Source organism: Brevibacterium sp. H602, assembly GCF_051172395.1.
Lineage (GTDB): Bacteria > Actinomycetota > Actinomycetes > Actinomycetales > Brevibacteriaceae > Brevibacterium.
This window is the reverse complement of record NZ_JBPIZD010000007.1, coordinates 1-57,671: the sequence shown is the minus strand read 5'-3', so window position 1 is coordinate 57,671 and position 57,671 is coordinate 1. Positions and strand designations below refer to the sequence as shown.

The 57,671-nt window shown below is 62.4% G+C and carries 49 protein-coding genes (1 of these 49 running past the window's edge); 31 read left to right on the top strand and 18 right to left on the bottom strand.

Annotation, left to right across the window (positions count from 1 at the left end):
- The 7 genes from ACSBQT_RS06875 to ACSBQT_RS06845 form a co-directional block, all read left to right on the top strand.
- Positions 1–178, top strand: partial view of a CDP-glycerol glycerophosphotransferase family protein gene (locus ACSBQT_RS06875; protein WP_410708578.1) — the final stretch only. 1,091 nt of this gene lie to the left of the window's left edge; the window shows 178 of its 1,269 coding nt (coding positions 1,092–1,269); its start codon lies beyond the left edge, outside the window; the stop codon is at positions 176–178.
- Positions 179–280: 102 nt separating this feature from the next.
- Entirely contained in the window at positions 281–670 is a 390-nt protein-coding gene (gene tagD, locus ACSBQT_RS06870) for a glycerol-3-phosphate cytidylyltransferase (RefSeq protein WP_172170610.1), read from the top strand.
- Positions 671–735: 65 nt separating this feature from the next.
- Entirely contained in the window at positions 736–1,566 is an 831-nt protein-coding gene (locus tag ACSBQT_RS06865; RefSeq protein WP_410708577.1) for a CDP-alcohol phosphatidyltransferase family protein, read from the top strand.
- Positions 1,563–2,486 carry a glycosyltransferase family 2 protein gene (locus ACSBQT_RS06860; RefSeq protein ID WP_410708576.1) on the top strand — a complete coding sequence of 308 codons (924 nt, stop codon included), beginning with the start codon at positions 1,563–1,565 and terminating at the stop codon, positions 2,484–2,486. The genes ACSBQT_RS06865 and ACSBQT_RS06860 overlap by 4 nt, the downstream gene beginning before the upstream one ends.
- Before the next feature lie 211 nt (positions 2,487–2,697).
- Entirely contained in the window at positions 2,698–4,770 is a 2,073-nt protein-coding gene (locus tag ACSBQT_RS06855; protein WP_435001220.1) for an acyltransferase family protein, read from the top strand.
- Positions 4,771–4,955: 185 nt separating this feature from the next.
- A complete protein-coding gene (locus ACSBQT_RS06850) occupies positions 4,956–7,559 on the top strand; it encodes a hypothetical protein (RefSeq protein ID WP_435001219.1) in 2,604 nt (867 codons plus the stop codon).
- A 43-nt stretch (positions 7,560–7,602) separates the two neighbouring features.
- Positions 7,603–9,486, top strand: coding sequence for a glycosyltransferase (locus tag ACSBQT_RS06845; RefSeq protein ID WP_410708573.1), 1,884 nt, complete (start codon positions 7,603–7,605; stop codon positions 9,484–9,486).
- Between the two features lie 76 nt (positions 9,487–9,562).
- On the opposite strand, the gene ACSBQT_RS06840 is transcribed toward ACSBQT_RS06845, so the two are convergent.
- On the bottom strand, positions 9,563–10,843 hold the full coding sequence (locus ACSBQT_RS06840) for a CDP-glycerol glycerophosphotransferase family protein (RefSeq protein WP_435001218.1): 1,281 nt from the start codon (positions 10,841–10,843) through the stop codon (positions 9,563–9,565).
- Positions 10,844–11,437: 594 nt separating this feature from the next.
- On the opposite strand from ACSBQT_RS06840, the gene ACSBQT_RS06835 reads away from it, so the two are divergent.
- The 5 genes from ACSBQT_RS06835 to ACSBQT_RS06815 all read left to right on the top strand — a co-directional run bounded on the left by ACSBQT_RS06835 (position 11,438) and on the right by ACSBQT_RS06815 (position 17,573).
- Positions 11,438–12,868 carry a CDP-glycerol glycerophosphotransferase family protein gene (locus ACSBQT_RS06835; protein ID WP_410708571.1) on the top strand — a complete coding sequence of 477 codons (1,431 nt, stop codon included), beginning with the start codon at positions 11,438–11,440 and terminating at the stop codon, positions 12,866–12,868.
- A complete protein-coding gene (locus tag ACSBQT_RS06830; RefSeq protein ID WP_410708570.1) occupies positions 12,850–13,572 on the top strand; it encodes an IspD/TarI family cytidylyltransferase in 723 nt (240 codons plus the stop codon). The genes ACSBQT_RS06835 and ACSBQT_RS06830 overlap by 19 nt, the downstream gene beginning before the upstream one ends.
- On the top strand, positions 13,565–14,671 hold the full coding sequence (locus tag ACSBQT_RS06825; RefSeq protein ID WP_410708569.1) for an NAD-dependent epimerase/dehydratase family protein: 1,107 nt from the start codon (positions 13,565–13,567) through the stop codon (positions 14,669–14,671). The genes ACSBQT_RS06830 and ACSBQT_RS06825 overlap by 8 nt, the downstream gene beginning before the upstream one ends.
- Positions 14,672–14,771: 100 nt before the next feature.
- Entirely contained in the window at positions 14,772–16,190 is a 1,419-nt protein-coding gene (locus tag ACSBQT_RS06820) for a polysaccharide pyruvyl transferase family protein (RefSeq protein WP_410708568.1), read from the top strand.
- A 27-nt stretch (positions 16,191–16,217) separates the two neighbouring features.
- Positions 16,218–17,573 carry a polysaccharide pyruvyl transferase family protein gene (locus ACSBQT_RS06815; protein WP_435001216.1) on the top strand — a complete coding sequence of 452 codons (1,356 nt, stop codon included), beginning with the start codon at positions 16,218–16,220 and terminating at the stop codon, positions 17,571–17,573.
- A 105-nt stretch (positions 17,574–17,678) separates the two neighbouring features.
- On the opposite strand, the gene ACSBQT_RS06810 is transcribed toward ACSBQT_RS06815, so the two are convergent.
- On the bottom strand, positions 17,679–19,496 hold the full coding sequence (locus ACSBQT_RS06810) for a glycosyltransferase family 2 protein (protein WP_435001215.1): 1,818 nt from the start codon (positions 19,494–19,496) through the stop codon (positions 17,679–17,681).
- A 232-nt stretch (positions 19,497–19,728) separates the two neighbouring features.
- Between ACSBQT_RS06810 and ACSBQT_RS06805 the strand changes: the two genes are divergently transcribed.
- From ACSBQT_RS06805 to ACSBQT_RS06785, 5 genes are read left to right on the top strand one after another with little or no spacing between them, the layout of a single operon-like run.
- Positions 19,729–20,751 (top strand): TetR family transcriptional regulator, encoded by a 1,023-nt coding sequence (locus ACSBQT_RS06805; protein WP_435001214.1) that lies wholly within the window; start codon positions 19,729–19,731, stop codon positions 20,749–20,751.
- An 11-nt stretch (positions 20,752–20,762) separates the two neighbouring features.
- A complete protein-coding gene (locus ACSBQT_RS06800) occupies positions 20,763–22,307 on the top strand; it encodes an ABC transporter substrate-binding protein (protein ID WP_410708564.1) in 1,545 nt (514 codons plus the stop codon).
- A gap of 1 nt (position 22,308) precedes the next feature.
- Complete coding sequence (locus ACSBQT_RS06795) at positions 22,309–23,262, top strand: ABC transporter permease (RefSeq protein WP_410708563.1); 954 nt, start codon at positions 22,309–22,311, stop codon at positions 23,260–23,262.
- Positions 23,259–24,176, top strand: coding sequence for an ABC transporter permease (locus ACSBQT_RS06790; RefSeq protein ID WP_410708562.1), 918 nt, complete (start codon positions 23,259–23,261; stop codon positions 24,174–24,176). The genes ACSBQT_RS06795 and ACSBQT_RS06790 overlap by 4 nt, the downstream gene beginning before the upstream one ends.
- The gene (locus ACSBQT_RS06785) at positions 24,176–25,954 is read left to right on the top strand and encodes an ABC transporter ATP-binding protein (RefSeq protein ID WP_410708561.1); all 1,779 of its coding nucleotides are present in this window, start codon (positions 24,176–24,178) and stop codon (positions 25,952–25,954) included. Before ACSBQT_RS06790 ends, ACSBQT_RS06785 begins: the two co-directional genes overlap by 1 nt.
- A gap of 94 nt (positions 25,955–26,048) precedes the next feature.
- On the opposite strand, the gene ACSBQT_RS06780 is transcribed toward ACSBQT_RS06785, so the two are convergent.
- The gene (locus ACSBQT_RS06780; protein WP_410708560.1) at positions 26,049–26,279 is read right to left on the bottom strand and encodes a hypothetical protein; all 231 of its coding nucleotides are present in this window, start codon (positions 26,277–26,279) and stop codon (positions 26,049–26,051) included.
- Positions 26,280–26,448: 169 nt separating this feature from the next.
- On the opposite strand from ACSBQT_RS06780, the gene ACSBQT_RS06775 reads away from it, so the two are divergent.
- Entirely contained in the window at positions 26,449–26,622 is a 174-nt protein-coding gene (locus tag ACSBQT_RS06775) for a hypothetical protein (protein ID WP_410708559.1), read from the top strand.
- Between the two features lie 107 nt (positions 26,623–26,729).
- On the opposite strand, the gene ACSBQT_RS06770 is transcribed toward ACSBQT_RS06775, so the two are convergent.
- Positions 26,730–27,695 carry an NADP-dependent oxidoreductase gene (locus ACSBQT_RS06770; RefSeq protein ID WP_435001212.1) on the bottom strand — a complete coding sequence of 322 codons (966 nt, stop codon included), beginning with the start codon at positions 27,693–27,695 and terminating at the stop codon, positions 26,730–26,732.
- 182 nt (positions 27,696–27,877) lie between these two features.
- Here ACSBQT_RS06770 and ACSBQT_RS06765 point away from each other — a divergent pair, with 182 nt between their 5' ends.
- Together ACSBQT_RS06765 and ACSBQT_RS06760 are read left to right on the top strand one after the other, a co-directional pair.
- Positions 27,878–28,918, top strand: a complete 1,041-nt coding sequence (locus ACSBQT_RS06765) for a Vms1/Ankzf1 family peptidyl-tRNA hydrolase (RefSeq protein WP_435001211.1) — start codon at positions 27,878–27,880, stop codon at positions 28,916–28,918.
- A 94-nt stretch (positions 28,919–29,012) separates the two neighbouring features.
- Positions 29,013–30,557, top strand: a complete 1,545-nt coding sequence (locus ACSBQT_RS06760) for an SDR family oxidoreductase (protein ID WP_435001210.1) — start codon at positions 29,013–29,015, stop codon at positions 30,555–30,557.
- Positions 30,558–30,579: 22 nt separating this feature from the next.
- Here ACSBQT_RS06760 and ACSBQT_RS06755 read toward each other — a convergent pair whose 3' ends face one another.
- From ACSBQT_RS06755 to ACSBQT_RS06740, 4 genes are all read right to left on the bottom strand, one after another.
- A complete protein-coding gene (locus ACSBQT_RS06755) occupies positions 30,580–31,446 on the bottom strand; it encodes an NAD-dependent dehydratase (protein WP_435001209.1) in 867 nt (288 codons plus the stop codon).
- Complete coding sequence (locus ACSBQT_RS06750; RefSeq protein WP_435001208.1) at positions 31,443–32,909, bottom strand: cryptochrome/photolyase family protein; 1,467 nt, start codon at positions 32,907–32,909, stop codon at positions 31,443–31,445. Before ACSBQT_RS06750 ends, ACSBQT_RS06755 begins: the two co-directional genes overlap by 4 nt.
- 87 nt (positions 32,910–32,996) lie before the next feature.
- Positions 32,997–34,787 (bottom strand): DEAD/DEAH box helicase, encoded by a 1,791-nt coding sequence (locus ACSBQT_RS06745; protein ID WP_435001207.1) that lies wholly within the window; start codon positions 34,785–34,787, stop codon positions 32,997–32,999.
- Between the two features lie 130 nt (positions 34,788–34,917).
- Complete coding sequence (locus ACSBQT_RS06740; protein WP_435001206.1) at positions 34,918–36,003, bottom strand: phosphatase PAP2 family protein; 1,086 nt, start codon at positions 36,001–36,003, stop codon at positions 34,918–34,920.
- Positions 36,004–36,145: 142 nt separating this feature from the next.
- On the opposite strand from ACSBQT_RS06740, the gene ACSBQT_RS06735 reads away from it, so the two are divergent.
- Positions 36,146–37,231, top strand: a complete 1,086-nt coding sequence (locus tag ACSBQT_RS06735) for an AI-2E family transporter (RefSeq protein ID WP_410708551.1) — start codon at positions 36,146–36,148, stop codon at positions 37,229–37,231.
- 26 nt (positions 37,232–37,257) lie between these two features.
- Positions 37,258–38,142, top strand: coding sequence for a YihY/virulence factor BrkB family protein (locus ACSBQT_RS06730; protein WP_435001203.1), 885 nt, complete (start codon positions 37,258–37,260; stop codon positions 38,140–38,142).
- On the opposite strand, the gene ACSBQT_RS06725 is transcribed toward ACSBQT_RS06730, so the two are convergent.
- The gene (locus ACSBQT_RS06725) at positions 38,103–39,176 is read right to left on the bottom strand and encodes an alpha/beta hydrolase fold domain-containing protein (protein WP_435001201.1); all 1,074 of its coding nucleotides are present in this window, start codon (positions 39,174–39,176) and stop codon (positions 38,103–38,105) included. The two genes, ACSBQT_RS06730 and ACSBQT_RS06725, sit on opposite strands and share 40 nt — an antisense overlap.
- Positions 39,177–39,346: 170 nt before the next feature.
- Between ACSBQT_RS06725 and ACSBQT_RS06720 the strand changes: the two genes are divergently transcribed.
- On the top strand, positions 39,347–40,036 hold the full coding sequence (locus ACSBQT_RS06720) for a peptidyl-tRNA hydrolase (protein ID WP_435001200.1): 690 nt from the start codon (positions 39,347–39,349) through the stop codon (positions 40,034–40,036).
- Positions 40,037–40,129: 93 nt separating this feature from the next.
- Here ACSBQT_RS06720 and ACSBQT_RS06715 read toward each other — a convergent pair whose 3' ends face one another.
- On the bottom strand, positions 40,130–40,309 hold the full coding sequence (locus ACSBQT_RS06715) for a hypothetical protein (protein ID WP_264799475.1): 180 nt from the start codon (positions 40,307–40,309) through the stop codon (positions 40,130–40,132).
- 165 nt (positions 40,310–40,474) lie between these two features.
- Here ACSBQT_RS06715 and ACSBQT_RS06710 point away from each other — a divergent pair, with 165 nt between their 5' ends.
- Entirely contained in the window at positions 40,475–42,004 is a 1,530-nt protein-coding gene (locus tag ACSBQT_RS06710; RefSeq protein ID WP_435001199.1) for a deoxyguanosinetriphosphate triphosphohydrolase family protein, read from the top strand.
- A 123-nt stretch (positions 42,005–42,127) separates the two neighbouring features.
- Here the strand turns inward: ACSBQT_RS06710 and ACSBQT_RS06705 are convergent, their stop codons facing one another.
- Positions 42,128–45,397 (bottom strand): choice-of-anchor G family protein, encoded by a 3,270-nt coding sequence (locus ACSBQT_RS06705; RefSeq protein ID WP_435001198.1) that lies wholly within the window; start codon positions 45,395–45,397, stop codon positions 42,128–42,130.
- Between the two features lie 572 nt (positions 45,398–45,969).
- On the opposite strand from ACSBQT_RS06705, the gene lhgO reads away from it, so the two are divergent.
- Entirely contained in the window at positions 45,970–47,184 is a 1,215-nt protein-coding gene (gene lhgO / locus ACSBQT_RS06700) for an L-2-hydroxyglutarate oxidase (RefSeq protein WP_435001195.1), read from the top strand.
- A 96-nt stretch (positions 47,185–47,280) separates the two neighbouring features.
- Here the strand turns inward: lhgO and ACSBQT_RS06695 are convergent, their stop codons facing one another.
- The 4 genes from ACSBQT_RS06695 to ACSBQT_RS06680 form a co-directional block, all read right to left on the bottom strand.
- Positions 47,281–47,805, bottom strand: a complete 525-nt coding sequence (locus tag ACSBQT_RS06695) for a Dps family protein (protein WP_025779292.1) — start codon at positions 47,803–47,805, stop codon at positions 47,281–47,283.
- 86 nt (positions 47,806–47,891) lie between these two features.
- The gene (locus ACSBQT_RS06690; RefSeq protein WP_435001194.1) at positions 47,892–48,032 is read right to left on the bottom strand and encodes a hypothetical protein; all 141 of its coding nucleotides are present in this window, start codon (positions 48,030–48,032) and stop codon (positions 47,892–47,894) included.
- Positions 48,029–48,442, bottom strand: coding sequence for a hypothetical protein (locus tag ACSBQT_RS06685; RefSeq protein WP_435001193.1), 414 nt, complete (start codon positions 48,440–48,442; stop codon positions 48,029–48,031). Before ACSBQT_RS06685 ends, ACSBQT_RS06690 begins: the two co-directional genes overlap by 4 nt.
- Positions 48,439–48,942: a hypothetical protein gene (locus ACSBQT_RS06680; protein WP_435001192.1), complete on the bottom strand. Its 504-nt coding sequence runs from the start codon at positions 48,940–48,942 to the stop codon at positions 48,439–48,441. The genes ACSBQT_RS06685 and ACSBQT_RS06680 overlap by 4 nt, the downstream gene beginning before the upstream one ends.
- Before the next feature lie 153 nt (positions 48,943–49,095).
- Between ACSBQT_RS06680 and galE the strand changes: the two genes are divergently transcribed.
- Positions 49,096–50,091, top strand: coding sequence for a UDP-glucose 4-epimerase GalE (galE, locus tag ACSBQT_RS06675; RefSeq protein WP_435001191.1), 996 nt, complete (start codon positions 49,096–49,098; stop codon positions 50,089–50,091).
- An 83-nt stretch (positions 50,092–50,174) separates the two neighbouring features.
- Positions 50,175–50,972: a DUF3626 domain-containing protein gene (locus tag ACSBQT_RS06670; protein ID WP_369864455.1), complete on the top strand. Its 798-nt coding sequence runs from the start codon at positions 50,175–50,177 to the stop codon at positions 50,970–50,972.
- Positions 50,973–50,981: 9 nt separating this feature from the next.
- On the opposite strand, the gene ACSBQT_RS06665 is transcribed toward ACSBQT_RS06670, so the two are convergent.
- Positions 50,982–51,626 carry a YdhK family protein gene (locus ACSBQT_RS06665; protein WP_435001189.1) on the bottom strand — a complete coding sequence of 215 codons (645 nt, stop codon included), beginning with the start codon at positions 51,624–51,626 and terminating at the stop codon, positions 50,982–50,984.
- A gap of 117 nt (positions 51,627–51,743) precedes the next feature.
- On the opposite strand from ACSBQT_RS06665, the gene ACSBQT_RS06660 reads away from it, so the two are divergent.
- The gene (locus tag ACSBQT_RS06660; RefSeq protein WP_435001187.1) at positions 51,744–52,406 is read left to right on the top strand and encodes a CueP family metal-binding protein; all 663 of its coding nucleotides are present in this window, start codon (positions 51,744–51,746) and stop codon (positions 52,404–52,406) included.
- Positions 52,407–52,457: 51 nt separating this feature from the next.
- The gene (locus ACSBQT_RS06655; RefSeq protein WP_435001186.1) at positions 52,458–53,603 is read left to right on the top strand and encodes an FAD-dependent oxidoreductase; all 1,146 of its coding nucleotides are present in this window, start codon (positions 52,458–52,460) and stop codon (positions 53,601–53,603) included.
- A gap of 16 nt (positions 53,604–53,619) precedes the next feature.
- On the opposite strand, the gene ACSBQT_RS06650 is transcribed toward ACSBQT_RS06655, so the two are convergent.
- Both ACSBQT_RS06650 and ACSBQT_RS06645 read right to left on the bottom strand, forming a co-directional pair.
- Positions 53,620–54,369 (bottom strand): class I SAM-dependent methyltransferase, encoded by a 750-nt coding sequence (locus ACSBQT_RS06650; RefSeq protein WP_435001184.1) that lies wholly within the window; start codon positions 54,367–54,369, stop codon positions 53,620–53,622.
- 25 nt (positions 54,370–54,394) lie between these two features.
- Entirely contained in the window at positions 54,395–55,378 is a 984-nt protein-coding gene (locus tag ACSBQT_RS06645; RefSeq protein WP_435001182.1) for an alpha/beta fold hydrolase, read from the bottom strand.
- Positions 55,379–55,432: 54 nt separating this feature from the next.
- Between ACSBQT_RS06645 and ACSBQT_RS06640 the strand changes: the two genes are divergently transcribed.
- Positions 55,433–55,795 (top strand): MerR family transcriptional regulator, encoded by a 363-nt coding sequence (locus ACSBQT_RS06640; protein ID WP_435001181.1) that lies wholly within the window; start codon positions 55,433–55,435, stop codon positions 55,793–55,795.
- A 147-nt stretch (positions 55,796–55,942) separates the two neighbouring features.
- The gene (locus tag ACSBQT_RS06635; protein WP_435001179.1) at positions 55,943–57,649 is read left to right on the top strand and encodes a formate--tetrahydrofolate ligase; all 1,707 of its coding nucleotides are present in this window, start codon (positions 55,943–55,945) and stop codon (positions 57,647–57,649) included.
- Positions 57,650–57,671: the final 22 nt, after the last annotated feature.

Here is a 57,671-nt window from a genome sequence, read left to right as displayed (position 1 = left end):
CGTGGGTGTTGTCGATCTCATCGACGAGGCAGTCTCGCGCAGTGGATCGGTTGCAGAATTGGCGCAGTTCTATCTGGGCGACACAGCAGACGGTGAGCAGACCGCTCGTTTCATCGAATCAAGCGAACGCGTGATCCGAGATCGCTCGGAAGAACGTCGTCTGAAGCACGCTCAGTGAGCGGTGTGACATTTTCTTAACCTGAAGTAACAAAATGATAAACTAACGCGGAACTATTCTGCGGCTCACGAGGTGAGCTTCGACCTCTGGACGGATTCAGCAATGAAACGAGTCATCACTTACGGGACATTCGACCTGCTCCATTACGGGCATATTCGACTGCTCCAACGTTGTAAGGATCAGGGCGACTACCTGGTAGTTGCGCTGTCGAGTGACGAATTCAATGCTGGCAAGGGCAAGAAGTCTTACTTCTCCTATGAAGAGCGCAAACACATGCTCGAAGCGATCCGCTACGTCGATCTCGTTGTGCCTGAGGATAACTGGGAGCAGAAATCGACCGATATCGATAAGTACCATATTGACACCTTCGTCATGGGGGACGACTGGACCGGGAAGTTCGACTTCCTCAAAGACAAGTGCGAAGTCGTCTATCTGGAACGCACGCCCGAGATCTCGACAACGCGGATCAAGAGCGAGCTGGGCAAGTCCTGACAGCAACGGCGCGAACTTCGCGCTATCGTTGCTGGACATCATCCATGGATCTGAGAGGAACGGACGTGCCCGAAAAGTCTTCGGCGAAACATCCGACACTGTCGGAGCTTCGGGCGAAAGCACAGCCGATAGAGGTCCGCAGTCGCAAGAACGCGGAGCACTGGTCGGCGCAGCTTTATCTCCGCCATATCTCGATCTATTTCACGATGCTGCTCGTGCGCACCAGGATCAGCGCAAATGGCGTCACCGGCCTGATGATCTTGTCCGGTTGGTGCATCGCCTTCAGCCTTCTAATTCCGGGAATCTGGGGAGCGATTCTTGCTGTCTTCTTCTCGCAAGTCCAGATGTACATCGACTGCTGCGACGGCGAGGTCGCTCGGTGGCGCGGCACCAGCGGCGCCAAAGGTGTGTTTCTCGATAAGGTCGGCCACTATACGACCGAAGGTCTGGTTGCCGTCGCGCTCGGAGTTCGAGCAGTCGGGGAGTGGAGCAACCTCATCGACGACCCTGCCGGATCCTACCCGCTTCTGCTCGCTGGAACGGTCCTTGCAGGATTGGTGCTACTCAACAAAGCCCTCAACGACATGGTTCACGTCTCCCGTGCGTTCAACGGACTCGATAAACTCGCGGATTCGAAGGAAGCCACAGCGCTCAATCCCGGAGTCGTGGCCACTCTCAAACGAATCGCTCGGTTTGTGCCTTTCCACCGCATCTTCCACTCGGTAGAGATGTCATTGATGGCGCTGGTATCGAGCATTGTCACCGTGATAGCGGTTTCGGCAGGAGCTGAGCCCTTGTTCGGCGAACGTTGGCTCGTCCTCATCATGGCTCCGCTGTGTCTGCTCTCTGTGATCGGGCATTTCATGTCGATCATGGCATCGAGGAGGCTGTCATGAGCAAGTCGTCGCGGATCCTCTCTCAACGATTCGAAGACAACAGGCGCTACACCTTCGGCGTTGTCGTTCTCAGCCAGGGGAAGCGACTGGATGATCTCAATCGTGGATTTGAGTCGCTGCTGGCACAGAAGGGCGTCGACCTCGACATCGTCTGCGTGGGCAACGGTTGGGAGCCGGACGGCATCCCGGACCAAGTCAAGAAGCTGGGACTGCCGGAGAACCTCGGAATCCCTGCGGGCCGAAATGCAGGAGTTCCCCACGTCGAAGGCGAATTCCTGTTCTTCCTCGACGACGACGCATGGCTGCCTGATGACACGTCGCTGATGCGCATGGCACAGCTGATGCGCACGAAACCGCAAATCGGGCTGATCCAGCCGAGGGTTGAGGAACCCGGTGGGCCGGATGCCCCGAAACGGTGGATCCCCAGACTGAAGAAGGGAAGCGCCGACCATTCATCGAATGTGTTCTCGGTGTGGGAAGGCGCAGTCTGCATGCAGCGTCGGGCCTTCGATGAGTGCGGCGGATGGCCAGCACCGTTCTGGTACGCGCACGAGGGGATCGAACTCGCGTGGAGGGTCTGGGACGCCGGCTACATCGTCTGGTACATGGGTGACCTCGCCGTCGCTCATCCGGTGATCGACCCGAGGCGCCACGATGAATACTTCTACATGAACGCGAGAAACCGGGTTTGGCTGGCTCGGCGCAATCTGCCATGGCCCTTCAGCTGGGCCTATGTGGGCTCCTGGACATTGATGCAGTTCCTCAAATGGGCCAACAAGCCTCACCAGCTCAAAGCATGGATGGAAGGATGGCGAGCCGGATGGCGTCACGACCCGTGGGGTCAGGACGAGGACCGCCAAAAGCTGTCAGGAAGAGGCGTACTTCGAATGTCCAGGCACGGGCGGCCGCCGATCGTGTGACCTCACGCCGCTATGGCGGAACGGTGCGCGTCGATACAGCAGCAATCAAACTGGAGGAGTCTCCGGAGAGCATGCTGTCTTCCGCGTACAACAGAAACGAGTAATGAAATGGACCGCAGTCGGGTCCGAACCAACCGACTGAGAAACTGAGTGGAGCCGATTGATGCAGTCGACAGCCCCCGTCGCTGAAAACTCCCCACAGAGTTCGAGCGTGCCGAAACCCCCAGGCTTTCGCTCCGATATCCAAGGGCTGCGAGCCCTGGCCGTGGGGATCGTTCTGCTCTATCACCTGTGGCCCGATCGCTTCGTCGGCGGATTCGTCGGAGTCGACGTCTTCTTCGTCATCTCCGGCTTCCTGATCACCAGTCACCTCATCAAGTCCCCTCCACGAAGTTGGGGAGATGTGGCAAAGTTCTGGGCGCGGCGTGTCCGGCGACTGCTGCCGGCATCGCTGCTCGTGCTTTTCCTCGTCGGCATCGCTACCTTCCTCGTCGCTCCGCAGTCGGTCTGGGCCGATACCGGTCGGCAGATCCTTTCGGCAGGTCTCTACGTCGTCAACTGGGACTTCGCCATCTCCAGCGTCGACTATCTGGCTGCCGACAATGCTCCGTCACCGGTCCAGCACTTCTGGTCGCTGTCGGTCGAAGAGCAGTTCTACTTCCTCTGGCCGATGATCATCGGCTTGGCGTTCCTCTTGGGGACGAAGCTCGGCCGGTCCAAAAAGTTCGTCGGATTCACCGTCCTCGGGATCTTCCTAGCCTCGTTCGTCTTTTCTGTCTGGTACACGGCCAACGAACCTGCAATGGCCTACTTCATCACTCCGACCCGGATGTGGGAGCTGGCCACCGGCGGGCTCGTCGCCGTCTTTGTGCTCTATGTTCGACCCGAGAAGATACCATTCAGTTCAGTGCTCGGGTGGATCGGTCTCGCCGGAATTGTGGCTGCCACCTTTCTCATCCGCGCAGACATGCCGTTCCCCGGCTACATCGCGTTGGTGCCCGTGGTGTCGACAGCACTTGTCATCCTCGCCGACTCTCGGGGCCCGGCATCTGTGCTTCCGCTCCTGTCATTGCGGCCGGTGCGTTTCCTCGGCGATATCTCGTACTCCGTCTACCTCTGGCACTGGCCGCTGATCGTCCTCGTGCCTTATGCCTCGGTCAAGTTCGGAATTTCCGAGAGCCTCGGCGTCCTGGACAATATCGCCATCATCTTGGTCTCGATCATCGCCGCCTGGGCTTCGACAACCTGGGTCGAGAACCGATTCCGCAAGTCGTCGTTCTTCAGCAGTTCGAAGAAGACCTTCACGTTCGCAGCCTTGGCGATGGCGCTCGTCGCCGCACTGGGACTCAGCCAGATGGTCATCGCCAACACCATCGTCGAGCAGAACGAAGACAAATTGCAGGCCCAGTTGGACGATCCCGAGTCCTGCCTCGGCGCCGGAATTCTCCTCCCCAGTGCCAAGGACAACCCCAACTGCGAAGACAAGGACTCACTGCAGATGGAGCCCGCTGCGGCCAAGAAAGACAAGTCCAAAGCCTATGCCGATGGTTGCTGGGCCAGTGCACCATATGCGAGCAAACCGGAGTGCACCTATGGAGACGGGTCGAAACATGTCGCGCTGGTCGGAAATTCGCACGCCGGTCATTGGCTGCCGACACTCGAGCGCTTGGCGGATGAGCATGATCTGACGATCACCACTTTCCTCGCCTCGAACTGCAGCATTTCCACCCTGCCTCAGGACCTTTCGACGCCGGAGGAAACCAGGGGGTGTCAGGACTACGCCGATTGGGTCTCGAAGAGAACTACCGAAGGCGGCTTCGACGCAGTCATCACTTCGGAACGCCAGTCTACGCCGCTGGAAGGTATGGACTGGGAAGAGACCGAGAAGCAGGCGCCCGAAGGACATCGTGAGATCCTGCAGCGCTGGGTCGATGCTGATTTGGATGTTGTGGTCATTCGAGACACCCCTTACCCGGGCGGAGCGGATATCACTGTTCCGGATTGCGTTGCCAAGCATGAAGACGACCTCGAGCAGTGCTCCGGAACACCAGAATCTTGGCATTGGATGGACCCGCTCGCGGCCTCCGCGAGGACCATTGATTCGAAGAAGCTGTCGGTCATCTACCCCCAGGACTGGTTCTGCCCTGAAGGACGCTGCGAGCCAGTCATCGGCGGAGTCATCACCTACTTCGATACCGCCCATATCACCGCGACCTATGCGCAGACTCTCGCGCCGCAGCTCAGTTCGAGGCTCAGCCGATCAGGCTTGGACACCTTTGACTGAGAACCGAAGGGATCCCAGGTCACCGGTTCATCGAACTGACAGTCAAGTTCGATATCGTGTGCCTGATTGATCCCGAACGACACACCTAAGCCCACGACCGTCCACCGAAGCCTCTGCAAAGGACCAAACGAGTGACCACTGGACGAAATGCCGCAGACCGATACCTCAACAAGGGAAGAGAACTGGTGAAACCAGTTGTTCACGGGATCGCCCGTCGAGCTCTGCCCGTGGTCGAACGGGCCTCCGGGACGAGATACGTGCGCGAACGCACGGAGGGCGGAAAAGGATCCGGGAAGGCGTCCGGCAAGCCCAAGAAGATCGCGACCGAGACCGCTCGGGCCTATCGGAAACTGGCAGCAGGCTTGCTCGGTGCGACAGCAGAGAACACCGACGGGTGGACCGTCGCTCCCTCCGCACGCGAGGTCGACGGTAAGGCTCGTCAGCTGGCGCGTCTCAAGGCGCACTCCGCTCTGTCTGAGGCGCTGACCCAGGGATCGTCGCTCGGAACCGCGGTTGTGGAAGCAGGACGGTCGCTCGTCGCCGGCGGACATATGGCCGATGTAGTGTCGATCGGGCTCAACCTCCGCAACAAGCCATCCACCGAGGATGCCGGCAGAGTTCTCTTGGGCATGGCCTACCAGCGGACATCTGATCCCGAAGTGGCGTGGGCGCAATTCGAGAAGATCGATGACCGAGACATCATCGTCTCCGCCGCCGAAGAGTACTACCCGACCGCGATCGACACCCTCGGAGATGACGCTCTGCCGCTCCTGGACTCGGCACACGAGACAGGCGAGATCGACAGCTGGAATGCGAAGGCCGTGCTGCGCACCGCCGAGTCGGCTTTCTGCATCGACGCTTTCGACAATGTCCGGACTCTGATCGAAACGCGCCTCGACCAGATGGATGACGACGCGGATTCGGCCGTGCGCTACGAGCTCAATCGCATGCGCGACTGGCTCCCGGGAGGAAAGCACCTCGACCCGCTTCCGACGACTGCCGGCAAACGCAACTTCGGTGTCCTCAGCTACGACCAGCCGGGAATCCGCTCGCGCAACATCGGCGACTACATCCAGACGATCGCATCGATCGGGCACCTGCTCCGCTACGAGAACCTCAGCTTCACCGGCGACACCGGACTGACCGAACTCTTCGCAAAACTGCGCCAGTCGGTCAAGGAGGAGCGGAAGTACGCGGGACCTGAGGGCGAACTCAACCTGGTCGAGGTCTATCGAGACGGCAACGTCTACCAGGACATCCCGGAGGACACCTGGTACATCGCCTTCGGCTGGTACATGCACGACATCTTTGGTAAGTCGTTCAATATTCCGTTCCACCCGAATCTGCGCCCGATCCTGCTGTCTGTGTTCGTGCGCTATCCCGAGATGCTCACGCCCGATGCCATCGCTTACCTGAAGAAGTACGGACCGGTCGGTTGCCGTGACTGGCAGTCCGTCGCCGTGCTGCGCGCAGTCGGTGTGCCCGCGTTCTTCTCTGGCTGCCTGACGACGACAGTCGATACTCTCTTCCCTGCAGCCTCACCTGATCGTCGCTCGGGGACGTTGCGCGTCGACTGGACGAAGGACAGCAAGGGGCCGAAGAAGAAGCAGACCGTCACCGCGATTCGTGACAAGTCGTTCCCGGAGAACCTCGAACTCGCACGCAATTGGGTCGCTGATTACGCCTATAAGTACAAGCACGTCCTCACTTCCCGCCTGCACGCGAATCTGCCGGCCAGGTCTGTCGGTGCCGACGTCGACTTCGAACCCAAGAACAAGTCCGATTCGCGGTTCGGCGGACTCATCGGCATCGACGCGGCCGAGTTCGACGCCATTCGCAATGGAATCCTCGACAAGCTCTCCGAGCTGCTGCCCCTCATCGCCACAGGTGCGCACGAAGACGAGATCTACGCGAAGTGGGTCGAGATCACCGCGGACGAGATGGCCTTCGCCGACGAGTACCTGGCTGCGGCAACACTGCCCGTTGCTGACAACCGAGCCGTGGCCTCAGCGCTGATCGGATTTGAACGCCCAGCGCCCGATGCGCAGACCACCGATATCGTCATGACCGTTGAAAAGGGTGAGGCTCCTCTGGTCGGGCAGGCGCTCCGATCCATCGACGCTCACGCCGGGTCTGCCTACCGTGTGTGGTTGCCGAACGGCTCGTTGACGTCAGCCGAGGTCGACGCGATCCGAGGCAAGCTCGCTCAGGGAAGCATCCACGTCCTCCCGACTGTGGAATTCGATGGGACACAGAATGCGCCTGGCGTGCTGTCTGCGTTGCTGCCGAGGCTCTTTGCAGACCACGAGCGACTCATCGTCGTGCCTGCGACCGCCGAGGTGTCTGCAGACATCACCGAGCTCTCGACCGTCGACTTCAAGGACACGCTGCTGGCCGCGAAACATGACGTCAGGAAGAGCCGATCCAGCGGTCTCACACTGATGCGACGTATCGCGAGCTCGTTCGGTGACGATCACACGGGCGCCCTCGATTTCGTCTTCGCCAGCCACGCAGGGATGAACGAAGACTTCGTGCCGTTCGACCCGCAGATCGCCGTGCTCAATCTGGCCGGCCTGCGCAGCGAAGGCATCGTGGAACGAGTCCTCGGTCTCGTGCAGCAGAACGGCCTCAGCTATATCGACGCGATGCAGATGACCGTGAAAGGCCGGTACGCCGACCTCGACGGTGACTGGAACATCCACGCTCAGTGGGAGGCATCGGATGTTCCCAAGATCGTCAATTGGCGTCGTCAGGCTCGCCACTTCGGCCACATGGCGCTGACGCGCTGATTGCCCGTTCGCCGTCGATGAGCGCTGAGGAAAGGTACCACTTGTGAGATTGCGACCCCGAACGAACCCAAACGGCAACGGCCGGGACGCTGAACCAGACGGTCCCGCATTTGGGACCGACGCAGTCCACGTATACAACGTGCTGTGGGGCATTCCGGAGTCCATGGGCGGCATGACGACGGCTGCGCTGCGTCGGATTCGGAGCTTCCAGGACTTCGGCAACCCGCTGTCACAGACCATTCTGACGTTCAGTCCGCGCATGGACACAGATGAGATCAGGGACCGTCTGATCGCACAGGGGAAGATGCGAGAGAACGTTGAACTGGTCAATATCTGGCAGGATCTGCGAGGACGAAGCGAAGCCGAACTGGCCAGCCTTGAGGGTGAGCCCCCGAGGATGCCGATCCCCGACGAAGACGGCGAACTCGAGAACATCACCGCTTTCTACGACGTGTTCCGAAACTCGCGGACCGGTCGGGTCATCCGGCGCAACTACCTGCGGGGCGACGGAAGTCTGCTGCTTGCTGACATCGAGGATCCGAAACTGGGCAGACGGTTCATCCTGCATTCCCCGGCCGGGGAGCCGATGGCCGAGTGGCGACGCCCGCGGGACTTCTACAATGCGTGGATCACGGCGACCGTGACGAAGTCGCCGGCGGTCGTCATCGTCGATGACAAGAAGGTCAGCGAATTCATCCACGAGATCCCTGACCGCGGCTTCGCACTCATCCTCTTTCTCCACGGGAGTCATCTCCGCCACCCGTGGAACGGCGATCACGGGCAGCCTCTGAAGGCCCGTACAGATACGATGCGCAACTTCGACCGATTCGACATCGTCGGAGTGCAGACACAGCAGCAGGCCGAAGCAATTCGAGCGATGGGCTTCTCAGGCGAGAACATCAGACTGCTGACAGGGGAACTGCCGCAAGGATCGGTCGTCTCTGATCCGCCGATGCTGCGAGACACGGGGAATGCCGTAATGGTCGCGAACCTCATCGACCTCAAACGCATCGATCACCCGATTCGCGCGGTCGCGAAGCTGCGCCACCGTGGAATCGCAGTCTCCCTGACTGTGCTCGGAGAGGGACCCGCGAGACCAAAGCTGGAAGCTCTCATCGATGAGCTCGACCTCAGCGATCGTGTCGAATTGCCGGGGTACGTCAATAATGTGCACGAACGACTGACATCGGCGTCGTTCTCCACACTGACCAGCACGAGTGAGGGGTTGCCGCTGTCCCTGCTGGAGGCGATGGGAGCAGGGTGCGTGCCCATCGTCTACGACATCACCTACGGTCCGCGAGACCTCATCGATCAGGGCGACAACGGCTTCATTACGCCGTGGAGCGACATCGACGCACTGGCCGACCAGATCGAAAGGTTCCTCTCTCTGGAATCCAGCGAAGTCGAGCCCATGCGTCGAGCAGCGGTGAAGTCCGTCGAAAGGTATCTCCCCGAAGCCGGATACCGGCGTTGGCAGGAGGCGCTCGGTGAGATGCGGTTGACGAACTTGCCGGACCGCGTTGACACGAAGTCGGCTCGTTCGATCGAAGCGAAGAAGCTCACCTGCACCCCGATTGCGGGCGGCAGCAGAGTTGAAATCGAAATCGACGGTATTCTTCAGTCGATTGCAGAGACGCTGCAGCTGGTCGTGGCCGGCAGGAAACTCAGTACGTTCTTCCTCTGCGACCAGTCCGAGACCTCATTCCGCTGGTTCGGACACCGAACGGTGCTTACTTTCGACGTGGACGATGAGAGCTTTTCCGAGTCCGCTGGTGAGACATTCGACGTCTTTCTTCGCCGACCCCATGATCTGTGGTCATCGAAGCGGAGAATCAGCACTCCGAAGCGATTCCGCGTCACGACTGCGACAGCCAGCGAATGGTATGCCACGAAGCACGGGAACCTCTCGGTCAGACCTCGGAAGTAATTCGAGCTTCAGGCGTCCGCATGTTCCGGTGACGCGCTGACCGCGGCGATGACCCGCTGGCGGAGTCCGATCACGGCTATTCGTCGTCGGCCTCGGCGTTGACGCTCTCGGTGTGGTAGGTCTGCAGCGCAGCCGTACGATCAGCGATCAGCCTGGACACCGCCTCGGTGAACAGAACGGTCGATGATCCGGGTTCGCCGTCGCCGAAATAGTGGCGGCGGAGTTCATGCCTGATCTCTGCTGAAGAATCGCGCACGAGCATCTCTTTGAGCAGCGATTCGACACTTCCGATCGACTCATCGTTGATGAGGGGCGCGGCGCGGCTGATCGGCGCCTCGGCATTGAGTGATTCGGTGTCACCGCGACGGTCGGTGAGAACGAGCGGCTTATCCGGGTGGAGATAGAGGAAGTCGAGTCCGACGCTGGAGATATCGGTGATGAGCAGGTCGACCGTGTCGAACATGCCGAGGATGTCTCCCTGCATGAGCACCTGGTGCTGCTGAGTCTCGTTGGCGATCGACACATTTGCCGCCTCGATGAGGTCGAGAATTCGAGCATTCGCCTCGACCACGTCCGGGTCTTTGGACGTTTCGACCCGAGGATGGGGTTTGTAGATCAAACGCGCACCGGGAATCTGGAGGGCGGCTTCGACGATCTGCGGACCAAAGCGATCGACCGAGGTGTAGTTGTTCGCATCATTCTCGCCCTCCCACGTGGGCGCATACATGATCGTCCTGGCAGACGAAGGTTCGAGCTCGAGCGGCCTTTCGATATCCAATTGGGGCCGGCCGACTAGGACGAGCTGGGATTCATCAAAGTCGATGAGAGCCCTGCGGTGTCGTTCCACAGCGGCCTCGCCGGCAATGAAGACCTTGTCATAGGCCTTGGCCTGATTGGAGACCATGCTCAGTTTGTCCGATTCGCCGTGATTGACATGGACGTGGACCATCGGAGCGAAACTGAGCGACTGGAAATTCGTCATTCCGTTGTTGACGTACAGAGCGAGCTTGAAGTCATTGGCGTGGTAGAAGGTCTGCAGGGGATCGAACTTTCGTTTGAACACCACGGGGAGGTGAGTGGTTTCCATCACGCTGGTCAAAGCTGAACCTTTTCGCACGACGATGACGACCCTGTGCACCTTATGGAGTTGCTCGAGGACCGGGATCCACTGTTCGAGTTGGTAGAACTTCGAACTGCGGTCGCCGAAGTAGACGACGACTTCGGCATCGACGTAGCTGCCGTCATATTCGTATTCGAGGCGGTTCCACTTCTCAGCGCCCCTGATCCATTTGCTGGTGCGTTTCCACGCGCTAGAGCGCACTGCGGTGCGTGCGACCCATCGGACCGGGTTAGCCACTGTTCGAACTCCTTGCAGTTGTGAATTCGGATCCGCAACGGCTCAATGCCTTAGATGCAACCGACGACTCGGCCAGAATATCGTTTCATGACAGCCCATGAGAACACGAAGTGATCGACTCGGATGCGGTCCGCGGGCGTGTCGTTAAGTTACCGACTGCCACAGGCAAACTGCTAGGCTATCAACGTTAATCGAGAGTGAACGAGTTGCGTCAGCATTTCAAAATCATGCTGGTGAGGGGAACCTGTGGTAGATGAGCTGACAATTGAAAGAATCTCGTGGGAACGTGTGATTCTGACATTTGTCGTCAGGGTTTCCGGTGATACCCCTGACTCGTTCTTTCTGACACCGAACTCGCGTCCATACGAAGTTGAGCTCCCCGTTCGCTCAGAACCGTTGGGGGAGGGGCGTTTTCAGCTCACAATCAACGTGACTCAATTCAATCGACGAGCCCAGGTACCCAACGGAACGTATTACCTAGTTGCTCGACGTGGGGACGTTAACCTTCCGGCGTCCTACCCCCTGGCGAGAGCCGAAGAGCTCGGGGATGCCTCCCGAGCTTTCGTCTACAACAAGAACTTCTCTGCTTACACCGTGACGTTTGGCATCTCTGACGACGAGGCGGCTCCCTATTTCCTCATGCGCACCTACTCCTTCGGTCGTTCCGGAGGTAAGCCCTCGTCTACGGTGGCACGCCTGAAGTCGAAAGCTCGCAAGAAGTGGACGAAGACCAAGCGGAAGGCTCTTCGGACCGTATTCGCCATCTCTGCTTACAAACGGCCGTCTGACGGAAGCAACATCTTGTTCGCATCCGAGGCCCGTCCGAACATGCAGGGCAACCTCAAAGCTGTACATGACCGCATGCTCGAACGCGGTCTCGATTCGCAATTCAACTTCGGCTATTCGTTCCGTACCGGCCGCACCAGCAGCCGCCAGAGTGCGTTCGCGCTGGCGTGGGAGATGGGCAAAGCGAACACCATCCTCATCGATGACTACTTCGCCATCCTCAAGGACCTGGGCAACCGAGATGAACAGAAGATCATCCAGCTGTGGCACGCAGGAAGCGGATTCAAGTCAGTGGGCTACAGCCGCTTCGGGCAGTACGGTTCACCGAATCTGCGAAACGCCCATCGCCTCTATTCGTATGCCATCTGCGGTTCCCAGCACTTGCGGGATGTCTACAGCGAAGCTTTCGGCATCGAGAGAGACGCAGTCCTCGCGACCGGTCTGCCTCGTATCGACGGTTTCCTTAGAGAAGGACGTGCAGAAGAGGTCCTTGTCGACTTCGAGAAGCAGTTCCCGACGGCGAAAGGCAAGCGGAAGATCCTCTTTGCGCCTACTTTCCGCGGTCGCGGCTCCGGAGACGCCCACTACGACTACGACCAGATCGATTTCCGGGAGCTGTACGAGTCGTGCGGCGACGATTCCGTCGTGCTGTTCCGACAGCATCATTTCGTGCCTGATCCGGCTCCGATCCCACAGGAATTCAGCGACCGACTCATCGACGTCGCGTCTTGCCCGGACACCAACGATCTGATGCTCATCTCGGACGTGCTCATTACTGACTACTCGTCGGTCATCTACGAGTATTCGCTGCTCGAGCGCCCGATGATCTTCTTCGCCTACGATCTCGATACCTATTCCGCGACGCGAGGAATGCACAAAGACTACCGGGAAGCCGCCCCGGGAAGCATCGCTACGACCTTCGACGAACTCGTCGAACTGCTCCGCCGACCCCAGTTGAGCAACGAAGCGACGAAGGAGTTCGTCAAAGAGAACTTCGACTACGTGGACACGAACAACTCCGACCGAGTGATCGACACGCTCATCCTCAGCGAGCCTGCCACGGAACCACAGGTGCCTTCCGAAGACGAAGATCACCGTATGTCCGAACGTGTCGGTGAGGAAGATCCCGGTGCGCCCGGGCAAGAAGACCAGCTCAACGACCCGACGGACAACGATTCCGACGGCAGCTATAAGACCGAAGAAGAGGACGAGGAGAACCAATGGCAAACATCGCAGTAGTCTTCGCAGGAGGCGTCGGCGCTCGAATGGCGCACAGCTCTCGTCCGAAGCAATTCCTGGAGATCCATGGTCGACCCGTGATTGTGCACACGCTCGACATCTTCCAGCAGCACCCGGAGATCGACTCGATCGCAGTCGCCATCCTTCCGCAGTACCGGGAGCACCTGGAACGCCTGATCAAGCGCTATGAACTCGACAAAGTCCAGTGGATCGTCGATGGAGGATCGACCGGTCAGGAATCGCGCCACAACGCTCTCAAAGTCGTCGCTGAACACAACGACCCAGACAGCATCGTGCTAATCCACGACGGTGTCCGTCCCCTCATCGATGCGGACCTCATCTCGAGGAACATCGCGAGCGCCCGTGAGTTCGGTTCGGCAGTCACCTGTACCAAGATGACTGAGACGGTTGTCGTGGAGGAAGGCTCGGGTATTAAGGAAGTCATCCCCCGCGACCCGCTGTGGACTGCGCAGGCCCCACAGACATTCCCGCTCAAGGACGTCCTCGCCGGATACGATCGTGCGGTCGCGGAAGGCGAGAACGACTCAATTGACACCTGCACACTGATGAACGGATTCGGCTACGACGTACACCGTGTGGAAGGGCCGCGCACGAATATTAAGATCACGACTGCCTCGGACTACTACGTCTGCCGGACCTTCCTCACGCTCATCGAGGATAGGGAGGCCTTCGGCGGTGAGTGATGACCGAGCGGTCGTCTCAGCGGCCGAAGCCACCGACGTCGTTCTGTTCGATACTCCTGTCTTCTCTGAAGACGTTGCCCGCATCGCCTCAGCACAGCTGCCGTGGGAGAAATACCGGAACACCGAGATCCTCGTCACTGGTGCCTCCGGAATGATCCCGATGTACATCGTCGGAGCGCTGCTGGCCGCGAACGATGCCCATGACCTCGGGCTTCGTGTCACAGGATTGGTGCGGAACCGAACGAAAGCTGAAGAGCGATTCGGCTCTGCGCTCGAGCGCTCGGATTTCACACTACTCGCGGGCGATGTCATCGATTCGCAGAGCTTTGAACGGAAGTTCTCGACAATCTTCCACGGCGCCTCGCCGGCCCGTCCAAGTCTCCACAAGTCGTCTCCGGTCACGACACTGAAGGCAAACACAGTGGGCACGATCAATCTGCTTGACGCGCTTGTCGAGGCGAGGGGGGAGTCGTTTGTCCTCCTGTCCTCGTCGGAGGTCTACGGTGCGGTCAAGGGTAAAGACCTCATTGGCGAAGATGACGAAGGAACTCTGCAGCATTTCGCCCCGCGGGCCAGCTATTCGGAAGGCAAGCGAATTGCCGAGACCGCACTGGCCGCATATGCCGACGAGTTCGGTATCAGGGGACTCAGCCTGCGTTTCGGGCACATCTATGGACCGGGCATGGCTCTCGATGACGGTCGAGTACAAGCCGATTTCCTCGCCGACGTCATTCGCGGTCGCAACGTGCGAATGATGAGTGCCGGTGCCGCGACTCGGACCTACACGTATGTCGCAGATGCAGTGGAGGGACTGTTCTTCGCTCACCTGCGTGGTGAAGAACAGGTCTACAACATCGCCGATCCTGCCGGGAACATCAGCATCCGTGAACTGGCCGAGACCTTTGCCGCTGCACGGCCGGAGAAGAAGCTCGAGCTGGACTTCGTCAACCCGCGGGACGGGCGATCGTTCTCCCCGGTAGCTTCTCTCGGCTTGGACGCGGCCAAGCTCACCGCGCTCGGGTGGGGCGCGGGAACTTCGCTCACTGACGGCGTCTCCCGGACAGTTCGGACGTTCGAAGACGGTCCGCTCATCGACTGATCGAAAAACACCATACCTCTTTCACTCACCAACCGGTACGACGTGCCACAATTTCGGTAACGACGCTGTTCGTTGCATTGATGAGGAGACCTGAACGTCTATGAGCCCCACCAGAATTCTTCTGCTGACAAACCGTGATTCGGACAATGTCGGAGACCAGATCATCGAGGCCACAGTCCTGTCCATCATCAAAGGCGTGATGAAGAATCTTGGCATCGGCACCGATGACTTCGTCATATCAAGCCGTGCTGCAGGAATCATCTCGAGAAGATACATGGCCACCAAAGACCCAGAGCTGTTGACAGCGGCCCGGGACGAGATTTCGAAAGCTGATCTGATCATCTTCGGTGGGGCCCCGCTCTTCAACTATGCTTATCAGAATTTCTATCGTCGAACGATCGTCACTCTGGAACTGGCGCAGGAGTATGACGTGCCAGTGATCTTCTCGAGCATCGGTGTGGAGAAGTTCGATGCGACGAACAAAAAGAGCCAGGCTCTCAAAAAGGCGCTTGAACTTCCTGTAGTCAAGCAGATCACAACGCGCGATGACATCGAATCACTGCGCAAATATGCTGAAGGCACAGACGTACCGGTTGCTCATGTTGCCGACCCCGCAGTATTGGCCGATATCGTCTATCGGAAGAAGCCTGAACCTGCCCCGGCGCCTAAGCCAGTGCCGTCCGTTCCCGTGCGAGCGAAGCGGAAGCTCAAACGAATTGTCAAAAGCATTGTCGCCAGGTCAGCCGGATCCAGCGTGGCTAAGCCTGAGACAGCCCCGGTTCAACCTGTTGCTAAAGCGCCAGTTGCTACGGAACCGAAGCCTCAACGTATCGGTCTGGTTGTCACCAGAGCGGGAATCTTCGCTGACAACCGAATCGACTTCAGTGAGGATGATCAGCGCAGATTCTGGCTCGAGACGATCGCGCTGCTCGAAGAGAAGGGATACGACTACCGTCTCTTCACCACTGGCCATTTTTCAGATGAAGTTTTCCTCGACACCCTTATCAAGACCTCTGGTATTCCGGCCAAAAAGGCTGCAGTTACGGTGAATTCTCCAGACGAACTCATTCGCGAACTGCGTGGGTGTAGCGGGGTCATCGCCTATCGTTTGCATGCAAGCATCACGTCGTTTGCACTCGGCGTTCCCTCTATCGGACTGTCGTGGAACTTTAAGGTGCCGTATTTCTACGAATCCGTGGGCTATGGGGATCGCGCGCTGAGTCCGGAAGAGTGGCAAGCCGAGAAGGTCGTTACCGCGATCGAGCGCGCAATGCAGGAAGGCATCGCCAAAGACGAAGAATTCCTCAAGTCCGTCTACAACACCCTGTTTACCGGGATCCGAGACGTGCTCGCTCCCGGCAATCCTGCAACCCCCTACGAATTCTCGGAGCTATGGGAAGGGATGCCCCGGCAGTTGGCTACTGGTCCCAAGGGCTACCGCGATAAGGTCAACCGGAAGCTGCGTCGTACTTACGAGAACTACCAGAAGCTATATGACAAAGCACAGTCAACGGATTGATTGTGGACGCTAGAGAAAGAGTCAATCGTGGCACGCACTGAAGTTCTGCTGCTGACTAACCGAGATTCTGACAATATCGGTGATCAGATTATTGAAGCCTCTGTAATCAGCCTGCTGAAAGCGGCTGCAGAGAACCTCGGAATTGCATCACAGTCGTTTATCGTTCGCAGCCGAGCAGCCAGCATCATCAGCAAGAAATACATGAGCACGGGTGACGAGTCTCTGCTCGAGTCGGCTCGACGTGCCATTTCCAGGGCTGACGTAGTAGTCTTCGGCGGAGCGCCATTATTCAACTACGTCTACCAAGTCTTCTACCGGCGAACTATCCGGACGGTCGAACTTGCCGAGGAGTACGGGGTCCCTGTGCTCTTCTCCAGTATCGGCGTGGAGCCCTTCAATGACGCAGACGAACGTTCGCTGGCGCTGCAGAGTGCGCTGAGGAAATCCGTCGTTCGCCAGATCACCACCAGAGACGATCTGGAATCGACACAGAAATATGTTGAGGGGACAGGGATTCCTACAGCGCTCGTGTCTGACCCCGCGGTCTTCGCTGATTCGGTGTTTGAGAAGGTGCGTCCAATTGACGATCCGCGTGGACGCAGCCGGAAACGTATCGGCCTCGTCGTCACAAGGTCCGGTGTGTTCCCCGACAACGGAATTCCTTTCAGTGAAGCAGATCAGCGCAATTTCTGGCTTGGAGTGATCGACGAGCTGACAGCGAGAGGCGACGACTATCGACTGTTCACCACTGGTCATTTCGACGATGAGATCTTCCTCGATTCTCTGGTTCGACACCACGGGGTGCAGGGGAAGAAAGCTGCCGTCACTCTCAACTCGCCAGAAGAGCTCATCGAACAGCTTCGCAGCTGTGATGGTGTCATCGCATATCGTCTTCACGCGTCGATCACCTCGTTCGCCTTCGACATCCCTTCAATCGGGCTGACGTGGAATTTCAAGGTTCCGGATTTCTATCGTTCTGTCGATTATCCGGAACGAGCGCTGGAGTCGGCAGATTGGAAGCCTTCGACAGTTCTCAGCGCCCTCGACAGAGCTATGAGCGAGGGCGTGGAGAAGGACGACGATTTCATGATCTCGGTCTATCGAACCCTGTTCTCAGGATTGAAAGGCATCCTCAAACCCAGCGAACAGATCGAACCCTACTCACTTGAGGAGCTCCGAGAGAAGTTGCCACGCTATGCGGGTACATCACGAAAGCAATACCAAGAGAAGATGCGACGTAAGCTTCGTCGATCGTATGGCTTCTACCAGGACAAGATTGCCGCAAACGCAGTGGAACCGTCCGTTGGACAGTCCGGTCGCACACAGCCGCAGTCGCTACTGCGAAGTGTGAGGACTCGGCTGAAGCGTGGATTGAAGCGATAGTGCGTCCCGAGATTCGGCAGACAGCGGAGATGACGGCCGATGCGTAAACGGGTGGTTGCGGCCAGTTCTGTTCAGGAGCTGATTCGTCCTCAGAAGATTGCGTTCTCAGTCTCTGAGCTCAGTCAGTGCTATTTCGACTGAGTTCCCTTCTGCATCTTTCAACTCGATCGCGCAGCCCTGCTTTTTTGCAGCTGAACGAGGGATGACTATTGACGCTTGATCAGTTGAATGGACGATGAATCTGGCAGATTTTGACTTGGACTTGTCGTCTGCTTGATAGGACGCGGCCTTCATGTTCGAAACCGGGCCGCTGATCACGAAGACCATTGAACGTCCGACTTCGAACTGATCAACGACGTGCAGCTCATGTCTCTTGACGGGATCGAGATGCTTCTCAGTGGGTCCCAAGTCGACGGAAAGTCCGTCAGATTGATCGAAGAATACGACGCCTTCGACCGGGTCGCCGATTATGATCGGAGCAGTATCCATCCCTGCTGCCCGGGCTATCCCGAGACGTTCACGGACCACCATTGATGACCACTTCGCTTTGATAAATAGTTCCCAAATGCCGGAATCGGCCAACTTCGAAATCTGAACATCGGTCGAAAATCTCACGCGAGTACCGAAGCTCCGAGTGTACGTCCGAGAAATGTCAATCTTGGACGTGATCTTTGTTCCTAGCTTACGGTGGCGAAGGATGATGTGGGCGCTGTCAGGAGCGCGGCCTAAGCCGGCGACTCCGAACTCGCCCCGGATAATGATCCCGTCTGCCGTCGAAGTAATCGACTCGAGTGATTGGTGGAGCCTGACTCGCAGGTCGCCCACACTGTCACCCGCGCGGGGTTCGTAGACCATTTGTGCGTGTTCCTCATCGAAACTGAGAGGGACGGGCTTCTTCTGCGCCAAAAGACGACTGACGGTCTCAATTTCGTCGATGTCGCCGCGAACGGCAAGATCCACCAGGATCTGTGACTCGGGCACGCCGTGGTCACGGATGTTTGAGTTCCAAAGGGGCGCGACTACTTCGCGGAATTCCTTCACCATGGCTTCACGTTCAGCTCGGTCGTGAGCGGCAAGCATCTTCTTGCCGAACACAGACTTGACCCCTGCTGCTCCGACGATCGGACGCCGGAGCAGATGGTCACGACGCTCGCCTGGCTCGGTATTGTCGACGATCGTCTTAATGAGCGTGAGGATTCGGCAGAGATGCTTACGCGGAGGTTGACCAGTTGCGGTGATATTAGTTCCGTCGTCTCTGCCTCGGAGCCAATAATAGACCTGGTCAGCCAATATCGAAATGTGCGGGCTGTGAAGATAGGCCTTCATCGTGAACGGTTGATCTTCGCCTATCTTGTAGCCGAGCGGGAATCGGATGTCATTATCCAGCAAGATCGACCTGCGAAAAAGTTTCCATGCTCCGAGCGTCGAATGTGCCTTGGAATCGATGAAATCGACGGCGAACAGTGTCTTACCGAAAGCAGTCGAAGGTACGTTGCCGGCCCTCTTCTCCCCGAACAGTCCCATCTTGCCGAGTACGACCCCTGAGCCTGTGCTGTCCGCGACCTCGGTCAGCCGGGAGAGTGCGTTTGGGGAGAATTTGTCATCCCCGTCGAGGAAGAAAACGTAGCGGCCACGGGCTCGTTCGAGTCCAAAGTTACGAGGCGCAGCAGCAGACCCGCTGTTGGGGGTCGAGTGGACGTGAAGGTCGATGCAGTCCGCGGCCAGTTTGTTGAGGATGTTCAGTGAATCGTCTGTCGACCCGTCGTCAACAGCAATAATTTCTAGTGCTCCGGCGTGCATGTCCTGGGCTCTTACGGATTCGACCGTTTCCTGGATGTACTTTTCGCAGTTGTACACAGGGATGACCACGCTGACATCAATCCCGGTTGGGTTGGGGCCTGTCTTTGCGGGCAATTCAGTCATCTTGGCTCCATAGCAGTGTTCACATGTCGCGGGGGAACTCGCGCAAGCTACTATGCTACATCTGCTGTTGCGTGAATCCGTGGAGGCGCGTGGATCATGAAAATGTTCGGGCCCTGGTCGATGGCCCAAATCGAACGTTCGCTTCTGGCTGCCCCTGTGGCTGAGCCACTCGAAGCTATTAAAGCTGCCAGTGTCTATTGCCAAAATCGCAACTTATGTGCAGACTGTAGTGGTGGTCACGACAGGCAATAGTGCTGAAAGCACAGAGACGTCCCTGGTCAGCCGTGTCCGAACCGCCATCAGAGACGCAGGAGTCAACCACAGCGAAGTCGCCCGACGGATCGGGCTCGACGCCAGCAAGCTCTCGAAGTCCCTCGCCGGAGTGCGGAAGTTCCGGGTCGAAGAGGTCTCTCGCATCGCTGAACTCACCGGGGTCACCACCGATTGGCTGACGACCGGCCGGAAGGCACAGCTGCCTCGGCGAGCTATGGTCACCGACATCCCCGCTGCACTCATCGAATCGTCTGCCCGCCATGCCGCAGGTGATGGACGGATTGAGGATGTCGATGGGGAAGCGGCATCCGGAGCTGCTGCTGAGCAGGACTGGATGTCGAAAGGCACCCGCAACCGGCTGAAGATCATCGCCGCGGCCTGGAAACTATTCGCCGACCTCGGCATCGACAAGGTTCGCACCGAAGACGTTGCGGACGTCGCCGGGGTGAGTCCCTCGGCTGTGAACTACCATTTCCGAACGAAAGACCAACTGCTGCAGGCGGCCCTTCGCTACTCCCTCGACATCATCGCTGAGGCGCGCCACCTCAACGCCGACGACCCGATCTCCGTGCTCCGGCACTTTGCCCGCATCCACGCCGGGGTCAACGTCAAGATCCGGCGGGTGTGGTCGATCTGGCTGCAGTGCTGGGCCCGCGCCGCCACGGACGACAACGCACGTGAGAACCTCATGGCCGTCTACGGCGAATGGCTGAGCATGATCGCCAGCCTCGTCGACAGCGGCCAACGCTTGGGACTGATCCGCACCGGCGACACTGCGCTTATGGTCAAATCTCTGGCGATCTTCATCGACGGACTCGGCGTCGCCCGCAGCACAGGTCAGGTGCCTATCGCCGAGGATGAAGCGCTGACCATGCTCGAGAACTACCTCGCCGCTCACGTCCTCCTCGAACCATCCGACGACACCCGACACCCGAAGTCAGACCGGGTCGCCACTGCTGGCCGACTCGACCCGACGTCCTAGGAAGAAGGCACATGAACACACCGAACCGAAGACAAGCGCTGGGCGCGGGCCTTGCCGTGGCCGGCGTGGCGGGCTTGAGCGCCTGCGGCGGAGGGGCCGTCGGCGCCGCCGACGCCGGCGAACCCGTCAAGGGTGGATCTCTGCGTGTCGGCGTCACCGGCGGAAACTCCGCGGACACCGTCGACGCCCACATCCCCGTCAACAGCGGCGACATAGCTCGCACAGTCAATCTCTACAACTGCCTGCTGTCGCGAACCGACGACTACAAGATCCAGCCGGAGCTGGCGGAGTCGTTCGAGCCGAACTCGGATTCGACTGTGTGGACGGCCACCCTGCGCAAGGGCGTCAAGTTCTCGGACGGGCGCGACATCACCCCCGACGACGTCGTCTTCAGCTTTGAACGGATCAACGACCCTGACGATCCGAAGACCGCCTCGTCGAGCTTCACGATGCTCGACAAGGTCGTTGCAACCGGTGAGCGGACCGTCGAATTCAGGCTGTCCGAACCGAACGGTCTGCTCAATGACTCGGTGTCCGAGTACACGACAGGAATCGTCCCGTCCGACTACGATCCGAAGAACCCGGTGTGCTCGGGGCCGTTCAAACTCAAGTCCCACACCCCAGGGCAGTCGACGGTGATCGAACGCAACGAGTACTACTGGCGGGACTCGACCTACCTTAAAGACGTCTCGATCCTCAACTTCAACGACTCTGATGCTCTCATCAACGCCCTTCTGTCCTCGCAGGTCGATGCGATCGCGCAGATACCGCTGGCTCTCGTCGAGGTCATCGATGCCGACGAACGCATGGCCATCCTCAACTCGAAGACAGGTATGTGGCTGCCCTTCACCATGCGCGTGGACAAGAAGCCCTTCGACGACGTCAGGGTCCGGCAGGCCTTCCGCCTCGTCGTCGATCGCGAACAGATGATCGAACAGGTGCTCTCGGGCTTCGGCACGATCGGCAACGACATGTTCGGCCCGCTGAGCGAGAACTATCCGGACTTCCCGCAGCGGAAACGCGACATTCCGAAAGCCAAGAAACTCCTCGCCGAGGCGGGCTATCCAGACGGCCTCGAGGTCGAACTCGTCACCGCACCCATCCAATCCGGCGTCGTCGAAGCCGCTCAGGTCTTCGCCCAGCAGGCCGCCGACGCCGGGATCCGGGTCAAGATCCGCAAGGTCGATGCGACGACGTTCTTCGGGGACGAGTACCTCAAGTGGGACTTCGCCCAGGACTTCTGGTACACCCGCGACTTCCTTCCGCAGTGCGTGTCATGTGCGATGGAAATCTCCCCGTTCAATGAAACCCACTGGGTCGACAAGGAGTTCTCGTCCATCGTGCAGAAAGCACGGGGGATTCCGGAGAGCGACAAACGGAAGAATCTCGAACACGAAGCGCAGAAGATGCTCTACGACGAGGGCGGCTACATCATCTGGGGCTTCGCCAACCAGGTCGACGCCTATCAGAAGTACGTCGGGGGTTTGAAGGAGAACGCCACCGGCAGACCGTTGGGCGGTTGGAGACTTGACCGCGTATGGATCGGAGAGGTCTGACATGTTCGGAAAAGTCATCGGTAAGCGGCTGCTCTTCTCCGCATTCATCCTCCTCGCCGTCTCTCTGCTCGTCTTCGGCGCTACTCTGCTGCTGCCCGGCGATGCCGCCCGGGCGATCCTCGGCCAACAGGCCACCCCGGAACGCATTGCGGCCTTGAACGAACAGCTGGGGCTCAACGACCCCGCTTGGCTGCGCTACCTCCACTGGCTGGGCGGGCTGTTCGTCGGCGATTTCGGAACCTCCTCGGCGTCGGGTGGACCTGTCTCCGAACTGCTCGGCGACCGCCTCGGGGCGTCCTTCATCCTCATGGCACTTGCCGCGGTCATCTCCGTGCCTTTGGGCATCGGCCTCGGTGTCTATCAGGCTCTGCACCGTGGGAAGCGCCGTGACCAGACGATGACCGGCATCTCCCTGGTGCTGGCCTCCATGCCCGAGTTCGTCATCGGCATCGGCCTCGTCGCGCTCTTCGCGACCTCGGTGTTCCAGATCTTGCCGGCCGTGACCCTGGCTCCGCCGGGAGACCCGGTGTGGAAACGCCCCGAACAGCTGATCCTGCCGACGCTGACCCTCGTCCTCGTCGTCACTCCCTACATCGTGCGGATGATGCGAGCGACGATGATCGAAGTCCTCGACTCCGGATTCGTGGAGATGGCGCGTCTCAAGGGTGTCCCTGAGAAGCGCGTGATCATGCGTCACGCTGTGCCCCACGCCCTCGGACCGGTCGCTCAGGTCGTCGCGATCCAGCTGGCCTGGCTGGCCGGCGGAGTGGTCGTCGTCGAGTTCCTCTTCCGCTACCCGGGACTCGGCCAAGCACTCATCGATGCGGTGACCTACCGCGACGTGCAGGTCGTCCAAGCGATCTCCATGCTCGTCGCCGCCGTCTACGTCGTGGTGAACCTGGCGGCCGACGTCGTCGGCATCCTCACCAACCCGAAACTCAGGAGCGCAGCATGAGCACCGACGCCAACAGTCTTGACGACCTCAAGTCCGCGGCCACCGATGCCGCTGAGGTGCCCAAAGAGTCCGCCACCACCTACGTTCCCTTCTACAAACGGGTGCTCGCTCAGAAACAGGGCAAGATCGGTCTGATCATCACTGTGGTCGTCGTGGCGCTCGCCCTGTGCGGACCGCTGCTGCTGCCCTGGGCCACCGGCAACACCGCCACCGAGTTCGTCACGAAGCCATTCAGCCCCTACGGGCTCTTCGGCTCGGACAACCTCGGCCGCGATGTCTTCTCCCGGTTCCTGGCCGGAGGACTGACCCTCATCGTCTATGCGGTGCTCGCCACGGCGCTCGGCATGATCGTCGGTGCCCTCGTCGGCATGCTCGCCGCATACATCGGTGGGACCTTCGACGCTGTGATCATGCGCATCAACGACGTCTTCCTCGCCATCCCGCAGCTCGTGTTCGCCCTCCTGGCCATCACAGTGTTGGGACCTCAAGGATGGGTGCTCGTGACCGTCATCGGCCTCACCCACGCCCCGCGCATCGCCCGCGTCGCGAGGTCCGCGACGCTGGGTGTCATCACCGAGGACTACATCAAGGCGGCCGAGATGTACGCGATGCCCAGGTGGAAGGTGCTCATCCGTGAGCTGCTTCCCAACATCACCGGACCGCTGAGCGTGGAGGCGGGACTGCGTCTGACCTACTCGATCGGCTACATCGCGTCGCTGTCGTTCCTCGGACTCGGTCTGCAGCCGCCCGCGGCCGACTGGGGCCTGATGATCAACGAGAACCGCATCGCCCTGTCCATCCAGCCCTGGGGTGTGCTGCTGCCGGTCGTTGCGATCGCGCTGCTGACCATCGGCACCAACCTGCTCGCGGACTCCTTCGCCCGAGCCACCGCATCAACATCCGTGGAGGCATGATGAGCCCGAAGACAGAGACCGTTCGCCACGATGATGCGAACGAGCCGAACGAGAAGATCGTCCTGCGCGTCAGCGACCTGCGCGTCCTGACCAATGCCGGGGACGAGATCCTTCACGGAGTCGACTTCGCCCTGTCCCGAGGAGAGATCCTCGGACTCGTCGGCGAGTCCGGTTCCGGTAAGACCACGGCCGGCCTGGCCTGCATGGGACACTTCCGGGAGGGCCTGAAATTCGGGTCCGGGTCCGTGAGCATCTGGCCGCGCGGTGACGCCACCCACCTTGAGGTCGGCGACCTCGACGAGGTGGCTCGGCGCGATCTGCGCGGATCCCGCATCGCGTACATCCCTCAGGATCCTGCGCTCTCGCTCAACCCGGCCATGCGTGTCGGCGAGCAGATCCGGGAAGTCCTCGACATCCACGACTTCGGATCCTCGGATCGTGAGCGAGCTGATCGCGTTGCAGAGGTGCTCGTTGACGTCGGCTTGCCCGGGGATCGTGCCTATCAGCGACGCTGGCCCCATCAGCTCTCCGGCGGTCAGCAGCAGCGCATCGGCATCGCCATGGCCTTCGCCATGTACCCCGATGTGCTCATCCTCGACGAACCGACGACCGGCCTGGACGTGTCCACGCAGTCGGTCGTGCTCGACACGATCCGGCAGATGACGGTGGCGAACAACGTCGCCGGTCTCTACATCACCCACGACCTCGCGGTGATCAAGGACATCTCCGACCGAGTGGCTGTGATGCTGCGCGGCGACCTCGTCGAAGAGGGCCCGGTGTCGGCGGTGCTCGAACGTCCGCAGCACGACTACACAAAGATGCTCATGGCAGCGGTGCCGGACTTGGCCGGGCGGAAGACGATCGGTGACGGGGCCGCGGAAGCGAAAGCCGTCGCCGAGGCTGATGAGAAGACACATATCCTCGTGTCGGCGGGGGAGAAGTCCGGCGATTCGGAAACGGAACGGACCGATGCTGACGGGGCGGCTGCCTCGGTGAGGGATGGGGGCGGTGAGGCCCCCTCGGTGACTGCGCCTCTGCTCGAGGTCAAAGATGTGGCGCTCGCCTACGGGAAGACGCAGATCCTCGACGGGATCAACCTGACGCTCGAGCCGGGGGAGTGCACGATGCTGCTCGGAGAATCCGGGTCGGGTAAGACAACTCTGTCGCAGTGTGTGGCCGGGCTCAACGACGACTACAAGGGCTCGGTGAAGCTGCGCGGAACGGAGCTGGCACGTTCGACGCGCAAACGCACGAACGAACAGCGTGTGGGCATCCAGTACGTGTTCCAGTCGCCCTTCTCATCGCTCAACCCGCGACGATCCATCGGTCAGTCGCTGACGGTGCCATTGGAGATGAGCGGTCAGGGAACGGCCGCGAGCCGGAAGGCCGCTGTCGAGGAGGCGCTGGATTCGGTGCGTCTGGGACGGACGTTCTACCACCGGCGCCCCGGTGACCTCTCCGGTGGTGAGCGGCAGAGGGCGGCGATCGCCCGTGCGCTGGTCAACGCACCGTCGGTCATGGTCTGTGATGAGATCACCTCGGCGCTCGACGTCAGCGTGCAGGCATCGATCGTTGCCCTGCTGCGGAGCTTGCGGGAGGAACGTCAGCTGGCGATGCTCTTCGTCACGCACAATATTGCGCTGTCGCGGCATATCGCGGACAATCTTGCCGTGCTCAACAAGGGCAAGATCGTCGACTACGGGCCGACCGCCTCGGTGCTCGAGGATCCGTCGCACGAATACACGCGGGAGCTGATCGCCGACGTGCCGAAGTTCTGAGGGCTTGTGGCACAGTTTGGGGCGGATAGCACCTGTTCAAACCTGTGCTACCCGCCCCAAACTGTGTTGTGAGCCGACGATGCTCTGAAGGTCGTCAGCGATCAGTCGAGGTAGAACCGTTCGCCGATGCGTTATCGTCGGAGGCGGCATCCTCGTCGCGGTCCTCATCCTCGCCGGTTTCATCGTTGCGGCCGAATTCGTCGGGATCGACCTTATCGAGGTACTCGGATGACGGTGCACCTCCGGCCTCGTGATCGAGGTTCTCCGCAGCCTTGCGCATGCTGTCTGATGTGTTGCCTTCGGTGCTGTTGTCGTCGGTTGACATTCTGGTCACCTTTCGCTGGAGAGCGCGGATAGGTGATCAGTCTACGTGGGGCCTCTGCCGAGCGGCACCCCCGTAATGCCTCATGCCAATATGCCCGCACCCCCCTATCCAGTTGGACCAAAGAGTGTCAGCATAGATTCGTACACTCGATAGAGAAGGGATGATCGTGATGAGCGATTTCAGCGAAGACGAGAAGGATCCGAAAGTGGCCCCCGAGGGAGCCAAGGATGACGTTGCGGAAATGCCCGGCACGGATTCCGCGTCGAAGGAGAAAGAGGACGAATTGGTCGATGAGTGGGAGGAAGAGTCCTTCCCCGCGAGCGATCCGCCAGCACACTACTGACTTCCGTGATCGCAGGGCCCGGCACCGATGCACAGGTGCCGGGCCCTGCGTCGCGGCAGTGAGCATAGTGCCGCTTCGAGTGAGGAACTGACCAGATTGCGCTTGGCCTACTCGTCCATTGTGAGTACGAGTTTGCCGGTGGTGCGGTTGGTCTCGCCCTCTCGATGGGCTTCTGCTGCCTTCGAGAGCGGGAAAGTGCCCGCGATGGTGGCACGCAGTGCACCATCGTCGACGAGTCCGGAGACGATTTCCAGTGTACTGCGCGAGGAGTCCACGAGCATTCGAAGAGCTCGCACTCCGAGCTGATCTGCTTCGCGAAGGAGATCAGCGGAGCCGACAGGGATGAGCGACACTAGAGAGCCGCCTTTTCGAAGCGTGTGCAGGGAGCGCATTGCCGTGTCACCGCCGATCGTGTCGAGCACCGCGTCGACGTCTTGCACTCGCTCGGTTAGGTCCTCTGTACGGTAGTCGACGACTTCATCGACGCCGAGCTCGCGCAGGAAGCCGTGCTTCGCCGAACTCGCGGTTCCGATCACGTATGCGCCCAGCGATTTCGCGATCTGTACGGCTATGTGCCCGACGCCGCCTGCGGCCGCGTGAATCAGCACACGCTGTCCGGGCTGTAAGCCGGCGTTGTCGACGAGCGCCTGCCAAGCGGTCAGAGAGGCGAGGGGGAGTGCTCCCGCCTGCACATGGTCGACCGATCGGGGTTTCGACGCGAAGAATCTGGCCGGGGCGGCGACGTATTCGGCGTGGGAGCCGAGCCCAAACGGATACGACAGCATGCCGAACACCTCGTCTCCGGGCGCGAACGTCGCGACGCCGATGCCGACGGCTTCGACCACTCCGGAGACGTCCCAGCCGAGCACCAATGGCAGATCGTCGACGAAGCCGTGGCCGGAACGGTGTTTCCAATCGGTCGGGTTGAGACCCGCAGCGTGGACTTTCACAAGGATTTCGTTGGGGCGGGGCTTCGGTCGTGGGATCTCGGTGATTTCGAGGACGTCCGCGCTTCCGAAAGTCTGCTGACTGACGGCGCGCATCATCGTTTCGGTGTTTTCATCGGTGTTCATGGTCCCATTGTGACACTTCAGAAGCCGAAGCTGGCCTGACTTTTTGGTAAACGCCCGGCCCCGGTTTGTCAAGACTGTTTACAGGGGTCTCCGCACAATGCCACGCTGAGAACACCGCGCGCAGCGCGGCGAGCCCCGCGGGGGCAGGTCAGACAGCCACAGACGCTGAGGAGGAACAGGGGATGAAACACAATCACTTGCGCACGGTCGTCGAGAGCGGCGGGCCATATGCCACGGTCTACCTTGAAGGACGAACCCCATCAGCCGATGCCGATACGCAGCTGCGCCTGCGGTGGTCGGAGCTGCGAGACCAGCTGTCCGAAAGCGGGGCAGAGGAGTCTCTCCTCGAGTCCATCGATGCGATCATCCTCGCCGACGAACCCACCGAGGTGCACAGAGACGGTCGGACCATCGTCGCGAACTCACAGGGAGTTCTGCTGGACGAACACTGGGACGCGGCGCTGGGAGAAGGAGATTCGGCCCACTACGGCGAGGCGCCGGAGCTTGGAGCCTTTCTCCGACAGGAGTGCAGACAGTTCGATGTCGTCCTCGTCATCGCCGGCCAGGACGGAGCGGCCATTCGTGAGCTGAGCGTAACCCCGGATCGCGAACGCACCGAGAAAGAGTCGGTCCACGTCACCGGCGACAACGACGAAGATATCAACAAGCCGCGGCGAGGAGCATACTCGCACAACCAGATCCGGCGCCGTGTCGACGAGATCATCAAGGACAATGCACGCAGTGTCGCCGACTTCGTCGACGGTCTCATCACCGACCACGCGTCGGACGCACTCGTTCTGGCCGGAGAGGTGCAGGGCAGAACCGCCGTCAAGGCTGAGCTGTCGGCACGAGCCGAGGAGATGCTTCATGAGATCTCCGAGGGCGGCGATGGAGACGAAGGTGCCGAAGAGGCGATTGACGTGGCCATCAGGACGTTGGTGACGAGGCTCGCCGAAGAACGAGAGGCTGAGAACTCGGAGCGTCTGGGCGAAAGCAAAGCACACGGCCGTGCGGTCGAAGGGCGAGCAGAAGTCGAAAAGGCAGTGGAACGCGGAGCAGCGGCGGTCCTTCTGCTCGATGATGCCGAGGCCTCAGCAGGAGAAGCGGAGATCGTCTCCGCGGCTATCCTGTCCTCAGCTGAGATCGGACTCAGCCACGATCCGATGAGCGACGGCATTGCTGCGATCCTCCGCTACGACGTCGGCGCTGCGCTGGCGGACTGAGCAGCAGCTATACGATGGTCGGCAGTAGTCAATGGGTTACATGTGTATGGTTGGTCCGTGACAGCCGATCTCGGCAGGCCGAAAGGATCCCCCGATGAATCGCCCGACGGAACGCTCGACCCCGCCCGACCCGAAGTCGCTCGGCGACGAAGTCATCCGCCAAACCCGCACCCCGCGGCGCGTGCTCGTGCTCGGGGCGACCGGTTACATCGGCGGTCGCCTTGTGCCCCGACTGCTGCAGGCCGGACACCAGGTTCGGGTCGGTGTGCGGCGACCGGAGAAGCTCAAGCAGGTTCCATGGGCAGCCGACGTCGACGTGAGAACCGTCGACCTCGACACCGGTGGCGGTCTCGATGACAGCCTCGGCGGCATCGATACCGTCTATTACCTTGTGCATTCCATGGGCTCCGGCGGGGACTTCGAGGCAGCCGAAGCCGAGGCGGCCAGGCGCTTCGCCAGCGCGGCCGCATCTGCCAGCGTGCGCCGCATAGTCTACCTCGGAGGGCTCCATCCTGAGGGACGTGAACTCTCAAAGCACATGCGTTCACGAGCGAACGTCGGACGGATTCTGCTCGACTCCGAGGTCGACGCGATCGTCTTCAACGCCGGCATCATCATCGGCTCCGGATCGGCTTCGTTCGAGATGATCCGCCACCTCGCCACGACCCTGCGCTGGATGCCGGCACCAGACTGGGTGTCCAACCGCGTCGAGCCGCTCTCGGTTCGTGACGCTCTCTACTATCTTCTCTCCGCGGCCGATGTGCAGGAGGCGGTCAACCGGTCCTTCGACATCGGTTCACGTCAGATCCTCACTTATGCGAACGTGATGCGTACCTTTGCTGCCGTCGCAGGGCTCAAGCCCCGCCACGTCATCGCTTTGCCTCTTCCCGCACCGACGCTGTCAGGCATCTGGGTCGGGTTGGTCACCCCGCTGCCGTTCAGCCTCACCTTGCCGCTCGTCCAATCCTTGCAGGAGGATGCTGTGGCCTCGGACCAGGACGTCGACGCGGTCATCCCGCCGCCCGAGTCCGGGCTCATCGGGTTCGCCGACGCCGTCCGACTCGCCCTGCGCCGTGAAATCGAAGGTGCCGTGGATACGAACTGGGACGCCGACGCCGGAGAGCTCGACGAGGCGGCCCAGCCGTCGCCCAGTGATCCGAAGTGGTCCGGCCGGCGCATCTATACCGATGAACGGTCGACGACGATCAGCGGTGTCAGCGCCGCCGAGGTGTGGCCTGTGATCGAGGGGATCGGTGGGACCAACGGCTGGTACTCGTGGCCGCTGGCATGGAAGATTCGTGGGATCTGGGACAAAGCAGTCGGAGGCGCTGGCCTCAACCGGGGCCGACGGCTGCCCGACAGCCTGCGCATCGGCGATCCCGTCGACTGGTGGCGAGTCGAACAGCTGGAGCCGAACTCTCGTCTTCTGCTGCGCGCCGAGATGAAGGTCTCCGGTCACGCGTGGCTCGAATTCGCTCTGACAGACTCAGTCGAAGGCTGTGAGTATCACCAGACGGCGACCTTTATCCCCACTGGAGTGCGAGGCCGCATCTACTGGGCCCTCGTCGCCCCGTTTCATCGCTTCATCTTTCCCGCCATGGCGAAGAACATCGCAGCCGAGGCGCGGCGCCGAGCCTGAACGTTCCCGGTTTTGTTGATGATCAGGGGGCTGTCGTCAGCATCGAAGCGAAGCCGTGCCTGTACGTGGGGTAGCCGAGTTCGCCCATGAGCGAGCCGAAGCGAGTTCCGTCGATCCGTTTGCCGCTCGGCTTCTCGTCGTCGGCATGGCCGGGGACGGGCACGCCGAGGCGGCCGGCGATGAAGGCGGCGACGTCGCCCATCTGAGCAGGAAGCGAATCGACAGCGTGGACCAGGTCCGGCGGTTCCGAGGCAAGTGCCAAGTGCTCGAGGCCGCGAACGAGGTCGTCTCGGTGGATGCGGTTCGTCCACCGCTGATGGTTGAACCGCTGGCCGCGTCGCACGGAGTCGATGAGGCGGGTGCGGCCAGGTCCGTAGATACCAGCCGGGCGGACGATCGTGAGGTGGTCGAAGAGTTCGGCCGCCTCGGACTCGGCCGCAGCGAGGACCTCACCCGGCCCGGACCCTGGGGCGAGTGGAGCGTCTTCGGTGATCACACGCGTCGGGTCCTCCGCAAGGACACGCGTGGAAGAGACCAGGACGACTCGGCCTGGCTGTGACCCGAGCACGCGGGCGAGACCTCTCAGCCCGTGGAGGTAGGCCCGTTCGTATCCGTCCCGAGTCGGTTCGTCAGGAGTGAGAGTGATGATGGCCGCGTCGAGTGCGTCCAGTCGCGGATCGCTGCGGACCGGGTCGTCGGCCCCGCCGCGCTCGGGCGCTCCGAGGCGGGAGAGATCCATGGCGATGGTCTCGAAGGCGTCGGGCAGTTCGGCGACGCGTCGGCGCAGTCCGATCACCCGGTGCCCCTGGTCGACCAGTCGCAGGCCCAGCCGTGTGCCCAGGTCTCCGCACCCGGCCATGAGAATCCTGCGACCGTTCGTCGTGCTCATTTCGCCTCACTCTTCATCCGGTCATAGGCGGCCAATGCCGCCTGGCGCGATGCCTTGAGATCGACGATCGGCTCGCGATCACCCTGCGAGCGTTCCGCCCGAGTGAGACCGCCCGGACCGCGGCCCAACCACCTGCCCACGTACTCGCAGTCGGGATCGAAACGCTCACGTTGGCGTTCGGGATTGAAGATCCGAAAATATGGAGCCGCATCGGCTCCGCACCCGGCCACCCATTGCCACGAGACCGGGTTGTTGGCTTCATCGGCGTCGACTAGCGTGTCCCAGAACCACTGCTCGCCGTGCCACCAGTGGATGAGCAGATTCTTCGTCAGAAAGCTCGCCGTGGCCATCCGCACTCGATTGTGCATCCATCCGGTCTGCCACAGCTGAGCCATGCCGGCGTCGACGAGGTCGATCCCGGTCGTGCCGCTGCACCAGTGGTCGAGTGCCTCGGGGTCGTCCTCATAGGGGAAGGACGCGAATTCAGGTCGCATCGGTTCGGATTCGACGGCCGGCAGATGATAGGTCAGGTGCCAGGAGAACTCCCGCCAGTAGAGCTGCCGGATCCATGCCTGCCGATCATCGTCCCTCACCTCCGGTATGTCCAGGGCCGCTGCCAGCAGCTGGCGGGGGGAGAGTTCGCCGAAGCGCAGTCGCGGCGACAGGCCTGACGTGCTGTCAGGGTCTGCGGGGACATCGTGAGAATCTGCGTAGCCGTCGAGCCCGTCGCTCAAGCAGTCGAGCTCACGGGCCGCTTCCCTGCACCCGGGGTTCCAATGCCCGGCCACGGTCGTCCGCCACCACTGTGGAGTCCTCGCCGAGGCGAAGCTGCCCGAGCCCGAGTCGGTCCCGTCGAGAAGACCGAGATCGTCGAGGTCGCGCACCCAGGAGTGCCCGGCAAAAGCCTGTCGCTGGGCCTTCGTCGGGGAACTCTGTGTGCGCGGCGCCGGGAGGCTGTCGCCGACGCTGCGATCGCGCACAGCGTTGAAGAACGGCGTGAAGACCTTGTAGAACTCACCGCCCTGAGGGCTGACCGTCCAAGGCTCGACGAGCAGCGCGCCGGTATGGGAGTGCACGGCACGACCGGCATCAGCCAGGTCCGTCTTGATCTGCGCGTCGAGGCGACGTGCAGCCGGCGCATAACGGCGCGACCAGCGCACAGCATCGACTTTCAGGTCCGCAGCCGCCTGCGGGACGATGTCGGCGGCCGAGCCTGCTGCGAAGAGCAGCGGGATGCCGAGCTGTGCGAGTTCGGTCTCCAGGACGCGCAGCGATTCGTGCGCCCACCACCGGGCCGCCCCGCCTAACGGGCGTGGGCCCAGGCCGTCGTCGCTGCGGCACTCTCTGATCCAGAGGCCGATCACCTGCCCGTCGCCGCAGGCCGCTGTCAGGGCCTCGTGGTCCTCGACGCGCAGGTCATCGCGGAACCAGACGAGGGTGAGGGAATCGCGGTCGTGGCTCATCGGCAGACTCCTCTCACAGCTGGTTCGCCCAGTCGGCATTTACACCAAAGTGTAGTAGCCAAGCAGGGTTATTGGATTGTGAGGACGTCAGCTGCTGGTCGAGTAGACCTGCTGCGAGCCTCCGGCACGGGTGCGGTTGCGGCGACGAGTCTCGGGGCTGGTGCCGCGGGATTCGGACGCGCGGTGGCTGCTCGGCTGACGACCCGAAGATTCCGCGCGCTGACCGCCCGAGCGGCCATTGCCGGAGCGGCCGCCGCGGGAGTTCTCGCGACGACGATTTCTCTCGCCGGTGTGCCCGGCGCCCCGGCCGCGGCCGCCGCTCTCGCTGCGACGCGATTCGCCGCTGCGACCGCCACCGGTGGCGCCCGAGTTCTCACGGCCGCGGTCGCTGCCGGCGTCACCGCGACCCGAGCTTCCGCCGCGTCCGCCACGGCCACCTCGGCGACGGCGGGATGAACGACCATTCGACGTGGAAGGTTCGGTCTTCCTGCGCGGCTGGACGGGTTCCTTCGGCTGCGGGGCGACGAACTCGGCGATCTCACCGACGAGCTCGGTCACCTCGGGGGACTCTGCGTTAACCTTCTGCGGGGTCGCCTTGATGGCGGCCTTGCGCAGGAGGATCTGAGTGTCCTTGCGCTCTTCGGCGGTCATCACCGTGACGACGTCACCGGCGCTGCCGGCACGTGCGGTGCGACCGGAGCGGTGCAGGTACGCCTTGTGCTCGGTCGGGGGATCGACGTGGACGACGAGCTCGACGGAGTCGACGTGGACGCCGCGGGCGGCGATGTCTGTGGCCACGAGCACCTTCGCCGCACCATCGGTGAACGCGGCGAGGTTGCGGTCGCGCGCACCCTGCGACAGATTGCCGTGCAGGTCGACCGCGGGGATACCGGCTGCCGTGAGTTGGCGGGCGAAGCGTTTGGCCCGGTGCTTCGTGCGGGTGAAGAGGATGCGGCGGCCCGTGCCGGAAGCGAGCTTGTGCACGAGTTCGTTCTTGTCGTCGACCGACACCTCGAACACGTGGTGGGTCATGGCCGATACGTGGGAGGTCGCCTCGTCGACGGAGTGGAGGACCTCGTTGTGGAGGAAACGACGGACGAGTTTGTCGACGTCGTTGTCCAAGGTGGCGGAGAAGAACATCCGCTGTCCCTCAGCCGGGGTCTGGTTGAGGATTCGGGTGACTCCGGGCAGGAACCCGAGGTCAGCCATGTGGTCGGCCTCGTCGAGGATGGTGACCTCGATGTTCTCGAGCGTGAGGATGTCCTGCTGGAGCAGGTCCTCGAGGCGACCCGGGCAGGCCACGACGATATCGACTCCGGCCTTGAGTGCGACCTCCTGGCGACGCTGCTTGACGCCGCCGAAGATCGTCGTCGTCCGCAGGCCCACGGCCTTGGCCAACGGATCGATGACCTCGGTGATCTGCGTGGCGAGCTCACGGGTGGGAGCCAGGACGAGCCCGCGCGGATGGCGGAACTTCTGCGAACCCTCGCCGGATTCGGCCAGGCGGGCGACGAGCGGAATGGAGAACGCCAGGGTCTTGCCGGACCCGGTCTTTCCGCGGCCGAGCACATCACGGCCGGCCAGCGTGTCGGGCAGAGTGTCCTGCTGAATGGGGAAGGCCTGGGTCTTGCCTTCACGGTCGAGGGAGTCGACGAGCTTGGCGGGAACACCGAGGTCGGCGAACGAGGTGGGCGCCGAGGTGGCTTTCTTCGCGCGATTGCCGGTGCTGCCTGCGGTGGTGTTGCGTGTGCTGCCTCCGCGGGTGCGGGTGCTGCGGAGATTGGTGCGTGTCTGTGAAGTAGTGATGGGGTGGCCCTTCGACGTGCCGGAGGGCGTGCCGGTGCCGTGAATAGTTGGCAGGCAGCCGCTTCCGGTCATGGAATGAGCGCTGTCGGCGCTCTCGATCGCCGAGAGAAAACGGCTTCGGAAATGCGCGGGTGCTATCACCCAGCTGCAGAGACGAGGCGTCCTGACGACGCAGGGAACCCGAAATCGGGTTCGCAGGTAATTACAGTATAGCCCCGGCGGCGCGTGAGACAGAATCCGCGGGCTTCGCGGCGGGCACGGAATCAGGCTCGGAGACTGCGGCGACCGGCCGTCGGCGAACTCGGCGGTGCCCGGTCACCCATGCGGAGAGCGCCACCGAAGCCCAGCCGATGCCGATGCCCGCGATGTCGTCGAGGATGTAGTGCCATCCGAAGTAGAGCGTGGCGACGACCGTCACACCGAAGAAGATCCAGGTGAACACCTGGACGGCGCGATGCTGTTTCGTCAGCGTCATGAACAGTGCTGCGGCGAAGGTGACGGAGACGTGAAGCGAAGCGAATGCGGCGACACCCTGGATGGAATCGCTTCCGATCGGGTTGCTGAGGTAGTCGAGGCGAGTGTCGATGAGGGATTCCTGGAGCTCGCTGACTCCGGTGTCGGGCAGCGCCCGGAAGACCTCCGGGTGGCTGAACACGGGACCGACCGACGGCAGGAGATAGTAGCTGACTGTGCCGAGTACCCAATTGAGGCTCAGCATCGTCGTATACCAAGCGCCGACGGCGAGTCTGCGATTGAGCACGAGGACCGCGCCGAGGCTGATCGGAATGAGCGGCAGGTAAGCGAGGTAGGCGATCGACAGCAGGTTCGCCGCGATGCCGGTGCCCAGGAGTTCGTGCAGGAGCACGGCCGGAGTGTTCCCGCCGGCGAGCCAATGGTCGAGGCGGAACAGCTGCTGATCGAAGAGGGTGCCCTCGCGGTACACCGGCAGCACGCTCTTGAGATTGCGGTAGGCGACGTAGCAGACGTAGAAGCTCATCAGTCCGGCGCCGATGCACAGCAGCCGGTGGGTGTCCCACTCCTTCTTTGCGATGTCGACGACCGACGTCGGCAGATTTCGCCACCCGTTTCGCCTCACCGTTTCCACGACTAGCCCGGCGCCGATGAATCCGAGAACCAGCAGAGGCAGACGGATGTATGAGGGGCCGAGGAATCCGTCGGGGTCCCGCAGCGGGAGATCGAGGAAGAGGGAGGAGAACACGGCGGCCGCTCCGACGAGGAGAGCGAGCACCATGGCAAAGGTGTAGGGCCAACGTCGCAATCTGGTCATCGGAACACCGTAGTGATTCACTTTTAGTACATCTTCGGATTTTCCTCGGAGGCGGCTGACCGGAGCCCCGTTCTCGCCCGCGCCGGCGGGGCAGAACAGAATGGTCCACCCACTGTGCGGCTCGCGGCATTAGTGTTGGTTCATGACAGAAGGTCCATTGAACGCGCCTCCGAATCGCGATGACCCGATACCCGAGGGACTCAGACTCGGTGCCCGCTTCACCGGATACCTGCTGGTGATCATCGCGGGAATCACAGTCGCGATCTTCGTAGCACTGCAGGTCGCACAGATCGTCGTTCCATTCCTGGCTGGGCTCGTCCTCTCTGCCCTCCTGGTCCCCATGTCGACGTTCCTGCAGCGGCATCGGTGGCCGAAGTGGTTGGCGGTGGTTACAGTCTGGGTCGTCGTCCTCGGCCTGTTGGCCGGACTCGTTCTCCTCATCACCTTTCAGATCAGAAGTGAGATACCTGAGATCCAGAAGCAGGTGGCGACGACCCTGGACGCGGCGAAGCAGCTCTTGGCCACGCAGCCGTTCGGAATCACCGAAGCCAAACTCAATGACCTCGTCGATTCCTCGGGGAAGTGGCTGCAGGACAACGCCGCCGGTCTCGGCTCCGGTGCCGCCGAGGTGGGCACGACGGCGGCGCATGTCATCGAAGGCGTCATCATCATCCTGTTCGTCACCCTCTTCGCGCTCATCGACGGACGCGGCATCTGGACCTGGGTCGTCAACATCTGGCCGAAGAAGGCGCATGCGCGGATCTCCGCGGCCGGTGAGGCCGGTTGGAAGACGCTGACGAACTTCATTCGGATCCAGCTCGTCGTCGCGGCCAGCGATGCGATCGGAATCGGAGTCGGTGCACTGATCCTCGGCGTCCCCTTGGCGGTGCCGATCGCCATGGTGGTCTTCCTCGGTGCCTTCGTGCCGTTCGTCGGAGCGATCGTGGGCGGAGCGGTCGCAGTGGGCTTGGCACTGCTCTTCAACGGCTGGGTGCACGGCCTGATCATGCTCGGGGTCGTCATCGTCGTCCAGCAGCTCGAAAGCCACGTCCTGCAGCCGTGGCTGACAGGACCCACAGTGAAGATCCACCCCTTGGCGGTGATCCTCGGGGTGACAGCGGGAGCAGCGGTGGCGGGCATCGCCGGGGCCTTCTTCTCCGTGCCGGTCATCGCGACTCTCAATGCGATGATCCACGCGGCCAAAGACTACAGAGTGGGACAGCGTTGAGACGGGCCGGGCCACGGTTGAATCGAGTGCGAATCGTCAAGGGCGCTCTTCGGCGTCTGCTCGACGACGAGTGCCTCGACAGAGCAGCCGGGCTGAGCTTCTACGCTCTGCTCTCTGCTGCCCCGGCGATCCTCGCCATGGTGTCGCTGCTCGGCGTGGTCGGGGAAGCCGAGTCGACTACGAAGGCGGTGCTCTCCCTGGTCCACGGAGTCTCGGCTGAGGCGGCCACGGCGATCCGCCCGTTCATCGTCGAACTCACCGAGTCGTCTTCGGCCGGAGCCACCCTCATCGGCAGCCTGCTGCTGGCGATCTGGTCGTCGTCGAAATACATCGGCGCATTCGGCCGTGCCCTGAACGCTGTCTACCGGGTCGAGGAGACTCGGCCGTACTGGAAGTTCAAGCCGCTCATGCTCCTGATGACCGTGATCACGCTCATCGTCCTGGCCGCTCTGGGGCTGCTGCTCGTGCTGTCCGGGCCCATCGCCGAAACGCTCGGCGAGTTCATCGGAATGGGCGCGGTTGCCCTGCTGATCTGGAACGTGGTCAGATGGCCGGTCTTCGTCTTCTTCGTCATGCTGCTCATCGCCCTGCTCTACTACGTGACCCCGAACGTCAGGCAGCCGAAGTTCCGGTGGGTCAGCCTCGGTGCGTTCGTCGCGCTGCTCGTGCTGCTTGCCGTGTCGGCCTGCTTCGTTCTCTACATCAACAACTTCAGCAGCTACAACGTCACCTATGGGTCGATCGGGGGAGTGATCGTCGGGCTCGCCTGGGTGTGGATGGTCAACCTCTCGCTGCTCCTCGGCGCCGAGTTCGACGCTGAGATCGAACGCGAGCGGCAACGGCAGTCCGACGGTGACGCAGACCGCAGGAATCAGTTCAGACGACGTGCGGCGAACTCGGCGGCATTGTGAAGCACGGTGTTCGTGTCGTCGAGCACCCGCCCGAAATGGAGGAACGAATGGAGCACATGCGGATACTCCTCGAAGCGGACGTCGTTGCCTGCCCGCTGCAGGGTCCTGGCCAATGCCCGGCTGTCATCGCGCAGCGGATCGAGCCCGGCGGCGGCGACGAACACCGGCGGCAGACCGGACAGATCGGCGGTCAGATGCGCGACGAACGGTGAATGTTCGTCCTCCGGGGTCGGCAAGTAGTCGTCGAGGAGGTTGCTGAGGTCGTGGATGCCCATGCCGTCCCAGTCGCCGCCGTAGAGCCTGCGACTGGCCGAGTCGATGAGACCGTGGCTGCCGTAGATGGGCAGAAGGGCGCGCAAAGCCGAGAAGCTCGCGGGACTCGCCCCGATGGTCTCCGGTTCATCGCGCAGAAGCAGACCTGCGCCGAGGGTGAGAACCGCCCCCGCCGAATCCCCGGAGATGGCCAGACGTGTGCCGTCGATGCCGAAATCCTCACCGTGGCCGGCGAGGTGGTCGACGACCCCGGCACATTCGTGCAGCGCCTGCGGGAACTTCACCTCCGGCGACAGCGAATAGTCGACTCCGATCACGGCGAAGCCGCCGGCAGAGGCGAGCACGCGCATGATCCGGTCATGTGTATCGAGGTCGCCGAGGCTGAACCCACCGCCGTGGAGGAACAGGAGACCGGGCAGGACCGCCTCGGTGGTGGGGCGATGGATGCGGATCGGAACGTCGACCCCGGCGGTGCGGATGTGGTGATCATCGGTGCGGGCCATGGTCGGCCCACCCTCATTCCACAGCGCGCGTTCGGCCCGGTATTCGGCGCGTTTGGCGGCCAAGGATCGAGCGGCAGGGGAGAGGTCACCGGAGGCAGCGGCGAAGTCCTCGCCGGCTCGGCGGCACGCGTCGGCCCGAGTGGCCTGGACGGCCATGATCTCGCGCATCTGCGGCGACATCGATGCCACGATGTCGGCAGGAATGGTGGCCAGCAGCGCTTCGGTGAGCGCGGGGTCGACGGTCACGCCGGGAATCATCAGCCTCATTCTTGGTCGGCGGCAATGATTCCCAGCTTAGCGAGGCCAGCGTCGGCGGCCGCGGTAGGACTCACCTGAGAAGATCCGGAATATCTGCCGATCGTCGCTGTTATGACAAGGGGACTGTGACACCAGTCCTTCACCGCCGAAGACACTGCAGGAGCCAACCATTGACCGAACATATGCGCAGGCACGAGACCGACCACGAAATCCCTTGGTCACTGCCGATCGTCGTGCGCCGGTCCAAGACCGCTATCGCTCGCCACATAGATGTTCTCGAAGCCACTGCTCGCGCGGTCGTGACCTTCCTCGACGATCCGCGTTCGCAGCCCGGTGGGGAGTGGAATGAGGTCGTCGAATACTGGCGTGACGGAGCGATCCGCAAGGTCGTGCGCCGCGGTGACGGGAAGAAACTTGAGGACGCACGGGCACTCGGGTGCGTGAGCGTGACCTTCGGCGGCACCGACGATTTCGCCCCCGCCGAGGCGTTCGTCTTCGCACCCGGCCCCGTCGAACCCCTGCCGCATGAGCTGAAAAAGCTGCAGGTCGGCGGCACCGAATTCCCGGATGAGGGCGAATCCTCGATCCCCGCCGCCGAGGCGGTCGTGACCATCGAACTCTCACCCGAGCTGACGCTGACGACCGGGAAGGCCGCCGCGCAATGCGGACACGCCGCGCAGCTGGCGTTCGAGCAGATGCCCGACGACGTGCGAGAGCGCTGGCGGGAATCGAGTTTCAGCTTGCGCGTGATCACGGCGAGCCGGGAATCGTGGGCCGCGAACGACCAGCAGATTAGCGTCGTCGACGCGGGCTTCACCGAAGTCGACGGCCCCACGGAAACCGTCCGCGCTCGTTGGTGAACCAGCCCGCTCGCCGGGCGGCTCACCCTGCCCTGCACCACACGAATCGGCGGTGGGACGGGAAGTGGGGGAGCCGCCTCGGCGAGGGGTGACTCAGACGTTGTCGAGGTCTTTGAGCTCGTCCTCGGTCAGCGGTCGCGTCTTCGTGCCATTGCCGAACTCGTCGAGGTAGATGATGTGTTTGACCATCTCACCGGTCTCTTCGTCCTTGACTTCGATGATGTCACCAGGTTGGGTCGCTGGCTGGTAGAAATCTTCATTGACTCCGGTCATCGTGACCACCTCCTATAAGTATCTTCACCATACGATGCTGTGATCTGAGTCTCAAGGGCCCCTATTGCTACCTGACGGCGGCCCAGCAACCTGGCGCCAGGTTGCTGCGCCGCCGTCAGGTAGCAATAGAGGGTCTTCAGGGTGCGGAATCGGTAGTCTGAGTTCATGGAACGCCAGAGATTTCACACCGCCGGAGGTCGCGACCGCAATGTCACCGAGGAGGCCCGTCCCGGAGAGGACGAGTTCCGCGTCGATATCGAACGGATCCGGTTCTCCCCGTTCTTCTCCCGCCTGGCCTCGGTCACCCAGGTCATTCCGCAGGCCGGGTCCGGCACGGTCATCCACAACCGGCTGACGCATTCGCTCAAGGTCTCCGCGGTGGCCCGATCGATCGCGATCACATTGAATAACGCGAACGAGGCGACCAGGGAAACGGTCAACCGCCTCGGCGGATGTGATCCGGTTGTCGTCCAGGCGGCCGCAGCCGCCCACGATCTGGGGCACCCGCCGTTCGGCCACCTCGGCGAGAAGGAACTCGACCGGGTGTCACGGCAGGTGCTGCGCCTCGATGACGGGTTCGAGGGGAATGCGCAGACGTTTCGGATTCTCACCGCTCTCGACAGTTGCGAGGCCACGGCGCGCGGTCTCAACCTCACGCGCGCGATTCGGGCTGCGGTGCTCAAGTATCCGTGGGAGCGCGGGGAGTGGACAGACGATCGGGCGTCGTCGGCGGCGCGGATGCCGCGTGGGGTCGGTGACGATGTCAGCGAGGGGGCGATGAAGTTCTCCGCCTACGCCACCGAGGTCGAGGAGATGGCGGACGTGCTCTCGGCGTTCCCGGCGATCGGGAAGTATCAGCAGACTCTTGAGTGCGCGGTCATGGATGTCGCCGACGATATTGCGTATGCGGTGCACGACCTGGACGACTTCTACCGGTCGAACGTGCTGCAGTACACGGCTGTGTCCGCCGAGCTCGGGCGGTGGCTGCGCGACTGGAGGGAACTGGCGGCCCTGGACTCTGCGGAGTTGGATCGGCGCCGTCCCGGCCATGCGCTCGAAGCAATCCGGCGACACATCGGGGAGAAGGATCCGTGGATCGCCTCGGAGGAGGCGTTCCGGGAGTCGGTGGAGCGGGTCAACCGGGATCTCGTCGAGGGACTCCTCGGCGTCCCCTACGACGGGGGACTGGAGGCGGATCGGGCGGTCACTGGGTTCACCCGGCGGTGGATCGATCGGTTGCAGGCCTCGATCGTCGTCGACCCGGATCCGCATATCCGCAGCGGTCATGTGCGGCTGAGCCAGGAGGCTTGGCACGATGTCGTGGTGCTCAAGTTCGTCCATGCGCGGTTCGTGCTCGAGCGCTCTGACCTGGCCGTGTATCAGCGTGGGCAGACGCGGATCATCGCGTCCCTGGTCGAGGGATTCCATGAGTGGCTGCTCGACCCGGATGAAGCCACGCGGATTCCCCGGCGTCTGGTCGATTCCGTCGAGGCGGCCACGCAGGAGTATTCGGATCTGTACGCGCGCAACCCTGCTGCTTTGGGGAAAGAGGGTGCGGCCGGGATCGTGCGGCGGGGCCGTGCTCGGGCGGTCGTGGACTATATCGCCTCGTTCACCGATGCGCAGGCGATGTCGGTCAACGCTCTGATCACCGGGGCCTCCGACGAGCCGTGGGAGGCCGGGCGCGGGCTGTAGGGAATGCCGGCAGAGCCGCGCTGGTGAAAGCTGAACTGCGGGAACAGCGAAACGGCGGGATCGAAGAGAAATCTTCGACCCCGCCGTTCGCGGTTTCAGCTCAGTGGCTGAGCTGGGTCACCTTCAGTGCTTACCGGCCGAGGCGCGGTAGCGGCGGGTTGCCCACACCGCGGCGACACCACCGGCGATGAGCAGTGCAGCCCAGCCGACCATGGCCGAGATGCCTTCGGCGCCCGTCCGCGGCAGGTCGCCACCGGCATTGCCCGAGGCGTTCGTGCTCGAACCGGCCGAGGTGCTCGAGCCGGCATGCGATCCGCTGTCGGACGACGATCCGGCGTCCGACGAAGCCGAGGAGTTCGCCGAGGCGGCCTTCTCGGAATCACTCGCAGCGCTGGCTTCTGCTTCGTCTCCGTCCGCCGAGGCGTTGGTCTCGTCAGAGGTCGAAGCTTCCGCCTCGTCACCATCAGCGGCTGCTGCTGCGTTTGCCTCAGCACCGTCGGCTGCGGCGGTAGCCGACGCCTCGGATGAAGAATCAGCAGTCGAAGCAGCCGAAGCGGCCGCGCCGGCATCCGCATTTGCGGCAGCCGATGCCTGTGCGTTCGTCGAATCCGAATTGTCGGCGTTTGCGGCTGCGTTGGCAGCTTGCTGCGCCGAGGCATTCGGATCCGAGCTCACATCAGCGGTGGTGTCCGAGGAAGCTTCCTCGGTGGCCGCGGATTCTGCCGCTGCCTCAGCGCTGGTGTCAGCTGCTGCCGATGCGGTGGAGGTTGCATCGTCATTAGCTGCTGCCTGTGCGGCGGCCTGAGCGGATGCAGTCGCATCATCGTCGGCTTCGGCCTGGGCTGAGGCCGAAGCAGAGGCGGCTGCATTCACATTGGCATTGGCATCGGAACCGTCAGCATCCGCCGTGGCTTCGGCGGCAGCTGCAGTGGAAGAGTCCGCAGCGGCAGTCGCCGAGGCGGCCGATGAGGAGTCTGCGGTAGAAGCGGCTTCGGCCGCGGCTGCGGCGTTCGCATCGGCTGCTGCCGAGGTATCGGCGTTTGTCGAATCCGAATTGTCGGCGTTGGCTGCTGCCTGTGCCGCGGTTTCGGCTGAGGCATTCGGATCCGAGCTCGCATCTGCAGATGTATCCGAGGTGGCTTCCTCGGTCGCGGCCGATTCCGCGGCTGCTTCGGCCGAGACGTCGGCAGCGGCCGAGGCCGTTGTCGTCGCGTCCGCCAGAGCCGCTTCCTGTGCTGCGGCTTCGGCGACGGCGTTGCCGTCTTCGTCAGCACGCGCGGAAGCGGTAGCGGATGCTGCGGCGTTGACGTTGGCATCCGCCTCCGCGGCCGTATCAGCCGTCGCTTCGGCTGTCGGATCAGCGTCGGCATCTGCAGCGGCGTTCTCAGATGCTGCCGCCGAAGAATCAGCCGTCGAAGCGGCTGATGCCGCAGCAGCAGGGTCTGCATCCGCGGCGGATGAGGCCTCAGCATTCGTGTCATCAGAATTGTCCGCGTTGGCAGCAGCCTGAGCGGCGGCCGTTGCCGAAGCATCGGTTTCGGTAGTCGCGTCGGATGAAGCGGTTGTCGACGCGTCGGCCGTCGCTGCTGATTCGGCGGCTGCGGTCGCGTCGACATCTGCGGCAGCGGACGCCGTCGTTGTTGCGTCGGCCAGCGCAGCTTCATCTGCGGCGGCTACGGCGACGGCGTTTCCATTGTCATCGGCGGTTGCCGACGCTGCAGCCGAGGCCGAAGCGTTGGTGTTGACTTCAGCATCGCCTGGTTCCTCTGGGGCGTCCGCTGTTGCGCGGACCGAGGACGACGCGAGGTTGATGTCGATGGCATTTGCGGCCGGAAGCAGTTCCAGGCTGACGGCGTTCACCGTAAAGCCGGTTCCGTTGTCGCCGTCGACATAACTCTTGTCGAGAGCCGACTGTGCACTCGCGCCGGACTGTTTGGGGGTCGGCTTCGGCGACTGCTCGTTGATCGTGAGATCGACGACTTGATTGAGTGCCTCAAATACCGGGCTGAGATCCTCCAGGATCGGATCGATGACGCCTGTGACTCCCTTTGCGACCTCGTCGGCAGTAGCTGTGAGGATTCCACCGACCAGCGGTTGAGTGATGGAAAGAAGCGACTTCACGAGTGGCTCGGTCACAGCGTTGACGATCGCGCCTGCGTCGACGCCCAAGATCGAGAGCTTGGTCGTGATGGTCGGTTCTGACTTGTCAGTTCCCGCTAGCTGTCCAAGGGTGGCGTCAACTGTGATCGTGCCGTTCACACCGGAAACGAGGCCCGACAGGAGCTCGATGGACGCCGGCAGGTCGATCTTGAGATGTACCTTGTTCAGAGCATCTTCCAGCGTGTCCGTGACTCTGTCGGTCAAAGACCCGAGGGCATCCGCTACAGCGGTCGTGATCTTCGAGATCGTGTCAGCGGTCAGGACCTGGGTATTGGGGTCCAATCCGTTGAGGTTTTCACCGTTTCCGCCTTCGACCACTTTGGCAAGGTCGATGGCAATATCGCCCTCGGCCAGGTCGATGGAGACGATGCCAGATTTGTCCTCGAGCTTCTCCTTGACAGCGTTTTCAACGACGCTGTTGAGAGCGTCGCGGACTTCGACACTGACGGTCGTGTCGCTGCCGCCGACATTCAGTTCGGCAAGGCCCAGAACATTGAGATCGTTGACTCCCACCTTCGCGAGGTCGTCGACCAAGCCTTTGTCGCCGATGACCTCTTCGAGAGTGCCACCTGTTTCGTCGATGACGGTGTCGAGCGAATCGGAGATTCCCTTGACCGCCGGGCTCGAAACCGTCAGCGTGCCGTCAGCGACGACGTAGTCAGGGGTGGTGGTCTGTCCGTCACTGTCCGCAGTCGACGCGATGGCGCCGAGCTCGAGGCTGAGATCATCGACGACCTGATCGGTGACTCCGTCCAAACCGAGCTGGTTGAGAACCGCGGTCAGATCGACGTTCGCATTGGCGTACTCCCCTGCGTTGATGTCGTCGATGTTGAGGGCGCCGTCGGCTCCCACCGCGCCGGCACTTGCCAGCGCGTCGTTGTAATCGGCGGCCTCTCCGTATGCGTTGAGAACTCCGGTGTTGCCGAGATGGAGCAGGCCATCTCCATCAGGGTCGCTGGCCAAGGGGAGGGACACTCCGTCGCCGAGGTCGATCCTCAAAGCATTGAGAGCCTCGATGTCGAGCGGGGTCGAGACGGCCTCAGGGCTACCAGGCGAACTGCTGTAGGCAGAAGCAACGTCGGCGAGCTGTCCGCCAAGAAGCTCAGATTGGATCAGCTGGCCCCACGCCTCGGCATCTTGTTGGGGTCCGTTGTCGGGTCGGCCGGCAGCGGCCGCGGGGGATACGGTCATTGCAGTCAGGGCCAGCGCCGAGGCGGCGGCGACTGTGCCCACTGCAACCTTTCGACCGGTTCCGGGCCGGCCTCTCAGTATTCTCATGGTTCTCCAGATCGTTCAGACCCTGATCAGGTCCAGGCGCCGCCTGGACGGAAACAGGCAGTTTCCTGACAGGACGCTCACAACGTTACGGAGTCATGCCGAAGTAATCACGCAATAACGACAAATGTTATCCGCTCGTTATAGACCGTCCATTGGTGATTTCCGGTGGATCTCGCGAAGCGGCAGCCGAGGTTCGACGAGCTGGTGATCTGCTGCAAAACTGCAGGTCAGAGTGTTGCGCTGAGTGTCATTTCGCGAACATGCTCAGACCCCTTCGAGTCATAGGTCAGTCACTCTATTCTGAGTGCACAGTCACGTGCTGCACCACAGAATTGATACATAGGCATCTAACCGTGACCAGCCTATATAACGACCCGATGACCAGGCATGTTGCGTTTTACGCGCCGAAGCCAACCTCGAATCTCGGACACCTCACCCCTTCCCAAGAGCTCCCGAATAGAGTCGAGCCAACCGGAAACACCGACGCAGCCGGGCGCGCACAGGAGAATCGACGAAGGAGTTGAAGCATGGCGAAGAAGACCCGGTGGGCTGTCATCGGCGCAGGAATCATCGGAGCCGCGGTCGCCCGCGAGATCCTCAACCGTCACGACTCCGCCGACGTCACCCTCTTCGAAAAGGAAGACCACCCTGCCGCCCACCAGACCGGCCACAACTCCGGAGTAGTCCACGCCGGTCTCTACTACGAGCCGGGCAGCCTCAAAGCCACCCTGTGCCGCCGAGGCGTCTCCCTCCTGACCGACTTCGCTGCCGAACACAAAGTCGCCTTCGACGAATGCGGCAAGGTCGTCGTCGCCACTGACGACACAGAAGTCGAACGCCTCCACGCCATCCACGACCGCGCCCTCGCCAACGGAGTCCCCGACATCGCCCTGATCGACCGCGACGGCCTGCGCGACGTCGAACCGAACGCCGATGGCCTCGCCGCCCTCCACTCACCCCACACCGCGATCATCGACTACCCCGGACTCACCGACGCCCTCGTTGCCGACTTCCGCGCCCACGGCGGCCGCGTCCGCTTCTCCACTCCGGTCAAGAGCATCGATCGCCGAGGCGGCTCCACCTCCCAAGACACCGCCATCGTCCGCACCCCGGTCGACGCTCAAGAATTCGACCACGTCATCGTCTGCGCCGGCCTGCAATCCGACCGCCTCGCCGGCCGCTCCGGAGAAAGCCGTACCCCGACCGTGGTGCCCTTCTTCGGCCAGTACTTCATCCTCGACGAGGAATACAGCAGCGCGGTCAACGGCCTCATCTACCCCGTCCCGGACCCGAAGTACCCCTTCCTCGGCGTCCACGTCACCCGCCGCATCGACGGCGGCCTAATGATCGGACCCAACGCTTTCCTCTCCTTTTCCCGCGAAGGCTACCGAGGACTCGGCCTCAATATCCCCGACTCCCTGGCCGTGGCCGCCGACCCCGGATTTTGGCGCTTCGCCGCCGCCAATATGGCCACCGCTGCCCGTGAGCTGCCCGGGGTGCTCTCAATCGAGAAGTTCGTCGCCGAGGCGGCCCGCTATGTCCCCTCGCTCGCCGGAGCTGACGGCCACCGCGCCACCCGTGGAATCCGCGCGCAGGCTATGAATCGGGACGGAACACTCGTTGATGACTTCGTCATCGATCGGGCGGGAGCCACGATGTTCGTCAGGAACGCGCCCTCCCCGGGAGCCACCTCGGCGCTGGCCATTGCCGAACACCTCGTCGGCATCATCGACGGGCGATGATGCCGGTGGCGGGGGTCGACGACGAAGGGCCGCCTGCCCGACCGTGAGGAAGGGGAGGCGGCCCGAAGACCAGAGCGGCTGCTCAGTCGCACCGACTCACTTGGGAGTGCGGGTCTCTGCGCTGATGAACCAGGCCTGCTGCTCGAGCTGAGCGATGTAGCTGTGGAAGATGTCGGCGGTTGTCGGATCCGCCGAGTCGACCTCGTCATGGCAGTCACGCATGGACGCCACGGTCGCCTCGATCGACGCGACCATGTGGTCGATGGCGTCGTGGGTGCTGATCTCTCCGTTCGGGAACTCCGGCAGCCCTGTCTGTTCGGCGATCACCGCGGGGCGACCGTCCGGAGTGGAGTGGAGGGCACGCATGCGTTCAGCGATCTCATCGCTGCCTGCACGGGCGATGTCCGTGACTTCGTCGAGGTTGAGGTGGAGGTCTCGGAAGTTCGTGCCCACGATATTCCAATGCGCCTGCTTGGCGGTCAGGCTCAGAGCGATGAAGTCGACCAGAACCGTTTGGAGGTTCTTGGTCAGGGCGTCGGAGGCGATGAAGCCGCGTTCGGCGTTCTCGCGAGTGGTCTTCTCTGAGCCATGGGGGTCGGGAACTGTCACTGACTGTGTCATGATTTCTGCTCCTGTTCTCTCCGGTTTCGCGTTGACCCGGAGTCTATGAACACCATAACGCTGCCGCAGATGACGCGTAACCCCCGTCAGGATGTGCCTGACTCATCGTCCTGGGCGATATAGACGCGGGAACGCAGCCGCTGGGCGTGCGTGAGACTTTTGAGGTCGATGTCGCTGTCGAAGCTTGAGCCGAGTGCGCCGGCGACGACGCCCATCGCTGCGCTCAACCGATGTCGAGGTAGTTCGTCAGCCGGGCTTCGGGCCGGTGGATCGTCAGGGCCATGAACTCGGGGTCGATGACGATGAGCCCTCCGGCGAGGATGCCGATGACCAGCAAAGCGTAGAGGCCCGTCACGCAGATGATGAGTGTGAGTACGGTGGACAGGTTGTAGTAGAAGACGACCTGAGCCAGGCGTTCATTGACCGGGCGATCCCAGAGGCGATTGATCGTGATCAGCCTGCCGACCATGACTGCGATGGCGATGGCGCCGATCGAGGTGAGGCGGGCGATAGACAGATGATGGGGCATTTGCCAGATGGAGCTGTAGAAGATGCCGAATGCTCCTGTGGCAGCGGCTGCGGCCATGGCTCGTGAGAGCCTGCGGGCCATCCGCAGCGGCTCATTGGCCATGGTCATGCCAGGACCAGGCGGGGCCCGCCGGTGAACGTGTGAGCGTGAAGGGTGCGGCGGCCGGACTCGGAGCGGCTCGACCATCTGCCCCAGCGCGGCAGGCGATGCGTCTTCGCCGGCAGGTGACCGTCGGGCAGGAGCTGATTGACACAGCTCATATAGATCTTCAGCAGACGACGCTTCGTCGTCAGTGCGCCGAGGGTGGGGTAGGAGATCACGGCGACTTTTCGGGCGGGCAGCACCTCGGCGATCAGGGGTTTGCCTTGGGTGTGGCGGGGAATGTCGGTGAGCATGATGACGAGATCGGCATCGGGATATTGGGCGACGATCGCATCGAGAGTCGACAGGTCCAGCCGATGGTCGGCTTGGACGCGGAGCGCCTCAGTGCACACGTCGACAGTCACCTCCGACTCGAAATCGTGGTGGAGGAGTTCAGTGAACTCATCCTTGAACGCGGTCACGCGGCGGCTCGGATGCCCGGGATCGCAGATGAGGAGGATGTGCATTTTCCCACTGTGACAGTGCCGGTTTCGGTCTGGCCAGGGCGAAGGCGAATTCCGACGCTTTGTCCACTGGGTTTTCAGGCCGAATCTGATCTCGGACCCCTGAACGCGTATTCTGATACCGACGTGTCGACGAGACGAAGGAGGACGCGGTCAATGGCAGTTCTGGTGACCGGAGGGGCAGGCTACATCGGGTCGCACGTGGTGCGGCTGCTCACCGAACGCGGCGACGAGGTGCTCGTCGTCGACGACTTCTCCACCGGCATCGACGCGCGCGTCGACGGACTGCCCGTGGTCAACCTCGACCTGGCCGCCGCTGATGCCGAAGAGCGCCTCGTGTCCGCCATCAAGGAGCACGGCGTGGACTCGATCATTCACTTCGCCGCGAAGAAGCAGGTCGGCGAGTCCGTCGAGGAGCCGGTCATGTACTACCGGCAGAACATCGGGGCACTGACGAACATCCTCGCCGCCGTCGAGGCGACCGGCATCGAATCGCTCGTCTTCTCCTCCTCAGCCGCGACCTACGGCATGCCCGATGTCGACATGGTGCCTGAGGATCTCGACTGCCGCCCCATCAACCCGTACGGCCAGACGAAGCTCATCGGCGAGTGGATGATCGACAACCAGATCACCGCCTCGCAGATGCGGGGCACCACGTTCAACGCCGTGAAGCTGCGCTACTTCAACGTCGCCGGTGCCGGCTGGAGCGAACTCGCCGACACCGCCGTCATGAACCTCATCCCGATCGTGCTCGGGCGGCTGAAGGACGGCAAGGCGCCGATCATCTTCGGCGACGACTACGACACCCCTGACGGCACGTGCATCCGCGATTACGTCCACGTCAAGGACCTCGCCGAGGCGCATATCGCCGCCCTCGACTACATGAAGGCCGGCGGCACCACGGAGACCGTGTTCAACGTCGGCACCGGGACCGGCGCCTCGGTGAAGGAAGTCATCGACACCATCGCCGAGGTGACCGGCCGTGACATCGTCCCCGAAATGGGCGAGCGTCGCGCCGGTGACCCGCCGGCGCTGGTCGCCGACGTCACCCGGATCTCCGCCCTGCTCAGTTGGAAGGCCGAGTTCGGTCTCGAGGAGATCGTCCGCAGCGCTGTCGAGGCCGCGGGGATGTTGCCGAACCAAGAACGATGACGCAATCGGACCCAGCCGCAACAGCACTTCACTGGGTCCGAGCACGTTCCGCGCCAGGGCACGAGCTGCCGGTCGGGGCGCGGGTGGCACTGCATTTCCATCCCGGTGATGACGCCTCTGAGGCTGGGGTGCTCGAGTCGATTCTCGAGCTGGGACAGTATCTTTCCCAGTTCGCCACAGGCACGAGCAATGGCGGTCTGACGGCCTTCCCCGGCGGCGACCGGTGGCTCTGGGAGCAGAGAATCTTCGGTGGAGCCTATGACCATGTGGAGGTGCACCACCGACCGGTCTATGGGGCACTTGACCTCGACGGCGACCCCTTCGGGCCGGCACCGCGGTTCGGGTCGGCCTACCTGCGTCTCCGTCCGGAGGTCTTAGCGCGAGCGACGTTCGCTTACCCGGACAGCACCTTTGAGCCGGAGCTCTTCGGGGTTGCTGACCGGATGAGGCTCATTGCCGACTATCGTCGTGACGAGCGGGCTGCCGACCAGGCTGCTGCCCAGGGATGCGGCATCGTCGACCGTCTCGATCACTACATCGAGGCCCATATCCACGGAGGGGTGAAGGTGCCCGATGATGTTGAAGCATTGGTGGTCGATCCAAGCTTCGCCGATCATGCGGTCGTGGAGAGAGCCGGCCGCTGCGGCCTCGTTGTCGAGACTCACCCCGGCTATGTCGCCGAGGTTGCCGAAATTGCGGCGCACCCGGAATATCGGGGCCAGGATGTGGTCGAGCTCGCGCAGCGGATCGTCGAGAGGCTGGCGAACTCAACCCAGTTGCTCCCCATTCATGTCGCACGTGCCAGGCGGGTGTGGGACCTCGACGGGCAGCAGAGCAAGAAGCTTTGGCACTGCCTCGCACGATTTGGTCGGACCTGGTGAACCACTCCGTTACTTCGCGGGTTTCATCTCGCTTTCGACGACCCATTTGTGGTTCGTCATCTCCATCTCATCGGTCTTGATGTCGACCATGTAGACGGTCTCGTCCGTCGCTGAGTCGATCGTCGCCTCGGCACCCTTCATTCCGGGCATATGATCGGCGTTGACGGTGGCCTTGTCGCCCTTCTTCAGCGGTGCCTTGCCCGGGTCCTTGAGCTCTTCGTGGACGACCCACTTGTGATCCTTGACCGGGTCGCCGCCGTCGGTCGGCGTGTAGCTGATTGAGTAGGTCGTGGTGTCGAAGGCGCCGGAGACTGTTGCCTCGGCGCCCTTCATTCCCGGCATGTGGTCGGCGGAGAGGACGACTGTGTCGCCGACATCGAACTTCGGGTCGGCGGCTTTCTTGATGCCCTCCGGTGGGTCGCCGCCGTCGGCGGCGTGCCCTTTATGGCCACCCGATTCGTGTCCGGATTCGCTGTGGTCCATGTCGTCGTGTTCGGAGCCGCCAGTTTCGCTCGAGGCGGACTCGTGGCTGCCGTGGGGGTCTTCTCCGCCCGATCCGCGGCCCTCGTCATTCGCAGTTGAGCAGCCTGCCAGAGCCAGTCCGAGTGCTGCGGTGACCGCAGTGAGGCGGGCGGCTGGATTGAGCTTCTTCATGAGTGGTCTCCTGGTTCGGTGAGACGGTCGCGTCGGATTCGCTCGGCGGCAGATGGGAACCTTTCAGGGCATCCCATCTCGTGGACCCGCCACGGTCACCTTATACCCCTTATGGGTATGATTGCCAAGACGGCATACGTGCTCTGCATCCGTAGTGACATGGGGATATATATGAAGACGACGCAATTCGTGTTGGGGGCTGCGGCCTTCGTTCTTGCCCTGACCGGGTGTTCTGCTTCTGGAACGGGAAGCGAAGCATCCACAGAATCAGGAGAGTCTGCAGCAGTGCAGCCGGGTTCGGCTGAAACGCTGCTAGCTGACCTCGATCTGGCCGACGAGGACGTCACAGGAGTCATCGATCAACTGGATCGCCTGCCTGTCGACGAGAGGCCCACCGACCTCATGGCCTCGGTCCAGCCTGACGAACTTGTTCTCACCGATGGACAGCAAGAGGCGACGATGGCACTGCCGGAGGGGAAGAGCTACGTCTCCATCGCTCCTTTCGTCGATGAGACGCACGACTGCTTCTACCACAGCCTCACGACCTGTCGGGGCGAGTTGAGCGAGAAGGACGTCGATGTGGTGATCACAGACTCAGAGACGGGCGAAGCAGTGGTGGATGAGTCGACGACGACCTTCGATAACGGGTTCGTCGGCTTCTGGGTGCCGTCCGGCATCACCGGTACCATCGAGGTCAACGCCGAGGGCAAGACCGGTACGACCGATTTCTCCACGAGAAGCGATGGGCCTACCTGCGTGACCGACCTCAAGTTGAAGTAGTTACGAGGAAGCCGGGCCGACCGTCGTCACCCACTCGACAGGAGCACTGCTATGACCCACCATATCGTCATCGGAGCGGGCTTGGCCGGTGCCGCAGCCGCGTATTCCATGACCGCGCGCGGCGAGGATGTCACCGTACTCGAACGGCATACGCCGGCCAACGACCGAGGCAGCTCCCATGGCTCAGCGCGGATCTTCCGGTATGCCTATCCGGATCGCCTCTACACCAAGCTCGTCGTGCGTGCGCGTGAGCTGTGGGACGACCTCGAAGCGAAATCGGGGACGGAGCTGATCACTCGCACGGGAGCGCTCGACTTCGGCGACACCCGGCACACCGATCTGCTCGCCGAAATCTTCGATGAAGTCGGCGTTGAGTACGAGGTCCTCGACCCTGAGAGTGCCGCAGAACGGTGGCCGCAGTTCGCCTTCGACACCGACGTGCTGTGGCACCCCGACGCCGGCGTCATCGACGCCGAGACCACGGTGACCACCATGCTCGACCGTGCGGTGGACACCGGGCGTGCCCGGATCCTCACAGATTGGACGGTCACCGAGGTGGCCCGACGATACGAGGGCGGCTTCAGTGTCACCTCGGCGACGGGGGACGTTGTCGAAGGTGACCGCGTCATCGTCGCGGCGGGCGGGTGGTTGCCCGACCTCCTCGGCGATCTTGGTTTTCCGCCAGCGTTCCTTGAGGCGCTGCCGACTTTCGAAGTGCGGCAGGAGCAGGCGTTCCACATGCCCTACCGCGATGCCGATGCGGACGGTCGGCCGTGCACCCCCTGGCCGACGTTCATCCACAAATCCGGGGAGATGTTCACCTACGGACTGCCCGGTGGGCGGGACGCCGGTTTCGCGGGACAGAAGTTCGCGCAGTTCAACGGCGGGAAGGTGATCGGTTCGGCCCTTGACCAGGACGGACAGATCACCGAGGAGATGCGGTCTCGGATGATCGACTATGCGAAGCGGAACCTGCCGGGACTCATTCCGGAACCGTATGCGGAGACGACGTGCCTGTTCACGAACACCCCGAACGAGGATTTCGTTATCGACGAGGTCGACGGTCTCGTCATCGTCTCGGCCTGTTCGGGGCACGGGGCGAAATTCGCGCCGCTGCTCGGCGAGTTCGCGGCCGACCTCGCGACGGGTTCAGGTGAGGTGCCGGAACGATTCCGGGTAGGCGCTGCGACTGAGTGATCGGGCGGCGGGTGACTCAGCGCTTTGACGCGATGACGAGATGCCTCGTCGAATGGGCGACGAAGGGCTGACCCTGGCGCATCCGGGTGTCGAGCTCGCGCAGCTGCGGAAGGTAGTCGGCGACCGCGAAGTCGGGCACCCACCACGGGCATTTGCGCAGGATCCACACGATCGCGCCGACGTCGTAGAGCTCCATGCGGCAGCGCGCGGTGCGCAGCGTTTCGACGGTGAGTCCGGCCGCCTCGGCGGCTTCTGATTCTGTCTGCGGATGCCGTGCCCGGCGGTTCTCGGGCAGTGGGCCGAGGAAGAATTCGATGAGTTCGAACGCCGAGGCCGGACCGACGTGCTGTGCGAGGTAAGTGCCGCCGGGGACGAGCACACGGCTGATCTCTGACCACGCAGGACTCACGGGATGCCGCGAAGTGACGAGGTCGAAGCTGCCATTGGCAAACGGCAATCGGCGCGGGTCGGCTTCGACGACATCGACTCCTCGCGGACCGAGCCGGTGACGGGCCACAGCGATATTGGGGCGGTACGATTCGGTCACCGCCATGCGCGGCGGCAGAACCGGTGCCTCATCGACGACCTCACCGCCGCCGGTGTCGATGTCGAGGGCCGCGGTCGCCGTCGACAGCCGCCTGGCCAGCAGAGACGAGTACCGCCACGGAGGCCGCTCCTCAGTGGCGCGCCCATCGAGCCAGCCGAACCCCCACCCGGTGACATCGGCGGACTGTGCTTCGGTGACGAGCTCGTCGAATGCGCGCATGTGTCCATCCTCGCGCACACGACTCTCACCCGTCGAGCCACGCGGTCACGTCGGTGAGGAGATCGTGAGGTGCTTCGAGCGGGACGAGGTGGCCCGAGTGCAGAAATCGGGTCACGTGCGGACGGCGGGGAAGCGCCTCGGCGAGACGGTCGGCCTGGTCGAGGGGAATCCATGGGTCGTCCTCACCCCACCCGATGCGGACCGGGCCACGTACCTCGCCGAGGCGGTCGACAATGGGTGCCGTGTGCTCGGGACGCAGCGCGGCGATTTGCTTGTAGAACGCAGACTGACCAGCGATAGTGCACCAGGGTGCGCTGAGTGCGGCGATCCATTCTTCGCTGAGACTCGAGCGGTCTTCGCCTGTCGGAGAATCGTCGGCTCTCGCGGCTGCCGCACCCGCGATGTATTCGCGGACCAGTGCACGATGGAGTCGAGGCGGGAGGGCCGCAAAGACACTTTCGTTCTCGGCGACGAGGCGGAAGAACGGCGAACCCCACGGATCGAGAGTGACGATGTCGAGCAGATACAGCGACGCGAAATCGCAGCCCTCGAGCAAGTGCGCACCGAGCGCCACAGCACCGCCGATGTCATGGGCGATGACGTGGGGACTCGAGACTTCCCAATGGTCCATGAGCTCGGCCAGACGACGACGTTGGGTGATGAGATCAACGGCGGGGGCCGCCTCGGCGAGGGGATTGCCCGTCGGCTGTGCCGACGAGTCGGAAGGGGCGGGGAAGGACGTGTCCGACGGGTCGAGAATCGACTCGCCGTATCCGGGCATGTCCCAGAGGCGGACGCGGTTCGTCTGCGCGAGGTCCCGGGCGAGTGGCAGCCACATGCGGGATGACCACGGGGTTCCGTGGCAGATGATCACCTCGCCGAGGCGGTCATGGACGTTGTCGTGGGAGGTCGGTGAGATGGTAGTGGTGGCCACCTCGGTGCCGTCGTTCAAGGTGATGCGGTCGGTGGATGTGCGGATCGCGGAACTGTGGTCGGTTGGAGTCGTCATGAAACGACGATAGAACTTTAGGTCAACCTGAAGTCAAGGTGTCATCATGGAGTCATGAAGATCGGGGATGCGGCCGCGCAACTGGGGACGGCAGCGCATGTACTCAGGCACTGGGAGGACGAAGGTGTCGTCGTGCCGGACCGGACAGCGGCCGGGCACCGTGACTATTCGGACGAGCATCTGAGTCGGTGTCGGATCGTGCTGTCGTGTCAGAGCGTGGGCATGAGCCTTGCCGAGATCAGGGCGATCCTGCACCGCGGTGAGGTGGGGCGTGCCTCGGTGATTGCGGCTCGCTTGTCGGCGATTCGGGCGCAGCGGACCTCGCTCGACTCTGCGGAGAAGTTCCTCCTGCACGTTCGCGGCTGCCGGCACAACCTCATGACTCGGTGTCCGGAGTGCTCGGAATATGCGGGGTGAGTGGGCCGTGCTGGGGCTGCGCGTGGAGTGATGGGGCGGGGCCGCCTCGGCGAGGGAATGTTGCGGTGGGCGGAACTCAGTGCACATTGCGCGAATTCTCGGGTCGGTGATGGTCACAAAATCTCGCAGAACGGGCATGATGGCCTTATGACCACAGATATGGATATTGCGCTCAGCGCCGAGCTCGATCCCATCGTCGACATCGCCGCTGGGCTGGGTCTCGACGCGAAGGACATCATTCCCCACGGATGGACGAAGGCGAAGGTGCCGATCGACATCCTCGATCAGGCGGCAGCCGACGCTACGGACGGGCGGCTCATCCTCGTCACCGCTATGAGCCCGACCCCTGCCGGCGAGGGAAAGACCACGACGAGCATCGGCCTGGCCGACGGACTCAACGAACTCGCGCGGTCGAAGCCCGAGGTTGGCAAGGCCGTGCTCGCGCTGCGGGAGCCGAGCATGGGTCCGGTCTTCGGAATGAAGGGCGGGGCGGCCGGCGGCGGATACGCGCAGGTCGTGCCGATGGAAGATATCAACCTCCACTTCACCGGCGACTTCGCGGCCATCGCGGCGGCGAACAACCTCGCCGCGACCATGCTCGATAACCACATCCACTTCGGCAACGACCTCGACGTCGACCCGCGGCGCATCCATCTCCGCCGCGTCGTCGACCTCAACGATCGAGCACTGCGGGGAGTTGTCGTCGGACTCGGCGGACTCAACGGGGGAGTGCCCCGCGAGGATGCCTTCGACATCGTCGTCGCCAGCGAGGTCATGGCGGTGTTCTGCCTGGCCACCTCGTTGGCCGACCTCAAGGAACGGCTGGGACGGATCGTGCTCGCCCACAGTAGAGGGCGGGAGCCGATCACGGTCGCGGATATCGGGGCGGCGGGGGCGATGACTGCGCTGCTGCGCAATGCTCTGGCGCCGAACCTCGTGCAGTCCTTGGAACATTCGCCGGCGTTCATCCACGGCGGACCGTTCGCGAACATCGCCCACGGCTGCAACAGTCTCTTGGCTACCAAGGCCGGACTGGCGCTGGGGGACTGGGTGGTCACGGAGGCCGGTTTCGGTGCCGACCTCGGAGCCGAGAAGTTCCTCGACATCAAGTGCCGCACCGCCGGGATCTGGCCCTCCGCCGTGGTCGTCGTCGCGACCCTGAGGGCCCTGAAGTACCACGGTGGGGTCGACGTCGCCGACGTCAACTCTCCCGATGTGGCGGCAGTTTTGGAGGGGATGAGCAATCTCGAGCTGCACTGTCGGAACCTGCGTGAGATCTACGGACTGACGCCGGTCGTGTGCTTCAACCGGTTCCCCACGGACACCGACGAGGAGATGGCTGCGGCGATCTCGCACTTGGACGGTCTTGGGGTTGCGGCGGTGGAGTCCACACACTGGGCCGACGGCGGCAAGGGTGCTTTGGCACTGGCGGAGGCGGTTGTCGAGGCTGCGGGCGGGGCACCGGAGGATCCGGCCGCCTCGGCGAGGTATTCGTACGAGCTCGGGGCACCGCTGGAGGACAAGATCCGCACGATCGCGCAGCGGATCTACCAGGCCAAAGATGTCGACTTGCCGGCCAAGGTGAACCGGAAGCTGCGTCAGTTCACGGACGAAGGATACGGTGACGCGCCCGTGTGCATCGCGAAGACCCAGTACTCGCTGTCGACGGATGCGAGTCTGCGCGGGGCGCCGACCGACCACGTCATCGAGATCAAGGATGTGCGGCTGTCGGCCGGAGCCGGGTTCATCGTCGTCATCGCCGGCGACATCATGACGATGCCGGGCCTGCCGCGCGAACCCTCAGCGCTGAAGATCGACGTCACCGAGGACGGCAACATCACCGGCCTCTTCTAAGAGCTAATTACTACCCGACGGC

What these genes read in the sequence shown, in the direction of transcription:
- ACSBQT_RS06770 (WP_435001212.1), bottom strand. Translation starts at nt 27,695, where the DNA reads ATGAACACCGATGAAAACACCGAAACGATGATGCGCGCCGTCAGTCAG.
- ACSBQT_RS06740 (WP_435001206.1), bottom strand. Translation starts at nt 36,003, where the DNA reads ATGACCAGATTGCGACGTTGGCCCTACACCTTTGCCATGGTGCTCGCT.
- ACSBQT_RS06660 (WP_435001187.1), top strand. Translation starts at nt 51,744, where the DNA reads ATGATTGCCAAGACGGCATACGTGCTCTGCATCCGTAGTGACATGGGG.
- ACSBQT_RS06710 (WP_435001199.1), top strand. Translation starts at nt 40,475, where the DNA reads ATGGAACGCCAGAGATTTCACACCGCCGGAGGTCGCGACCGCAATGTC.
- ACSBQT_RS06810 (WP_435001215.1), bottom strand. Translation starts at nt 19,496, where the DNA reads ATGACTGAATTGCCCGCAAAGACAGGCCCCAACCCAACCGGGATTGAT.
- ACSBQT_RS06745 (WP_435001207.1), bottom strand. Translation starts at nt 34,787, where the DNA reads ATGACCGGAAGCGGCTGCCTGCCAACTATTCACGGCACCGGCACGCCC.
- ACSBQT_RS06645 (WP_435001182.1), bottom strand. Translation starts at nt 55,378, where the DNA reads ATGACGACTCCAACCGACCACAGTTCCGCGATCCGCACATCCACCGAC.
- ACSBQT_RS06650 (WP_435001184.1), bottom strand. Translation starts at nt 54,369, where the DNA reads ATGCGCGCATTCGACGAGCTCGTCACCGAAGCACAGTCCGCCGATGTC.
- ACSBQT_RS06755 (WP_435001209.1), bottom strand. Translation starts at nt 31,446, where the DNA reads ATGAGCACGACGAACGGTCGCAGGATTCTCATGGCCGGGTGCGGAGAC.
- ACSBQT_RS06775 (WP_410708559.1), top strand. Translation starts at nt 26,449, where the DNA reads ATGAGCGATTTCAGCGAAGACGAGAAGGATCCGAAAGTGGCCCCCGAG.
- ACSBQT_RS06765 (WP_435001211.1), top strand. Translation starts at nt 27,878, where the DNA reads ATGAAACACAATCACTTGCGCACGGTCGTCGAGAGCGGCGGGCCATAT.
- ACSBQT_RS06655 (WP_435001186.1), top strand. Translation starts at nt 52,458, where the DNA reads ATGACCCACCATATCGTCATCGGAGCGGGCTTGGCCGGTGCCGCAGCC.
- lhgO (WP_435001195.1), top strand. Translation starts at nt 45,970, where the DNA reads ATGGCGAAGAAGACCCGGTGGGCTGTCATCGGCGCAGGAATCATCGGA.
- ACSBQT_RS06860 (WP_410708576.1), top strand. Translation starts at nt 1,563, where the DNA reads ATGAGCAAGTCGTCGCGGATCCTCTCTCAACGATTCGAAGACAACAGG.
- ACSBQT_RS06685 (WP_435001193.1), bottom strand. Translation starts at nt 48,442, where the DNA reads ATGACCATGGCCAATGAGCCGCTGCGGATGGCCCGCAGGCTCTCACGA.
- ACSBQT_RS06725 (WP_435001201.1), bottom strand. Translation starts at nt 39,176, where the DNA reads ATGATTCCCGGCGTGACCGTCGACCCCGCGCTCACCGAAGCGCTGCTG.
- ACSBQT_RS06820 (WP_410708568.1), top strand. Translation starts at nt 14,772, where the DNA reads ATGAGCCCCACCAGAATTCTTCTGCTGACAAACCGTGATTCGGACAAT.
- ACSBQT_RS06735 (WP_410708551.1), top strand. Translation starts at nt 36,146, where the DNA reads ATGACAGAAGGTCCATTGAACGCGCCTCCGAATCGCGATGACCCGATA.
- ACSBQT_RS06800 (WP_410708564.1), top strand. Translation starts at nt 20,763, where the DNA reads ATGAACACACCGAACCGAAGACAAGCGCTGGGCGCGGGCCTTGCCGTG.
- ACSBQT_RS06680 (WP_435001192.1), bottom strand. Translation starts at nt 48,942, where the DNA reads ATGCACATCCTCCTCATCTGCGATCCCGGGCATCCGAGCCGCCGCGTG.
- ACSBQT_RS06665 (WP_435001189.1), bottom strand. Translation starts at nt 51,626, where the DNA reads ATGAAGAAGCTCAATCCAGCCGCCCGCCTCACTGCGGTCACCGCAGCA.
- ACSBQT_RS06785 (WP_410708561.1), top strand. Translation starts at nt 24,176, where the DNA reads ATGAGCCCGAAGACAGAGACCGTTCGCCACGATGATGCGAACGAGCCG.
- ACSBQT_RS06695 (WP_025779292.1), bottom strand. Translation starts at nt 47,805, where the DNA reads ATGACACAGTCAGTGACAGTTCCCGACCCCCATGGCTCAGAGAAGACC.
- ACSBQT_RS06715 (WP_264799475.1), bottom strand. Translation starts at nt 40,309, where the DNA reads ATGACCGGAGTCAATGAAGATTTCTACCAGCCAGCGACCCAACCTGGT.
- ACSBQT_RS06635 (WP_435001179.1), top strand. Translation starts at nt 55,943, where the DNA reads ATGACCACAGATATGGATATTGCGCTCAGCGCCGAGCTCGATCCCATC.
- ACSBQT_RS06830 (WP_410708570.1), top strand. Translation starts at nt 12,850, where the DNA reads ATGGCAAACATCGCAGTAGTCTTCGCAGGAGGCGTCGGCGCTCGAATG.
- tagD (WP_172170610.1), top strand. Translation starts at nt 281, where the DNA reads ATGAAACGAGTCATCACTTACGGGACATTCGACCTGCTCCATTACGGG.
- ACSBQT_RS06780 (WP_410708560.1), bottom strand. Translation starts at nt 26,279, where the DNA reads ATGTCAACCGACGACAACAGCACCGAAGGCAACACATCAGACAGCATG.
- ACSBQT_RS06795 (WP_410708563.1), top strand. Translation starts at nt 22,309, where the DNA reads ATGTTCGGAAAAGTCATCGGTAAGCGGCTGCTCTTCTCCGCATTCATC.
- galE (WP_435001191.1), top strand. Translation starts at nt 49,096, where the DNA reads ATGGCAGTTCTGGTGACCGGAGGGGCAGGCTACATCGGGTCGCACGTG.
- ACSBQT_RS06640 (WP_435001181.1), top strand. Translation starts at nt 55,433, where the DNA reads ATGAAGATCGGGGATGCGGCCGCGCAACTGGGGACGGCAGCGCATGTA.
- ACSBQT_RS06790 (WP_410708562.1), top strand. Translation starts at nt 23,259, where the DNA reads ATGAGCACCGACGCCAACAGTCTTGACGACCTCAAGTCCGCGGCCACC.
- ACSBQT_RS06750 (WP_435001208.1), bottom strand. Translation starts at nt 32,909, where the DNA reads ATGAGCCACGACCGCGATTCCCTCACCCTCGTCTGGTTCCGCGATGAC.
- ACSBQT_RS06760 (WP_435001210.1), top strand. Translation starts at nt 29,013, where the DNA reads ATGAATCGCCCGACGGAACGCTCGACCCCGCCCGACCCGAAGTCGCTC.